The organism is Parafrigoribacterium mesophilum, assembly GCF_039652555.1.
Lineage (GTDB): Bacteria > Actinomycetota > Actinomycetes > Actinomycetales > Microbacteriaceae > Parafrigoribacterium > Parafrigoribacterium mesophilum.
Window position 1 is genome coordinate 1,574,612 of the sequence record NZ_JBDJAF010000001.1, and the last position, 57,486, is coordinate 1,632,097.

Below are 57,486 nucleotides of genomic sequence, written 5' to 3' on the forward strand. Positions count from 1 at the left end.
AGAGCGTCGGGCAAGGAGCATCGATTTTCTCGCGAGTTATGGCGATCTCGGATGGCCACGCTTTTCGGCCGTCCGAGATCGTGATTGTTTGAGCTCGAAAATCGATGCTTCTTGCCCGGCGCGGCTAGATCAGGGGGCGTAATCGGGTGCCGGCGGCAAGTCGAAGAACTCCTCCAGGGTGGTGACGCCGGTGCGATGCATCTCGGTCGCGAGCTCCACGCCGACGTAGCGGAAGTGCCACGGCTCGAAAATGTACCCGGTGACCGCCTGCTTGCCCTGGGGGTAGCGCAAAATGAACCCGAAACGGTACGCGTTGGCCGCCAGCCACCGCCCCTGTGGCGTGGCCCCGAAGCACTCCTGGACGGCGCACACGTTGGGCACGGTGGCAATGTCGAGCGCATACCCGGTCTGATGCTCGCTGTAGCCGGGTCTGGCGCTCTGCGCATCCGCGGCGGCCGTACCGTACTGCGCCACTTGTCGGTTATGCACCGCCACCTGGGTGGCGTAGGACCGATAGGAGTTCTGCACTTGCATTTCACCGGCGCCTTCCGCCGCGCCGGCCTGGAACATCCGCTCGAGTGCCGCGGCGGCTTCCGGTCGCATCAACGGCGCGTACACGTGCCTCACCGCGGCCGGCACCAAGCTCGGCTGGTAGTCGGCCGGCTGCAACGGCCGCAGTTTGTTCACCACGACCCAGATGCTCGCCGGGTCGTCGATGGAGAACCGGCTCAGGTCGAATGCGGGACTCGGGGTGGCAGTGGGGATGGGGCGAGCACTGGATGCGGGCGTGCTGCTAGCCGGCTCCGGCTGCGGCTCCCGCACTGTCGCGCACGAGACGAGTGTCAGCGCTACGGCTGCGGCCAGCAGCGGCCAGGGGATCCGACGCCGTCGCTGAATGAGCACAGGTTCGAGCGTAGACCGGCGCAGGTCAGCGGTAGCCGCCCTTTTCCAGCCCCGCCTCGATTTCAAAGCGGTTCTTCAGCGGGTTACGCCCGGCGAGGAAGTACAGCACCGGAAACAGCAACCCATACCGTTTCCACTGGGTGACGTGTACGGCTTCGTGCTCCATCACATCGTCGGTGACGTTGTGCGCTGTGAGGTAGCACGCGCCGACGCACGCGCCGCCGCGCCCGAACGCCCACTTCGGCATGCCGCGAAAGACAATCAGGCCGTTCTGGCGCTCGATGTGCCCGGTGCTGCAGACAAATCCCCAGACGAAGCCGACGGCCGTGGCGTACCGGTATCCGGTCCTGCTGATCGGCGAGTCGAGGAAGAAGCGGGAGAGGGTACGCATAGCTCCATCCTGCCGGAGTCGGCCGTCACTTCGGCACAGTTCGGCTCAGGCAGCCGGCGCCACCGCACTGAGCTCAAACTCGACCGGCAATGCGGCCAGGCGCTTACGGATCACGGCGATCGCCTCCAGGCTCTCGTCGACCAGCAGGAAACGTCGTCCCAGGGCGGCGGCAACCGCCCCGGTGGTGCCGCTGCCGGCGAAGAAGTCCAGTACCCAGTCACCCTCGCGGCTGGAGGCCTGCACGATGCGGCGAAGGACGCCCTCCGGCTTCTGAGTCGGGTAGCCGGTCTTCTCCTTGCCCGTCGGTGAGACGATCGTGTGCCACCAGACATCGGTCGGCAACTTGCCGCGAGCCGCCTTCTCGGGGGTGACCAGTCCCGGCGCCATGTAGGGTTCCCGATCGACCGCTTCGGAGTCGAAATAGAACCGATTCGGGTTCTTCACGTATACCAGGATCGTGTCGTGCTTCGCGGGCCACCGGCTCTTGGACTTCGCCCCGTAGTCGTACGACCAGATGATTTCGTTGAGAAAGCATTCCCGGCCGAACAAGGCATCCAACAGCACCTTCGCGTAGTGGGCTTCGCGGAAGTCGAGGTGCAGATAAAGGGTGCCGTCGTCGGCGAGCAGCCGCCACGCCTGGGCCAGTCGGGGCTCCAAGAAGCCCCAGTAGTCCTCGAACTGGTCGTCGTACTGCATCAGCTCTCCGCGGATGCGCTCGTACCGTTGCCCCTTGAAACCGACCACGGAACCGGATGCCGACCGTACGGCGGTGCTGGAGCGTCGCGCCTGGCTGCGCCCGGTGTTGAACGGCGGATCCAGGTAGATCAGCGTGAACGCCCCGTCGGGCAGGCCCGCAACCGCCTCGAGGTTGTCGCCGGCGATGACCCGGTTCGGGCCGGTCGGCGACCACTCGATTGGCATGCGCTCATTCTCCCATTGCCCCGGTGCCTATCAGACGAGACAGGCGCAAAACCCACACCCCTCGTAGCCTGGCGTCATGGCTACCGAACTGATCGAGCAAACCGAGAAGAACCAGTACGTCTTTCTGCAGGATGGTGAGGAGGTGGGGGTCACCGGCTATCGGCGCCGGGGCGACGCCGTCTACCTCACCCACACCGAGGTGGACCCGGACCGTCGTGGGCAGGGTATCGCTGACGCTATGGTGGGCGCGGTGTTCGACGACATCCGGAGCAAGGGCGGTCTGAGCGTCGTTGCCGCATGCCCCTTCGTGACCGAGTGGCTGGAGCGCAATCCGGATGAACGGGATTTGGAGCGGAAGGCTTAGCGCGGGTCCGTGCGGTCCTCCCGCCGCGGCGGGCGTGCCTCGGGGGCGAGGGTGATCACAACCTGTCCGCGGTAGATGCCCTTGTCGCCGTCTCCGGCCAGGGGTGCTGGAGCCGGGAGCAGTGTCTGGCGGTCGAGTTCAATGGCCGCCTCGTGGCGCCTGGGCGCGAAGACCTCGTCACCGATGGCCAGGATGCCACTGCCGCGGCCGGAACTCCTGTTTTTGTTGGACAGGTCGATCAACCGCAATCGCTGCCCGAGATAACCGAGCGCAACGACAACGACGACGATCGCGCCGAAAATCCACCAAGTCATCCGTACAGCTTAGGCAATTTGTGCACTAGTGGAGGCCACTGTGCGGTTCAGGGAACCCGGTGCAGCCATTCGGCGGTGCTGAACTTCTCCGCGACCAGCTGCTGCGCCCGTTCCAGTTCGGCGGGGGTGATCTCGCTGTCGTGCAGCCCGTACAGACCGCGGAAGGTGTCTTCCATCCGTGCGATGATCTCCGCCCGCGGCAGGCCGGTTTGGCTGCGCAACGGATCAACCCGTTTCACCGCGCTCTTGGTGCCCTTGTCGCTCATCTTCTCGCGGCCGATGCGCAAGACCTGCACCATCTTCTCGGCATCCATGTCGTAACTCATCGTGACGTGGTGCAACACCGCGCCGGCGCCCAGCCGTTTCTGCGCCGCTCCGCCGATCTTGCCCTTGGCAGAGGTGATGTCGTTCAGCGGTTGGTAGAACGCGTCGATACCGAGCGACTTCAACGTGGTGATCACCCACTCGTCCAGGAATGCGTAAGAGTCGGCGAACGACATCCCGTGCACCAAATCGGTGGGCGCGTAAATCGAATAGGTGATGACGGAGCCGGCTTCCATGAACATGGCGCCGCCACCGCTGATCCGGCGGACAACCTGAAAGCCGTACTTGTGGGCGTTGTCCATGTCGACTTCGTTCTTCACCGACTGGAAGCTGCCGATCACGACTCCCGGCTCGTTCCATTCCCAGATGCGCAGGGTCGGCCGGCGGCGGCCGGCGCCGACTTCCTCGGACAGCACCTGATCCAGAGCCATTTGTACCACTGGTGGATACGGCGTGCCGTGGATGAGTTGCCACTGGTAGTCGGTCCAACTCGTCGCCCGGGACAGGGCGCGGCGGATCGCGACGGCGACTCCCTCCGGGGAAAAGCCCAGCAGCAGCGCACCGGCCGGCAATGCAGCGTTCACGGCGGCGGCAATCTGGGTGGACTCGCTCTCTTCCGGCAGGCCGTTCACCGCCCGGTTGATCGATTCCAGGGCACTGTCAGGCTCCAGGAAGAAGTCCCCGGCCAACTGAAAGTTCGCAATCACGCCGTCAGCGACATCGAGGTCGACGACCACGAGTTTGCCGCCGGGAACCTTGTACTCGCCGTGCATTGCGTGCCTTCCTGTCAGCTTTCGAGCCCAGCTTATTGCTCGGGGACGTAGCGTCCGTTGCCCTGGGTGCGCATCCTGGCCCTCAGCCGGCGTGCCGCGTCGTCGAGATCGGCAGGTTCGGCGGCGCGGTCGATTCCGCCGGGGTGGAACTCACGCGGTGACCAGGACGGCCAGACATGGATGTGCAGATGCGGGACCATGTAGCCCTCGATCATGAGGCCAACCCGGTCGGAGTTCCACTCTTCGCGTTGGGCCAGGCCGATTTTGTGGGCGATCGACATGAGGTGCGACATGAGTTCTTCGCTGACGTCGATCCAGCGGTCAACCTCCTGGCGTGGCACCACCAAGGTGTGCCCCGGTTGACGTGGCTCGATCGTGAGGAATGCGACCGCGAGAGGGTCTTTCCATACGAACCGTCCCGGCAGTTCACCGTCGATGATCTGGCTGAAAACCGAGCTCATGCTGACGTGGGGCCGAGCCGGGAGGCCAACCAGCCGATCGTGTCGGCGATCACCTCATCGCGATTGGTCTCGTTGAAGATCTCGTGCCGGGCATCCGGGTAGACGATCAGTACGACGTCACTCATCCCACCGCGGCGCCGATAGCTCTCGGCCAACAACTCGGCACTGCGCGGGCCGCCCACCGTGTCATCGGCACCGACCTGGATCAGCATCGGAAGCTGGGGCGGAAGTCCCCGGGCCGGCCGGCCGAGCAGGCGCAGGCTGTCGGCGAGGCCGAAGGTTTTCAGGCCGTTGGCGGTGAACACGAGCGGGTCCACGAGCGCGGCCTGCGCGATGGCCGGATCACGGCTGAGCCATTCGTAGCCGGTGGCGCCCAGGTGCCGGTGTCTCGCGTTCAGGTTGCCGCCGTTCATCCGTCGAAGCGTGCGGTAGGCCGTGCCGGTGAGGATGACGGCGTCATAGTCACCTGGCGCCAGATTGAGCATCATTTGGGCGAGGAACGAGCCCCAGCTGTGCCCGAGCAGAACGAGTGGGATTCCCGGGTTCTCACGCCGGATGATGGCGGTGAGTTCGCGCGCATCCTGCACCACGGCCCGCATCCCGCCTGGGCCGAGCTTGCCGAGGCGGTCAGCCTCACCCCACTGCCCGAGACCGGTCTTCCCGTGCCCGCGGTGGTCGTCGGCGTACACCGTGTAGCCAGCCGTCACGAGACGTTCGATGAGTGGCTGATGCCGTGCCGCGTACTCGCCGAGCCCGTGTACCAGTTGGATGACGCCGCGCGGACTGGCCGCCTTCCAGGAGTAGTAGTGCACGGTGACGCCCTGCGCATCGACGAACGTATCGTCGTGCCGCACGGGGGTGAACTCGACCACTGACTCTCCTTGCCGCAGCATTGCTCGCAGCAGTAGTTTATGCGGGATGCGGCCAGCGGCTGGAGCCTCCGGTTGCGAAGGAGCGGACATGCTGCTGCCTCTGACACAGCGAGAACAAGAGGCACTGATGTTGACCCGCGACAGTGATCCCGATAATCTTCCTGTTGAAACGATTCACAGTCCGTCCCTTAGTCGTGGATGAGGTGCGATGTCTTCCGAGTCTCCCTGGCGGGCAGAATGGATCTGGTGCGGGGAGAAACTGCCTCACGCCAGAGCTTCACGATTCGGAGGACTGCCTCCCGCAGACGACTACGACAGGAAGGTACTCTTCCGTCGGCGGTTCAGCCTCACCGAGATCCCTGCCGCGGCACCCGTTTGGCTCACGTCCAACTCGCGCCACATTCTCTTCGTCAACGGCCATCAGGTACTCCGCGGACCGATTCGTTCGTCCGCGAGGCGCCTCTACTACGATCACACGGACGTCCGCCGTTACCTCAACGAGGGCGAGAACACCTTCGCGGTCCTCGTGCGGTACTACGGCTTTGCGACGAGTTGGTGGGAGCCGACACCGATGACCGGCGCCGCAGGCGCTGGCGGTCTCCTGCTCCAAGCTTCGCTTGGCGAAGGCACTATCGTCACGGACGCCACGTGGCGCACGCGCGATAGTTCAGTGTGGCAACGGCGACGTCCGCACAACGAACTGTCGCCACAGATCCCAGAGATTTTCGACGCCCGGCACTCCGACGCCGAGTGGACCAGCGCGGACTTTGACGACTCGTCCTGGGAGTCAGCGAGCCTGCTGACGACGCACCAGTTGGGCCGCGTCTCATCCAGTAAGCCACCCTCCGAACCGTTCGGAAAATTGCTGGCGAATCCGCTCACGCCACCGGTCCCCTCCATTCGCAGGCCGCGCTCTGCCTGGCGCATCCCATCGGCCACCAGGTCGGACGACGCGATCGGGACATTGCGTGCAACGCTGTCGTCGGTTCCGATCGAACAGGGACCCGCGACGTCCCGGCAACCAGCACTGCCATCAAACGTCACGCGTGACGAGACGCTCGTGATCGATTTCGGCGCGATCGTGTCCGGCACCCTCTCATTCACCGTCGCGGCACACGAGAACGATCGTGTCGGTGTAACGCTCGTCGAAACACTGGCATCATATGCTCTCGACTCGGCGAACTACCTCGAGTACACCGCCCGGGGAACGCACGACGTCTACGAAAGTCTCGAATCCATGGGCGGCCGGTACGCCCTGGTGGCCGCGCTCGATGGCGAGCCCACGGTCACAGACTTGAGCGTGATCGAGCGCACAAGGCCAAGGCCGCCAGGATCCGGCTTCGACTCCGACGACGTCGGGCTGAACCGGCTTTACTCTGTGGCCGTCCGAACCGTCGATCTCTGCTCCCGGGATGCGTATATGGATTGCCCAACGCGCGAGCAGCGAGCCTGGGTCGGGGATTCGGTGATCCACCAGTCCGTCGACCTGACCTGTAACCCGGACTGGTCGTTGGCGATCCACAACGTGCAACTTCTCGCGGCGCCGCGAAGCGATGGACTGCTTCCGATGGCTGCCGCAGCTGACTTCGCCAGTCGCGATCTGGTGACAATCCCCGACGCGACGCTGCATTGGACTCGATCAGTGCACAATATCTATCGGTACACCGGTGATCGCGCGCTCGTCTCCCGGCTTCTCCCGGTCTTCGAATCAGCGCTGCGATGGTTCGAGCCATTTCAGGGCGACGACGGGCTACTGCACGACATCACCGGTTGGGTGCTCATCGACTGGGCGCCCACCGAGGTCGACGGCGCGGTCGCGTCGCTCAACGGGCTGTGGGGAAGAGCCCTGCTCGACTTCGCAGAAATCGCCGATTGGCTCGGTGACAGCGGACGATCGGCCTGGGCCCGTGCCGCACACCAGCGGCTCAGGTACGGCTTCGAGCGGTTCTGGGACCCGCAACGGGAAATCTATGTCGATTCACTGCTGGAGGACAAGCGAAGTCGACGACTCTCCGAACACGCCAACTCGGCAGCTGTGACCGGTGGACTCGTGCCCGAGTCCCGGTGGCCGCGCATCGCGGAAATACTGCTCGATCGTGAGCGCGTTGTCGATGCCGCATCGAGAATGCCGGCCGCCGAGCCTTCGACCTTCTTCCGGAGGGTGCTGGCGCTTCGTCAGCAGCCGAACTGGGACATCGAGCGGGAACTGGTGGCCGCCCAGCCGTTCTTTCGCTACATCGTGCATGACGCGATCGCGGCGATGGGCCGAGCGGATGCGCTGGCGGGGCTCCTGCACGATTGGGACGCGATGCTCGAATCCGGACCGAGCGCGCTGCGCGAAGTCTGGCGCGGCCAGTCCTACGCCCACGGCTGGTCCGCAACTCCGGCACGGGATCTCATCCGGTATGTCGCAGGGATCACGCCTGGCTCGCCCGGTTACGAGAATGTGCGGGTCGCGCCCATGCTCGGAGCGCTTCACCGCCTCGATGCGGCTGCCCCGTCGCCACATGGGCCCATCCGGGTGGCCGTCGCGGATGGGTCGCTGTCCGTCACCTCACCGAAACCGGTGACCCTTGTCCGACCGGACGGAGCGGTGGAGGAGCTTCCGGCCGGAACCTCCGTGGTTGCGTGGCCCCATCCGTAGTTCGACGTTGGAGGCGGCGAGGCTCCCGCTAGGCGACCGTTGAACCGCGCACGACAAGCTCGGGCTGAAGAACGAGGTGCTCGTGCTGGAAGCCCGGACCGTCTGCGGCTTCGCGCATGAGGAGGTCAACACCGACGTAGCCCATGTGCGTACTCGGCTGGCGGATCGATGACAACGGCACTACGGCGGCGCTCGCGAAATCGATGTCGTCGTAGCCGATGAGAGCGATATCCTCTGGCACTCGGATGTTGCCGTGCATGACAAGACCCTGAAGCACGCCGATCGCCAGAAGGTCGTTTGCGGCGAACACTGCGTCCGGACGATCGGTTAGCTCTCTCGAGCCGATCGCTGTTCCGACCACGCGACCCTGGACCACCGACATCGACTGGACGAAAACGTACTCCAGCGTTGCGTCCGGCTGACCGGCCACGGCCTTGCGGGCACCAGCAAGACGGTCGGCGACCTGACGGATGGAGCCGGGACCGCCGACGAACGCCAGTCGGCGGCGACCGGTGTTCAGCAAATGCTGTGCCGCGAGGAAGCCTCCTGCGACATCGTCGACCGAAACCGAGGAAAGGTCCTTGCGATCGGTCGCGCGGTCCACGAGCACCACTGGAGTGCCATAATTCCTGATCCTGTCGAGGAAAGTCAGGTCGTCACCGACCGGTGTGACGAGGAGTCCGTGCACCCGTTGCTCCTCGAACAGTTCGAGGTAGCTCAGCTCTCTGTGAGAGTTCGTATCGCTGTTGCCCAGAAGCAACGTCATCCCGGCAGCGGCGGCACGGTCTTCGGCGCCGCGGGCGACATCAGTGAAAAAGGGGTTTCCGATATCGAGCACGAGCATGCCGATGCTGCGGCTCTTCCCCGCCCTCAACTGTCGGGCGGCCTCGTTACGGATGAAGCCCAGACGGGAGATCGCCGCTTGGACCTGTGCGACGGTAGCCGGCGAGACGATCTCAGGGCGATTGAGAACGTTCGAAACCGTGCCGACCGAAACGGATGCCGCGGCAGCCACCTCACGGATGCTCACCGCCATGCCGATTCCTTCACGGTTCCGTGGACTCCATCACTGAAAGCTTTCAACCAAGAATAGAACGTTTGTGCCAGAGCGCTAACCGCGCTCGCCGTCGCGGCTTCACGCGCCTTGAGCCACACCGAAGACGAGTTCGGCGAAACGCAGCCCGATGTGGCGCTGCGCCTCCGGGTCCGGATGCAGCCCGTCCCGCATGGGCATCGACAGGAACTCCCGGCGACCGTAGAGTTCACGACCGTCCAGGTAGTGGAGGTTCGGATCGTCCACGGACCGCGAAGCGACGATTTGTTCAAGAAGGTCGCGGGTGAGCGAGAGACTCAGTCGGCCGCGCACGATGTCCTCAGGCAGCCCCGAAGTCGTCGCATGCCGGGCGCCCGGCTCACCAACGACAGTTGTCGGCCCCGGGCGGTCTTCGACGATCGGACACAGGACGGACGAGATCACCCAGATCGGCGTCTCGGGGTGCCGCTCCCGGACGGTGTCGAGAAACGAGTTCACCGCCGGAACAAACGTGCGCGCGCGGAAGCCGTCGTGATTGACGATGTTGATCCCTATCTTGAGAGAGATCACGTCGACGCCATGGTCCCGGATTGCCGTTGCGACAAACGGGTCGAGCATCGCGTTCCCGCTGAAGCCTAAATTTGTGAGGTTCACACCGGCGGCGACCGCGGCGACCGCCGGCCAGGTTCCGGTGGGGCGCTGGGCATTCATCCCGTGGCTGATCGAGCTGCCATAGTGCAGCCAGGTGCGGCGGGTGTCCTGGAACGCCGCAAGAGGAGCGTCGGCACGCAGAGACTGAACTACGACCTCGACGTCATGGGGCAGCCAGATTTCGAGGAACTTGTCGCGGTCGGTGAGCCCGCTGAAGAGGACAGTCACGGGGGCTGCTGAGGCAACCGTTGACGTGTTGGTCACGATGTCGGCAGTGCGCAAGCCGCCAGTGCGAACAAGGAACTCGGAGTGGAGCGTGCCGTCGACCACAAGGTCGAATTGGCCGTAGGAGCGCACGGGCTCGTCCGGGAACAACGTCAATGCGGTCGTCGAGACGACGAGTTCGATTTGAGTCGCACGAGACCACAGGGCGAGCCGGACTCCGGAGGGCTGAGCCTCAACAACCCGGAAGAACTCCGTATGAATGCGCCGGAGTGCGTGCTTCGGAAGCCGATGAAACACCAGCCCGCGAGGCGTCTGTTCCGCATGATCGGCCCCGAGAACCGTGACGTATCCGTCTCCCACCCCGATTACCGGCCACAGTTTGCTGACGGTGCTAGGGATCCCGTCCGAATCACGCATTGACGGCGTCCTCCGCGTTGCGCAACAAGTTCTCGCTCAGGAGGCGACGGGCTTGCCTGCGCTTGCGCTGCTCGTCGGGATCCGAGACAGGAGCGGCAAGCAGGAGCTTCTTCGTGTAATTGTGCGTCGGGGCGTTGATGATCTCGGCGGTATCGCCTTGCTCGACGATCACCCCCTGGTACATCACCGCCACTCGATGGCAGACCGCGCGTACTACCGATAGGTCATGAGTGATCACGAGCAACGCGACACCGGTGCGTTCTTGAATCTCTACAAGCAGGTCGAGCACACGCGCCTGGGTCGAGAGGTCCAGCGCGCTCACCGGCTCATCGCACACGATGAGGCGCGGCTCGAGCGCGAGGGCGCGCGCGATGGCGATGCGCTGGCGTTGCCCGCCGGAGAACTCGCTGGGGAACCGCTGCGACGCGTCGGAGGGCAACCCGACCCGATCGAGGAGTTCGCGGATGCGGATCCGTGCCTCGCTGCGGCCAATTCCTGCGGCTCGAAGCGGCTCGGAGAGGATGTCGGAGACGAGAAGCGCTGGGTTGAGTGAGGAATAGGGATCCTGGAACACCACCTGGATTTCCTTGGCCAGACCGCGTCGCTGCTTTCGGGAAACGCGCGTGATGTTGCGGCCGTCGTACACAATCCGGCCGGAGGCGACGGGCACGAGGCCGAGAATGCTGCGTCCGAGCGTCGTCTTACCCGACCCCGACTCGCCGACGAGGCCCAGCGTCTCCCCGGCACGGATCTGTAATGAGATGCCGTGCAGTACGCGATTGGCAGGACGGCGCCATCCGCGTGCTCGGTACTCCACCTCAAGGTCGTGGACACTCAGCAGTACGTCGTGTTCGCGGCTCATCTCGTTTCCTCCGCCCGGGTCGCCAGAGGCGCACGAATCGGAGCATGATCCAGCACCGAGGACAGCAGCAACTGAGTGTAGGGATGTTTCGGCGCGCCCATGAGGGCCCGAGTCTCGCCGGTCTCCACAATCTCTCCGTCCCTCATCACCGCAACCCGGTCGCAGATATCGGCAACGACTCCGAAATTGTGCGTCACGAGCACCATAGCCATCGACCGCTCCTGCTGAAGGTCGCGCAGCAGATCGAGGACCTCAGCCTGCACGGTGACGTCGAGCGCGGTTGTCGGTTCATCGGCAATGAGCAACTCCGGATCACACGACACCGCGATCGCGATGAGCACTCGCTGCGCCATGCCGCCCGACAGCTGGTGCGGGTAGAAGTTGTACACGCGCTCCGGTTGGTTGATGTTCACGCGCGCGAGCAGGGCGAGCCCACGCTGACGGGTCTCAGCCTTGGTGAGCCCGAGTTTCTTGCGCATGGCGAAGCCGAATTGCTGGCCAACGGTGAAGGCCGGATCGAGGTTTGACATCGGCTCCTGCGGAACGTACGCGATCGTCGTGCCGCGCAGGGTGTTCAACTGCGCCTGGGAGAGCCCGAGCACCGGGCGCCCGCCAACGGTGATCCGGCCGGAGGAAACGATGGCCTCGTCGGGGAGGAGCCCGAGTATGGCGAACGCGGTCTGTGACTTGCCAGAACCGCTCTCGCCGACGAGTCCGACTACCTCGCCTCGGTCGACCTGCAGCCCGACGTTGTTGACGACCGTCCGCACCTCGCTCGAGGACAACGGGTATCCGATCGAGAGGTTCTCGACGGTGAGGAAGGCGCGGGAGTTTCCCGGCAGGGCGGACCGCGCCGGGTCTTCCCCACGGGAACTGACCCGGCGCGCACGATGGCTGCGCGGGTTTCCCAGCGTGTCGCGCACGGCATTGCTGAGCAGAACGAAGGCGAGCACCGTGAGCACGATGGCCAGGGCGGGCCACAGGATCGCCAGCGGAGAAATGTACAGCGCGTTGAACGAATCCTGAAGCATCCCTCCCCAGGTGGGGCTCTCGGGACTGCCGAGTCCGATGAACTCCAGACTGGCCTGGATCACCAGCGCGAATCCGGCAACGTAGGCCATCTCGATGATGATGGGTGCACGCACGACAACGAGCACGTGCTTGCCGATGATGCGGGAATCGGAGAGCCCCGATACTTTCGCCGCGTCGACGTAAAGCTCGTTCTTGACGGAGATGACGACGTTACGGACCAGCCGGAAGTACACCGGCGTGAACAGGAACCCCACGACGATCATGCTCAGGACCGTCGAGGGGCCGGCGACCACGTAGAAGGCAATCAGGACGATAATGCCGGGGACCGACTGGAGCAGGTTGGAGAGCCAGGCGCCGACGGCATCGATCACTCGACCGTAGTACCCGGCTATCAGCCCTGTGCTCACGCCCAGCGCCGTGGCCACCGCCACGGCGATTGCCGCACCACCGATCGTGTTCGCGGTGGAGAACATGAGCCGGCTCAGGATATCCCGGCCGGCGCGGTCCCCGCCGAGGATGAAGTCGGACTGGAAGGGAGTGATGTTGACAAATTCGAGCACCGTGTAGTTCGGATCAAACGGGGCCAGTGTCGCCCCGAAGAATGCGAAGAACAGCGCGGTGAGAAGGATCAGTGTGGCAATGATAACCGTCGGCATCACGACGAGGCGTCGCATCGTTCCGACGCGGGCGAAGGTCCTGACGTCAACCGTCGGCGGGAGGCCCAGTTCGGCGCTCATCGGCTATTCGCTTTCGGGTTGGCCCACATGATGGTGAGGTCCACGACAATGTTGACTACGACCACCGCCACAACGGTGAAGAGCACGGTGCCCATGATCACCGGGATATCCGACTTGAGCGCAGCATCGATGATGAGGGTCCCCAGCCCAGGCAGCGCAAACACGCGCTCGATCACCACCGCGCCGCCGAGCAGGCCGATGAACTGCAGCGCAAGGATTGTGAGGCCGGGGGCGCTCGCGTTCTTCAGCGCGTGGCGCAGGTAGATCGCCGAGGTCGGAATACCACGGCTGCGCAGCGTGCGGATGTAGTCCTCGCGCATCACGTCGCGCACCGCGCCCCGCACCTGCTGGGACGCGGAGGCGATGGTGCCGACCGCCAGCGCCGTGACGGGAAGGATGAGCGACGTTATCCATTTCTCCAGCGACCTGCCCGGTGGGACATAGCCTGTTGCCGGAAGTAAATGGAGGTTGAGCGAGAAGATCACGATCAGAACAATCGCAATGAGGAAATGTGGTGTCGCGAACCCGAAAACCCCAAAGATCCGAAGCGAGGAGTCGATCCAGCCTCCTTTGTAGGCGCTGAGCAGACCGATCACGACGGCAAAAATCAGGGTGAGGAGGAGTGTGAAGCACACCAGCGTCAGGGTGACCGGAATTCGCAGCGTCAGCGTCTCGAATACCGACCTGCTGTCGCTGAACGAGTGTCCCAAATCGCCACGCAGCATGTTGCCGAACCAGCCGAAGAACTGAACCGGAAGCGACTCGTGGAGCCCCAGCTGTTCTGCGCGGTTGTAGACCTCCTCCTGGGTCGCGTTCGGCCCCAGGATGAGCCGGGCCACTCGATCGCCGTCGCCGTAGACGAGCGTGAAGGTCACGGCGGCGACTACGGCGATGAGCACGATGCCTGCCGCTATCCGTCGGGCGAGGAATACGAGCATTGAGATTTCCTAGAGCTTTTGACGAGCGGTGTGCCACCTGACAATTTCAGGCGGCACACCGCGCCGCGCTGAATGCGGTTCCCCGCATCCGAGCGTTTACTTGGCCGGCTTGATGTCCCAGATGAGCGGTTCGATCTGCCCGGGGCTGAGCTTCGCGGTGATCGCGTCGCTGGTGGCGAACAGGGTGGACGGTGTCGCCCACGGGGCGTACCAGGCGTTGTCCATCAGGTAGGTGCCGATGCCCTTGAACGCCGTCTCCTGCTCGGCGCCCTCGGTCATGCTCGCCGTGGTGATGAGCTTGTCGAGTTCTGGGGCCTGGTTCTTGAAGACGTTCCACAAGGCGGTCGGAGTCACCATGCCCTTGACATCACGCCAGTCGTCGAAGCTTGGGAGCGAAACGAAGGCGATGCCAAACTTCTTGGCGAAGATCTCCTTGAAGTAATCGCCGAGCTGGTAGGGCACCACAGTCAACCGGATGCCGATCTTGCCGAGTTGTTGCTTGATGATCGGCATGACCGCGTCGTGGTTTCCGATGATGGCGGGGATCGACATGTCGAATCCGTCCGCGTAACCGGCCGCCGCCATGAGCTTCTTGGCGCCGTCGACGTCGTACGGGTACTTGGCCTTCACACCGGGGACGTACGCCGCGCTGCTTTCGCGGAAGGCCTGGTTGTTGACCACGCCATACCCCTGATACAGGTTCTTGACGATCGCTTCTCTGTCGAAGACCATGTTGATCGCCTGGCGCACGCGCACGTCGGCGAGGGCTGGAACAACCGCTCCTTGACGATCCAGGAGGTGCAGGCCGGCCCAGTTGGCGATGCCTTTGTTGAGCGTGAATCCGCCGGCCTCGATGTCAGCGGCGTTCGCCGCCGGAACCGATGCACCGTCGACCTCGCCTGCCTTCAGTGCGTTCATCCGCGCCGCGACATCCGCCATTGGGCGCAACACGAGTTTGTCGAAGGGGTATGCCTTGGCGTCCCAGTAGTCCTTGTTGCGAACGTAGGTGTAAACGGAGCCGGGGGTGGTGTTCTTCTCGTCGAGCACGTACGGGCCGGAGCCGATGGGCACGACTGACTTGTCCTTGTTGGCGTTCTGGATGCCGGAAGGGGCGAAAACGGCACCGGAGGTGGCAGCCAGGGCCGGCAGCAGACTGGGATCGGGACGTTTGAAGGTGATCACGACCGTCGTCGGATCCTTGGCCGTGGCGTCGGCCATTGCGCTTGCGGCTTGGGTGGCTTCGCCGCCGCCGCCGTCTCGGAACGCGAGAAGGTTCGCCACGACTGCGGCCGCATCCAGCGTGGTGCCGTCGGTGAACTTGACGTCATCGCGGAGCTTCAGTGTGAGCGTTGTGTGGTCGTCGTTGTATGCCCAGTCTGTTGCGAGGTTCGGCAGTATCTCCAGGTCGGGGGTGATTTTCACGAGAGTGTCATACAGCGGCATCCAGTATGCGGCGGACTGATGCACCTGCGTTCCGATGTCGGGACGCACAAAGCCCCACAGGCTGTCCGACGACACCGCGAGTGTGAGCGTCTTTTCGGCAGCGGGCGCAGGTTCGCTTGGCGCACCACAGCCGGCAAGGGCAGTGGACGTGATCGCGACGACTGCGAGCGCCGTCACAATTCTGGTGCGGTGTTTCATACTTGCCTCTTTCTCTCTACGGCGTTGTACAGGGATATCAGAATATGAATCGTTTCAATCTGCTGGTCGACTTAGGATACACGGTTGCCATCCGCTTGTCGAGAGTGCCGCCGCTCAAGCCCGGCCCTACTGTGGCGAATCGATCGCTCGAGGCGACGAATCCCCGTTGGTCAGACCAACAACGACCATCGTGAATACCTCGAGCGGAATCTCAATCCTTGCGACACCACCCTCCATGCCCCAGTCACACGCGTGACCAGACCCGACCTGGTGCACTCCCGAAACTTCGAGCCCCTCAGGAATTCGCAGGTGGACCGTGACAGACACGACTGACTCTGGCGGCTCCTCGACGAGACGAAGGGCGTTCACGACGATGCGGCTTCGCTCCGGCTGCCCGAAGCCGGTGAGCCAGACATCCGGGTGGGCGCGGGCGGTCAACCGGGGCACGAGGCCCAATTCGGTCAGAAGCAGGCTTCGGAATGACGCCTCGTGCTCCCCACTGCCTTCTGCCTCAAGAACCGCGCTTGAGTACACCGCACGGCCCGCGCCAAAGTCGTTGACAACGATCGATGGGTTCTCGGTGTCCTCCCACGGTGGTGAGGAATGGATGCTGGCGAAGTCGTGAGCCCCCAGTGAGCCGTCCGCTGGGTAGCCGTACGGAAGCGTGAGTCTGGCGACAACGCGCGCGCCCGCTGCGGCGGTGATGCGCGGCAGATTCAGCACAGTTCCGGATCCGGCCGCTGACACGCGACGTTGTCCGATTGGTAGGCAGGCCTCCGGCTGCGCCGCGGCGCGAAGCTCGGGAGTCTCCGGGCGCACGTAGGCAACCAGACCCGGCTCGGTGCCTACGAGGCGGCATCCGAAGACGTCGCCGAGGGCGAAATCGGGCGGCACCGTCCCATCGTTGTACAGGAGCGATGTGCGACCGCTGGCGTAGAGTCGCCCGCCGGCACCGACGTAGCTGCGCAGCGCCGTGACGTCCTCCCGGGACAGCCGACGCGCATCGGGAACCACCACGACGGGGAAGCTTCCCAGGCGGTCGTTGTCGAGGCGGGTGGCCACCGAGAACGGGATGTGACCACGACGGAGTGCGCGCACGGCCCCCATCACCGCGTCCTGGTGGCGGGAGGTGCCGGCGCCGTGGGATGCGCCGATCGGGCTTCCACTATCCGTCTCGTCGATCCGAGAGTCGTCGGAGTAATACACCGCGACGTCGGTGATCGGGGTCCCGCCTAGTTCCGAGTCGAAGGCACTCGTTGCTGCGAAGATTCTCCGGATCCGCTCATAGACGGTTTCGTTGAGTCGGCCGGATGGTTCCACGGCGTCGATGAACAAGAAGGCGGTATCCGCCGCGACCGCGGCGAGCGCCTGGATCAGCATCTCGTGCTCGCTCTTGGTGGTTGAGTGATTAAACAGGTTTCTTGTCCGTGTTGTCATGAATTCCGGGAGCACGCCCGGACGCAGGGCGCGCATCAGTGCAAGCACGAAGACCTGTTCGTCGAAACCACCGTAGAGATCTCCCGCGACGAAGTCGTCGAGACGCGCGTCCTCGCTGCGTTGCCCCCGGAACCAATCCCGTAATCCGGGCGCCAAGTTGTGGGTGACCGCTATCCCGGGTCGCGCCGCGCGTGCCGTCGTCAGAAGTTCTTCGGTGAACCCCGCTATCCAGCGCTGGCGCGCAGATTGGAACCTCGCCCAGTCAGCACTGCCCCAGTCGACACTTCGGGGGATCTGGGAACCGCACTCCGCCCGGTACCGGTCTGAGCACGCGTCGCACACACAGATCGCGGTCCAGAATGCCATGTCGATCCACAGCGTTTCGAAGTCATACCGATCGAGCAGGGCGGTGATCTGTCGTTTCTCGTATTCGACGTATTCGCGCCGGTTCGGACATAAGGTGCCATACCTCGGGCCTAGTAGTGCCCAGTCGTATCCGAGCTCACGAGTTGCCGGCACAACCCGCCAGTGTGGGTGGTTCTCGGCCGCCCAATTGTCGAAGATGACACTGTGGTACGCGGCAACGCCGATCCCGGCGCTCTCGAGTGCTGCCTTCGTCTCCCCCACCAGGTCGCGATTGCGCGCGGCCCGGTGTATGCCGCCGACCGGCGAGGGCCAGTAGCTCAGCCCCAGGTGAGACTTGCAATACAGGAGAGCACCGCCCGCACCACAGCGCTGGTAAAGCCGCGCGAGCTCGGCCGGGTCGTAGCGGGCGAGAAACCCTTCATCCCAGTCCGGAATGTGCATGTCCAGCAGCAGTCGCCGCCGCGATGCCAGGTACCGATTCATGTCCCGGCACTCAGACCGAGTTCTTCATTCCCCGGGCCGAAGTGTTTGAGGATGACGAGGTCATCGGTTGTGCTGCGGTTGGAAATGGACACCCCCGCCCGTGCAGCACTGTCACAGACGAAGAATTCATCTTGGCTGAGTTGGCCGTACCGGATGAGTGTGGCGGCAGCAATATCGTGGCTCCCCATAGTTCCGTGACCCTGCACGACGATCGTCCCGTAGGCCGCCCGGTCCGTTATCGTCACGGTGTGGCCGGGCCTCACGGTCAGCTCTTTCGCGCTGAAACGTGAGGACCGGTAAACGATCCACTTTTCGGCGTAATGGGCATGGCCGTCGGATGTGGACTGGGCGGTAGCGTACGGCGCCATGAAGCGATTGCCGACGAAATTCGGGTCGATGTTCTTCTCCCAGTCCAGAAGTTCGATGATGAAGTCGAAGTCGCCGTGCCGATCTGTTGGGACGTCCTTCCACAACAACTCCTCCGGAACCTCCCGATTGTTGCTCCAGGACTCGCACATGCAGAACACGTCGCACGCCACCTGCGGTTCATACGTGCACGCGCTCGCCGGGGCGTGAAGCACACCGCCCGGGATATCCCACCCGGTTCCGAGCTGGGTGCGATACCCCCTGGCCAGATCGGTAATGCGATTGTCGCCGCCGTCGCCGAATCGCATCAAGCGTTCCTTGACCTGCTCCCGCGTGACTTCCGGCTGGAGACCAAGGAAGGAGATCGGCTGATCGCCGAGATGGTTGTTCATCTGAGGTGAGTAGTAATACGCCTCTGGCTTGCCGGGCTTGTCCACGAGTGCGGCGTGGTGATCGCGGTGATGGACGTGGAACGGGAGGGCCTGCTGGTTGTCGAAGAACTTCGAGTACATCGGCCACGCGCGGTGCTCGGCCCACATCGCGTCCCCGATGAGTTCGCCCCTGTGATGGTCGACGAAGTCGTCGAACGGGATGAGGACTCCTTCTGGGTCAACGGCCAGGCTCAATCCTTCGTGGGGTCCGGTCAGCGGACCGTTGTCGGCGCGGACGGCCGATGCCAGCCAGCGCTCGTCGATGCCGCCGCGTGTCTGTTCGAAGGGAAAGTAATCGTCCGGGTGCAGCCGGATCCGGCGACCTGGTGTGCAGAAGGCCCTGGGCACCCAGGCGGGAGCCAGGCGGATAATTCCACCGCCGGCATCCAGCGCTCGATCCATCGCTGATGCTGCGGATGTGACGTTGTCGTATGGCTGACCGATCATTGCCTTCCCTTTCCGGTAAGGCATTGTTTCCGGCTGAATTATGCGAGAGCGACATTGCCAAGCACTCGTGCGCTCAAGGTTTGGAGGTTCCTGTGAGCCAGTTGGTCAGCGACGCTATCATCGGCGATCATGACGCGTCAACAACCGCATCACGTTCCCGCCCATGATCGCGTCGATGTCCGCGTCAGAGAATCCGCCGTGCTCAAGAGCGTCGACGAGCCGCGAGATGTGCTGTGGACCCTCATAGCCTTTGGTGAGCCCTGGGACGCCGTTCATGTCGGTGCCGATGGCCACGTGTGCGACGCCGACGAGGCTAGCAATGTGTCTGGCGTGGGAAGCGAAGTGGTCGAAGGTTTCCATGCCGTGCCCCTGACCGCGATATGGCCAGAGTCCGACTACCCCGCCGGTTGCCGCGATAGCGACCATCGCCCGGTCTGACAGGTAGCGGGGGAAATCATCAAGCGCTCGTGCCCCCGTGTGGGAACTGATTACCGGGCGACTTGAGCGTTCGCACATGCCCAGCACGGTTTCCTCATCTGCGTGGCTGACATCGATAAGCATGTCCTTCGCGTTGAGGTTGTCCACGAGTTCGCCGCCGAGTTCGGTGAGGCCGCGTTTCCTGCCAGCAGCCACCTCGGTGCCGGACGTTGCGCCAGTGAAGCCCATGCAGATCGTGCCGAACGGGTTGTCGGAGAAGTGCATGACGCCCACGACGCGAACCCCTAGATCGTGGAGCACGTTCAACCGTCGAAGATCGCCGGCAAGGGTATCCGCGCCTTCCAGCCCGAGGACCACCGCGGTGCGGCGGTGTTCCATGGCGAGCATGATTTCGGCGGAAGTCGCAACGAGTGCGCATCCGCCGGCCTTCGCCTCGCGACGGATCATCGCGAACTGGTCCAACACCGCCCTCCATGCGGATGCTGGCCACCGGAACTGGGTGACGAGCTTGTCCCCCACCGCTGACACGACAATTCCGTCGACCTCAGTCGTGCGCAGCGTGCCGAAGCCGGTGTCGCGCGGCTGCCCCGGACGAAGTAGGCGGTTCAACGCGGCGACCGGCCGCGGCAACAGCTGGGTACCGTGAGCGTGCGAGTCGAAGACGATGCGCCGGTGTGGAAGGCCGCGCTCAGCGCTCACGATGGTTCCCCTATAGCGTCCATGCCCTTGCTCATGGGCCTTACCCTAGCGATATCTCGAGCCTGGACCTTGCAACTTTCAAGGGCTTATGAAACGATTCAAACAGCCTTGGGGCTGACGCCGTCGAGACGAAGCGATAACCCTCGCCTTCGCTGACGAACGCACGTCCCTCCTCGAGAAAGAAGCTCGGCCCGTGAACATCTCATCCAGCATCCTCGCTCTGCTCGGGCAGCAGGAGATCGAGCTGCCCTCGTGGGCGTTCGGAAACTCGGGCACGCGCTTCAAGGTGTTCGCCCAGGCCGGTGTCCCGCGCAATCCTCGGGAAAAAATCGCCGACGCCGCAAAAGTGAACGAACTGACCGGACTGGCGCCGAGCGTGGCCCTGCACATCCCCTGGGACAAGGTCGACGACTACACCGCACTGCGGGGCTACGCCGAGGGCCTCGGGGTGAAACTGGGCACCATCAACTCCAATACCTTCCAGGACGACGATTACAAGCTGGGCAGCGTCACCCACCCCGATCCGCGCATCCGGCAGAAGGCGATCGACCACCACTTCGAATGCATTGATGTGATGAATCAGACCGGCTCGCGCGACCTGAAAATCTGGCTCGCCGATGGCACCAACTACCCCGGTCAGGACGACATCCGGGCCCGCCAGGATCGCCTCGCGGATTCCCTCGCGAGGATCTATGAGCGCATCGGTGAGAATCAGCGCCTGGTGCTCGAGTACAAATTCTTCGAGCCGGCTTTCTACCACACCGACGTGCCCGACTGGGGCACCGCATACACGCAGGTGGCGGCCCTCGGCGAGCGCGCGATGGTCTGCCTGGATACCGGCCACCACGCCCCGGGCACCAACATCGAGTTCATCGTCGCCCAGCTGCTGCGGCTCGGCAAGCTCGGCTCGTTTGACTTCAATTCCCGGTTTTACGCCGACGACGACCTTATCGTGGGAGCGGCGGACCCGTTCCAGCTGTTCCGCATCCTCTATGAAGTGATCCGCGGTGGCGCCTACGGTAGCGACAGTGACGTGGCTTTCATGCTCGACCAGTGCCACAATATCGAGGCGAAGATCCCGGGACAGATCCGGTCGGTGCTCAACGTGCAGGAAATGACAGCGCGCGCCCTGCTTGTCGACCACGACGCCCTCTCGGCGGCACAACTCACCGGCGACGTACTCGCCGCCAACGGCGTGCTGATGGATGCGTTCTACACCGACGTACGGGAAAGTCTCGCCGACTGGCGGGAAAGCCGCGGGCTGCCGCGCGACCCGATGACCGCATACGCGGCATCCGGATACCAGCAGTGCATCGCCGACGAACGCGTCGGCGGCGAGCAGGCGGGGTGGGGCGCGTGACTGACAAGCTGACCAATCCGACGGTCTCCGAACTGATCACCCGGTCGAACCGGCTGGGCGCGGACCGCCGGAACACGAACTACGCCGGCGGGAACACGTCGGCCAAGGGCACCGACGTCGATCCGGCCACCGGGGAGACGGTCGAGCTGATGTGGGTCAAGGGCTCCGGCGGGGACCTGGGCACGCTGACCGAATCCGGGTTGGCGGTGCTCCGGCTGGACCGCCTGCGCGGCCTGGCGAAGGTCTACCCCGGCGTGGAGCGCGAGGACGAGATGGTCGCCGCGTTCGACTACGTGTTGCACGGCAAGGGTGGAGCGGCGCCGTCAATCGACACGGCGATGCACGCTCTCGTGGATGCCGCTCACGTGGATCACCTGCACCCCGACTCCGGGATCGCGTTCGCCACCGCAGCTGACGGCGAGGCGCTGACGGCGGCGGCGTTCGGCGACAAGGTGCTGTGGGTGCCGTGGCGCCGGCCCGGCTGGCAGCTCGGGGCGGACATCGCCGCGATCAAGGCGTCGCATCCGGAGGCGATCGGGTGCAACCTCGGCGGACACGGAATCACCGCCTGGGGGGATACGAGCGAGGCGGCGGAAGCGAACTCGTTGTGGATCATCGACACGGCGGCGACCTATATAGAGGAGCACGGCCGTCCCGCTCCGTTCGGGCAGGTTCTTGAGGGCTACCAGGCGCTGCCGGAGGCGGAGCGGCTGGCCAAGGCGGCTGCGTTGGCACCTGTCTTGCGGGGACTCGTGTCCACCGACAGGGTGCAGGTGGGGCACTTCACCGATTCGGAGGTGGTGCTGGACTTCCTGACTCACGCCGAGCATCCACGCCTGGCGGCTCTGGGCACCAGCTGCCCGGACCACTTCCTGCGCACCAAGGTGAAGCCTCTCGTGCTGGACCTGGCAGCCGAGGCGAGCGTCGAGGACTCGATCGCCCGCCTGACCGAGCTGCACGAGCAGTACCGGGCGGACTACCGCGCGTATTACGAACGCAACGCGCACGACCCTTCGACACGCTCAGGGAGCGTCCCCGCCATGCGCGGTGCGGATCCGGCGATCGTGCTCATCCCCGGTGTCGGCATGTTCAGCTACGGAGCCGACAAGCAGACCGCTCGGGTTGCCGGGGAGTTCTACGTGAACGCGATCAACGTGATGCGCGGGGCCGAGGCGATCTCCACCTACCGGCCGATCGATGAGGCGGAGAAGTTCCGCATCGAGTACTGGGCGCTCGAGGAGGCGAAGCTGGCCAGGCGGCCGAAGCCGAAACCGTTGGCCACCCGCATCGCGTTGGTCACCGGGGCGGCCTCCGGGATCGGCAAGGCGATCGCCCACCGGCTGGCCGCAGAGGGCGCCTGTGTGGTGATCGCCGACCTCGACCTGGTCACGGCGCAGGCCGCCGCCGCCGAAATCGGCGGCACGGATGTCGCGATCGGCCTGAAGGCGGATATCACCAGCGAGACCGAGGTCGCCGCCGCGGTGAACGCGGCAGTGTTGGCCTTCGGCGGGCTGGACCTGGTCGTCAACAACGCCGGCCTGTCGCTGTCCAAGTCACTGCTGGAGACCACCGTGGCGGACTGGGACCTGCAGCACAACGTGATGGCGAAGGGATCGTTCCTGGTGTCCCGAGCCGCCGCGAAGGTGCTCATCGATCAGAAGCTCGGCGGCGACATCATCTACATCTCCTCGAAGAACTCGGTGTTCGCCGGCCCGAACAACATCGCCTACTCGGCCACCAAGGCCGATCAGGCCCACCAGGTGCGGCTGCTGGCGGCGGAACTGGGCGAGCACGGGATCAAGGTGAACGGCATCAACCCGGACGGAGTGGTGCGCGGTTCCAGGATCTTCGCCGGCGGGTGGGGCGCGAAACGCGCCGCCGTGTACGGGGTGCCCGAGGAGAAACTCGGCGAGTACTACGCGCAGCGCACCATCCTGAAGCGCGAAGTGCTGCCGGAGAACGTCGCGAACGCGGTCTACGTGCTGTGCACCAGCGACCTCGACCACACCACCGGGCTGCACATCCCGGTCGACGCCGGCGTCGCCGCCGCCTTCCTGCGATGACCGCGCCCGACCCCGAGCGATACCGTTCCGGACGAGACATGCAGCCGCGGACGCATCGCTCGACCGGAAAGGTATCGGTGACCGCCGAGTGCAGCTGGGACGCCCGGTGGTGACCGGCGCGGTCGCGGCGATCGATCTCGGCGCGACCAGCGGACGGGTCATGCTCGGGTGGGTCGGGCCGAATGAGTTGAGTGTGCTCCAGGTCGCCCGGTTTCCGAACACACCGGTGCGCACCTTCGACGGACTGCACTGGGACATCCAGGCGCTGTACGACCATGTGATCGACGGTCTTGCCCTGGCGCTCCGAGAAGCACCAGAACTTGCCAGCATCGGAATCGACTCATGGGGATGCGACTACGGCCTGTTGCGTGACGGCCGACTGCTAGCGCAGCCGTTCCACTACCGGGATGACCACAGGCCTGAAGCGATAGATCAGGTTCATTCGCGCGTTAGTGCCACAGAGCTGTATTCGGCAAACGGCATCCAGCACCTGCCGTTCAACACGGTCTTTCAACTCATCGCGGACCAGTCCTCGGGCGCACTCGAAGCGGCCGACGAATTTCTGATGATCCCAGACCTCATCGCCTGGTGGCTGACCGGTCGGCAGGCGGCAGAGAGGACGAATGCCTCAACCACAGGGTTGCTCGGCGTGCACTCGCGGCAATGGGATGACGCGCTCATCGAACGGCTGGGGTTACCGCGAGCGATCTTTCCCGAACTCATTGACGCGGGTACCGAGATCGGCCACGTGCTGCGGTCAGTTGCTCAGGAGATCGGGGCAAGCTCGCACCTGAGCGTGACCGCGGTCGGATCGCACGACACCGCCTCAGCGGTCGTCGCGGTCCCTGCCATCGGCGACGACTTCGCATACATCTCCAGCGGCACCTGGTCCCTGGTCGGAGTCGAATTGGACCAGCCGCAGGTGAGCGAGGCGGGACAGCGAGCCGGATTCACCAACGAGGGCGGCGTCGACGGCCGCGTGCGGTACCTTCACAACGTCATGGGTCTATGGCTGCTCAATGAGAGCGTACGCACCTGGGAGGCCGGCGGAGAGCACGTCGATCTCCCCGCACTCCTCCGTGAGGCATCGGTGCTTTCCGGCGTCGTCTTCGATCCGGATGATCCGCGCTTCCTGCCACCAGGTGACATTCCGGCGCGCATAGTCGAATTCTGCCTGGAACAAGGGCTTCCCGTCCCGAGTTCGCGGGCGGCGCTGGTCCGCAGCATCCTGGACAGCCTCGCTCACGCTTACGCCCGCACACTGCGGGATGCCGTAAACCTTACCGGGAAGACAGTTTCGGTGGTGCACATGGTCGGCGGCGGCTCGCAGAACGAACTGCTGTGCCAGCTCACCGCCGACCGCACTGGGCTGCCCGTCCTCGCCGGCCCCGCCGAGGCCACCTCGATCGGCAACATCCTGATCCAGGCGCGAGCGCAGGGACTGGCCACGGGAAGCCTTGAGTCCCTGCGTGCGCTCGTGGCCGCGACCTTCCCGCCACGTGAGTACCGCCCGACACACGAATGACCTCTGCAAATGTTCTCATTGCGGCTGAGTGTGCCCGTTGCGCGGGGCACACCTAGCCGGAACGGGAACTGTTACGGAAGCGGAAGGCGCCTGGTGTAGGTTTTTCGGCATCACCGCGACCGAGGAGGGGACATGTCGACGGACCTGAACGGCTTCCTCGATGGTGTCGACTACCCGATGTTCGTCGTCACCGCGACGCACGACGGGGAACACGCCGGATGCCTGGTCGGGTTTGCAACCCAGGTCAGTATTCACCCGGCACGACTTCTGGTGGGACTTTCGGTCGCCAATCACACCTATCGCGTCGCTCGCGAGGCGACCACTCTCGGCGTGCACCTCCTGAGCCGCAACCAGACGGAACTCGCCGCCCTGTTCGGCGGCGAGACGGGAGATGAAATCGATAAGTTCACCCGCTGTCACTGGGCAGAAGGGCCCCACGGTGTTCGAGTACTCGGCGGCGTCACCGGCTGGATGGTGGGTTCGGTTCTCGAGCAGGTTCCGTTGGGCGATCATGTCGGATTCCTGCTCGATCCACTCGAGTGCCAGCGCGAGAACACAGGCGACGTGTTGATGTTCAGGCAAGTCATGGGCCTGTCGCCCGGGCATCCGGCGTGACCCAGACGGGTGATCGCCCCGTTACGACCGGATTCAGAACGCAGTGATCTGCAACAGAATCGAGTGTTCCGGTGCGAGGATCGGCATCGGCAGCCCCACTTCCGACAGGTAGCGACCGCTCGCCTCCGCCCCGCCAGCCAGCCAGGCCGGGGCCGCCCGTTGCAGATATGCGCCGTTCCCCGAGGGAAACACCACCTCGACCCGATAGCGGCGCGCGGCATCCAGACCCGGAATACCGATTCGGCCGGGAGTTTCGGCAAACGATGTCCCCACGCACACGAACCCGAACAGCGCCTCCGACGCATCCTGGGCGACCACGCCGTGCAGCGCGTATGCCGGGTCGGGCAGGTCGGCGTTAACGGTGATGCCGCCGTGCAGCAGGGGACGCGTGGCCTTGTACAGCGCGATGGCCTGCGTCAGTTCGGCACGCGCCGCTCCGGTGACGTGCCGGATGTCCCACTCCAGCCCGAGATGGCCGAAGATGGCCGTGGCGGCTCGGAAGGACAGGTCGTGCGTGCGGCGGGTGGTGTGCGCGGTTGGCGGGCCGATGTGTGAACCGACGAGTTCCGGTGGCAGCACCGCCTGGGTCCAGCGCTGGATGGTCTGCCTCTCGAGCGCGTCGTTGCAGTCGGAGGCCCACACCCGCTCGGTGCGTTCCAGAATGCCGAGGTCCACGCGCCCGCCGCCGGAGGAGCAGCTCTCGATCTCGACTCCGGGATGCGCGGCCCGCAACGCGTCGAGCAGCCGGTACACCGCCAGGGTCTGCTCGTGCACCGACGGGCGGCCGTCGTGCCCCAGCTCGGCGAGGTCCCGATTCTGGTCCCACTTCAGGTAGGCGATGTCGTTCTCGCCCAGCAGCGCATCCAGCCGCTCGAACAGGTAGTTCCAGGCATCCGGATTCGCCAGATCGAGCACCTGCTGATGGCGCCAGGGTCGAGGAATCCGCCCGAACCCCGGGCCGGCGACCCAGTCGGGATGCGCGCGGATCACGTCCGAATCGGGGTTCACCATTTCCGGTTCCACCCACAGCCCGAACTGCATGCCCCGCGACACCACGGCGTCGATCAGCGGCGTCAGCCCGTGCGGCCACAGCCCCTCGTCCACGTACCAGTCGCCGAGGCCGGCGGAGTCGTTTCGGCGGTTCCGGAACCAGCCATCGTCGAGCACGAACCGCTCAACGCCGACCTCGCGAGCGCTCTCGGCCAGTTCGGTGAGCGTGTTCACGTCGTGGTTGAAGTACACCGCCTCCCAGGTGTTGAGCATCACCGGGCGCGGCGAGGTGGGATGCCCCGGGCGGGCGCGCATCCAACGGTGGAAGCTCTCGGTGATGCCGTCAAGTCCGTGATCGCTGTAGGCGGCGTAAGTCCACGGCGTGGTGTAGCTCTCCGCCGGCGCCAGGGTGATCTCGCCCGGTCCGAGCAGCTCCGCCATGCCGAGCATCGCTGGGCCGTACGGGGTGTTTTCGAGGTACGCCTCGTGGTCGCCGCTGAACCCGAGGTGCGCCGCCCACACTCTCCCGTGGCGGTCGCCGAATCCGGCGGAGCCAACCGCGAGCAGTAAGGAGGAGTCGTGGCCGGTTCGGCCGTGACGGCCGCTGCGCGACCAGGTTCCTTGCGCCAGCGTGTGCCGTTGCGGATGTTGTTCGCGGCACCACCGGCCGGTCAGGTCGAGGATTTCGGCGGCGGCCGGCCCGATCGGCAGCACGGTGGCCAGCGACTGCAGCTGGTAGTCGGTGGGGCCGTCGTTGGTCAGCCGGGACCGGATGCGCAGCAGGCCTTCCTCGCTGAGGTGGAGTTCCACCAGGAGGGTGATTTCCACCTCGACGTCGGCCAGCGTGATCTCGTGTCCGTCGGCGCCGAGCGCGCGGTGCCCGACGGTCACCAGCCGCGGGGAGAAGCCGCGGCCCGCGCGGTGTCCGGCCAAAGCGGGGCGGCCACGCCACCCGGAGGAGGCCTGCGGCACGAGTTCGAGGCTTTGCGGCTCATCGTAGGAGGAGTGCGGCACTGGTCCGATCAACAGCGACGGGTCCAGTGCCCCGTCATCGAGGCGGCCGCCCCAGTGCGCGACGACGGGCGCCGGACCGGACAAGTCCAGGATCAGCGAGGTGCCGGCGCCCCGCAGATGCACAACCTCGGTCATTGCAGGCTCACCGTCAACTTGGTTGCTTGACCAACGGCGAAGTCGCGGCTATTGCAGCTATGCGTAACAGCGGAACCTTGTCTCCGAGTATTTTCTGAGCCTCACCCGATAACCCGTCATCGGTTACCAGAACATCCGCTTCGCCGAGCCCAGCGATGGTACTCATTCCCACGACTCCCCACTTGGTATGGTCGGCCACCACTATGACCTTGCGAGCCGTAGCCGCGAACGCCCGATCGGTCTCAGCCTCCAACAGATTCGGGGTGGTGAATCCAGCGCGTTCGTCCATCCCGTGCACTCCCAGGAAGAGCACGTCGAGGTGAAGTTGGTGCAACGCGCTAATGGCGATCGGGCCGACGAGCGCATCCGATGGCGTACGCTGCCCGCCGGTCAGAATCACGCTGTTATGTGCGCCCGCGCTCTGTGCTGATGCTCTGTAAAACACGTCCGCCACCTGAATCGAGTTCGTCACGATGGTCAGACCCCGCATTTGCGCCAGCGACTTGGCCAGAGTCCAAGTCGTAGTGCCAGCGCCGAGTCCGATCGCGGATCCCGCAGTCACAAAAGAGACTGCCTCGCTCGCTATGGCACTTTTTTCTGCTTCCTCACGCACCGACTTCTTCTCGAAGCCGGGTTCGTCGCTACTCAGCGTGCCAGGAATGGCGGCGCCACCATGCACCTTCTGCAGAAGACCAGCCCCGACGAGAACCTGAATATCGCGGCGAATAGTCATTTCAGACACATCAAAGGCCTGAGCGAGGTCGACGACCCGTGCGGCGCCACTGATGCGAACGGTGGCCATCACCTCGGATTGTCTCGTAGCGGCTAGCATTTCTAGTTTTTCTGGCCTATTGATGAGGAGTAGATCAGATTCGTGGCGTGTGGTGTCACCCGTGTCTCCGCTCGCACTATAAGGCCAGGTCCACTATTCCACTCAGCTGCTGTCCCGTGTGAGCATTCTTACCCTTTACTCGCCCCGAGAGTGAGCCCAGCCACGAATTGGCGCTGCAAGAGCAGGTAAATGATCAACGTCGGGATGACTGTGATGATCGCGCCGGCCGAGAGGAGGTTGTAGTTCGCGACGAACTGCCCCTGCAGATTCTTGATCGCCGTGGTGACCGGGAGCATGTCGCCGCTCTGGAGAAACAGCAGCGGCCAGAAGAAGTCGTTGTAGATCCAGATGACCTCGAGCGTGCCCAGCGCGGCCAGCGCCGGCTTGCACAGCGGCATGATGATGGCGGAGAACCTACGCCACATGCCCGCGCCGTCGACCAGGGCGGCTTCTGCGAGGTCGACCGGCAACGCCTTCATGTAGTTGGACAGCACAAACGTGCAGAAGCCAATTTGGAACGCCGTGTCAACCGCGATTACCCCGGTGTAGGTGTTCAACAGCGACCCCGAGCCGCTGATCGAGTACGGCAGCTCGAAATGCTTGAACATCTCGAACAACGGAGCGGCCAAAACCTGCGGGGGCAGCAGGTTTCCCGCCGTGAACATGATCAGCAGTGTGATGTTGAATCGCCAGGTGAACCTGCTGACCGCGAACGCCATCATCGCGGCGAAGAAGAGCGTCAGGATCACCGCGGGCACGGTGATGATCACCGAGTTCCAGAAGTAGGTGGAGAAGCCGCCCTGCGTCCACGCCGCAACGAAGTTGTCGAAGTTGAAGACGCCGCCGAGGCTGAAGTATCCGTATCTATCGGTCGCCTCCTTTGGACGCAGCGCAGTGAACAGCGCCCACCCCAGCGGAATCAGCCACATCACCGCCATCACGATCAAAAAGAGATGTGTCCCGTAGTGACGCTTGCCGGTGGACCTCACCCGTGAGGCCAACGGATCGTGAACGGTCTCCGGAGACGCGAGGGAGGTGCTCATCGGTCCTCCTTCTTAAAGGTGCGCGCCAGGTAGATGACGATCGGCCCCAGCGAAATGACCAAGAGGATGGCGGCCAGGGCGGATCCGACCCCGATGATCTGGCCCTCGCCGATCAGATTCTGGATGACGAGGGCACTGAGCAGTTCCAACCCGTTCCGGCCGCCGTTGATGATGTACACGATGTCGAATGCCCGCAACGACTCGATGATCGTCACCACCACGATGACGATGTTGATCGGCTTCATCACCGGGAAGATCACCTTGACGAACGACTGGAGCGCGCTGGCGCCATCGATGGATGCCGCCTCCCGCAGTGACGGGTCGACGCCCTTCAGACCCGCCAGGTAGAGAATCATCACGTAGCCGGCGTGGCGCCAGGTCGCCGCAACTAGCGCCGCCCAGATGTTGACGTTCGGATCGCCGAACCAGTCGACCGCGGCCGGGGTGCCCGAGGTGCCGAGAAGGAAGTTGAGCAGGCCGTTGTCCCGGGAGTAGAACAGCTGCCACACCACCCCGACCAACACCAGCGACAGCATCACGGGGGTGAAGAAGACGCTCTGGTAGATCTTGCTGCCGCGGATGTTCTGATCCAGCAGCACCGCCAGCAGCAGTCCGAGGGGTGTCGCGACCAGGCCCAGGAAGAGCAGCCACAGGATGTTGTGCTGCACCGCCGGCCAGAACGGCGGGTAGTCCTGGAAGATGTAGGCGTAGTTGCTGAGGCCGGCCGGCTTCATGTCCGAGAACTGCAGCCCGTTCCAGCGCACGAACGACAGCAGCACGGACAGCAGGGTAGGAATCCAGATCAGCACCAGCTGGATCAGGGTGGGCACGGCGATCATCACGCCGAGCACGACCTTGTCCCGCCGCGACAGCCTGAGCCTGGTGCGTCTCGGGCGCCCCGGCGGGGCAGAGGAGAAGAAGGTCCTCTGCGCCGCCCGGGCCGTTGCTACGCGCGTCATGGTCGTTGCACGCTACTGCGCCGCGTACAGCGCTTTCGCCTGGGCTTCCAGGTTCTTCGTGTCGACCGTGCCGTCCTTGAGGAAGGTCTGCAGCGCGGGGATCATCACGTTGTTCGCCATGGCGGGCAACGCGTCCCGGTCGAAGAACTGACTGATCATCTTCGCGCTCGCGATGGCATCCGAGCACTTCTTGTTCAGATCGCTGTAGGCGCTCAGGTCCGCGCCCTTGGCGGTCATCAGGTTCGACTTGTCGATGGAGAAGTAGGCCTCCTGCCCGGCCGGCGTGCCCATGAACTGGAGCATGTCGCGCGCGGCGCTGTTCTGGCCGCCCTTCTTGGACAACACCAGGCCGTCGATGGGCGCCTCGACCGCATCCCGGCCTTCCACCGCCATTTCCGGGAACGGAAAGAAGTCGATGTCGTCGAGCACCGTCTTGTCGGTGTACTGCTGGGTCACGAAGGAGCCGAACAAGTACATTCCGGACTTGCCCTGACCGAGCGTCTGCGCCGCCTCCTGCCAGGTCTTGCCCAGCGACGACGGGTCCTGGTAGGGCACGAGCGCCTTCCAGGCGTCGAACACATCCTGGACCTTCTTCTGGTCCCAACCTTCCTTGTGGGCGCAGAGGTCGATGTGGAATTGGTAGCCGTTCAGCCGCATGTTGATGTAGTCGAACGTGCCCATGGCGGGCCAGCCGTCCTTGTCGCCGAACGCGATCGGCATCAGCCCGTCCGCCTTCATCTTCTTGCATAGGGCGATCAGCTCATCGAAGGTCTGCGGAGCCTCGTAACCCTTGGCCTGCCAGACGCTCTTCCGGTAGAAGAAGCCCCACGGGTAGTTGTAGTTCGGCACGAAGTACTTCTTGCCGTCTTGACCGGTGGAGGCCTTCGCCAGTCCCTCGGAGAAGTTGCCGCCGATCTCATCCCAGACGTCATCGATCGGAGCGAGCAGTCCCTTCTGGGCCAGGTATTGCATCCGGTAGCCCGCGAACCAGGACACGACGTCGTCCGGGCTGGCCTGCAGGTAGGTATTGATCTGCGCGTGGAATTCGGCGTTCGGCACCACGTTGGTGTGCACCTTATTGCCGGATGCCTTCTCGAACGCGGAGGTGAACGCCGCGTATGCCTTCCGCGGCACGTCATCCGATTTGTCGGAGCCGAAGGAGACGGAGCCGGCCTTGGCCGCGCTGCCCTTCGGTGAGGGGCTTGCGCAGCTGGCGAGCACCAGGGCAGACGCGAGGCCGAATGCCCCGAAGCCGATGCCCTTGATTACGTTACGTCGGGTCAGGTCGGACGCGCCGGCCACATTGCCGATGGGTTGCATGGTCACTCCTTTGTCATCTGTATACGTGTTTGTTGATTGCACGACTCGTCACCGGAGGGCGAGAATCGTTTGTGGTTCCAGCAGTGCGGGGGGAAGCATTGCCTGCCGGTCCGCGAACGGCAGGACTTCGTCGGGCAGCCGGATGCCCAGCTCTTCGATCATCGAGGTGCGGCGCTTTGTGATCCGTTCCCATGCGCTCGGGAACCGGTCAGCGAATTCGTCGCGGAGCTCGGAGTCGGCGAGGGCGAGGGCGTCTTCGGCATTGGAAATGAATCCCGGCGTTGGCCCGACCGGGATGATGTCCGCCTGCAGCGACATCCCGGAGTACAACCGCCGGGCCGATCCCGGGACGAACGGGCTGTCCAGCCATTCGTCGAGGTGCTGCAGGTGGCCGGGGTTGAGCATCGGCCGGATGCCGCCCGCCGCCAAGACCTCCCGCACCGATGCCACGATTTCGCCGGTCGGGGTGCCCAGGGTGAGCGATTCGTACCAGGTGGTGATGGCGCGCCAGTACGTCGACACGAACTCCAGCGTCTGCTCGAACTCGGCGTGGCCGGAGTCGATCACCCGGCCGGCACGGGCGGTCAAACCGCCCTGCAGGCTGACGGCTGTGGAGAGTCGGTCGCCCTCGCGGATGATCCGGTCGGTTGGGCTGCGCAGCCCGTTGGCCCGCTCCGCTCCCGTCGTCAGCATGATGTGCGCCGAGAGCGGGCTTCCCGTCAATCGCATCTCGGCCGAAAGGTCGAGTTCCGACACGCCCGGCCGCATCGCCTCGATGGCGCGCCAAACGTGTTGCGATGCGCGTGTCGACCGGTGTTCGTTCAGCGCGAGTTGCTCGACCTGGTTGACGGATCGCAGCCCGTCCAGCCCGGCCAGCAGACCGGTGGCGTCCACAACGCGTCCCTCAGAGAACGCGAGGATTTCGTTGAGGATGAACTGCGGGATGGCCACCGACAGCGCACCGGTCGGCGAGTCGGCATGGTCAATGGGACGCCAGCCGATGACGCCGATCGTAGAAGAGGCATCCACCCTCGCTTCTTGCAGGGCGCTCGCGACGCGGGGCTGCGTAGCACGGGGTTGGCCGGCTAGGCTCAGGGATTGCGCCAAGACGCCGCGCAGTTCCATCGGACTGTCCTCGACCATCGAGATCGACTCGTTGCCGGCAATCACAACCGGTAGCCCGAAAGGCTGGACGACGACCAGCGCCTCCTCGAACCGCGGATCGAATCCGGTGAGGTACGACGCGTTCGCAATGTGCTCGCGATCCGCATAGACGATCACCGCCCCGAGGCCCAGTTCACTCATCCGAGAACGCAGGATCTCAACCCGGTGCTCGTACACCGCCGGCTCGAGGACCGGTTCCGGCCCGAGCGCCGAGAACGCCGGGAGCGGGCTGGCCACCGCCTCGATGCCACGATTCATGGTTGTCGCTCCTTCGCCGATCAGACCGGTGGCTAGGCGGCGGCGGTCGTCTTCGGAACCAGGGCGACCGCTCGGATTGGCGAGCCGGAGCCGCCTCCGATCCGCAGAGGCAGCGCGAGGAAAAAGCTCACCACCGGGATGTTCTCCAGATTGGTGAGGTTTTCCATGATCAGGACACCGTTGGGCAGCAGGTCGTAGTGTGCGCGCAGTTCGTCGCCGGCGAGCTTTCCGGCGTCGACGCTGATGCAGTCGGTTCCCACCGCCTTCACGCCCTGCTCGCGGAGGTATGCCGCGGCCTCACCGGTGATTCCCGGCCATCCGCGCAGGTAGTCGAATCCCTCAGGAATCGGCTGCCAGTGGCTGGACCACTGCATGTCGAGAAGCACGATGTCGCCCTGCTCGATCGTGACGTTCGCCTCCTCCCACTCCCGGATGTCCTGCACATCAATCTGGTGGCTGTCCGCTTCAAAGGGGCCGAATGTCAGCTTCACGGCCCGGCCGGCCAGGCGATCCAGGGGAATTTGATCGGTGAAGATTCTCCGCACATCGTCCTGGTCCGGAACGAAGTGGGCGGGCGAATCCATGTGTGTTCCGGAGTGGTCGCTCATGATCAACTGATTGAACTCAGCAGGGTCGCCCATCGAAGGATACGAGGCGAGAATGAACTTGGGGTGCGCCGGAATCGTCGGTATTCCCGAGGTGAGCGTGTGGCTGAGGTCCACAAACTCGTAGTTTTCGAGGAGGTCGAGAAGCGGTCGAACCGAGGTGTCCGCTGGGGAAAATGTCTGTTGGGTGGTGTCCATGTGAGAATCACACCACGGCGCACAAAAGGGCGTCAAAGATCAGATCGCTCTCGTGCGATAGGAGTTTGCTATACAAGCGCGTCCGAACCCTATAGAAATAACCTATGGAGGCCATCACACTGCGCCAAATTGAATTCGCACTGGCTGTCGAGAAGGCTGGCGCAATTTGCGCCGCAGCGCAGGTCCTTCACGTCGCGCAGCCATCCGTTTCGCAACAGATCTTGGCGCTCGAACGCGAAGTCGGGGCACAGCTCTTCGAACGCACACCGAGCGGTAGTCCCCCGACCGCAGCAGGGCAGATCTTTCTGGACGAGGTGCGCGACACTCTGGGAACGATTCAGCGAGCGCGCTCAGCCTCACTCAATCCGCTTCAGGTCGGTGCCAAACGGCTCGTTGTAGCAGTTGAGCAAATTGGCATTATGGGCCGAGTTGCTGCGGCATTACAGCAAATAAGCAAAAGCTTTCCCCAGTTGTCGCTACAGGTCCGTGAAGTGAGTGGTGCTCGCGACTCGCTGAAAGCGGTATCGGCAGGTGCCGCGGATATCGCCGTCGGTGCCCCGCCGACGAATTGGCACGAAGCGGACGTCTATGTTGGGGTGGATGAATATGTTGTCATTTTTCCTTCCGGACACCGTTTAGCAGGGAAAAAGCTTGTCGAGGTCGCGGCGCTACACGGCGAGCATCTCATTGAAACACCGGCGACAGCTGCACTTCTGCAAAGGCTGAGCGCCCGCTCGCGAATCTCTCCGGCACTGTTGTCCCAAGCGACCAGCTTCGAAACCGCTCTGCGGCTGGCACGCAGCGGAGTCGGTATCGCGCTGATTCCCGAGAACGCGGTCGCCCCCGAACAAACGGAATTGATCAGCAGGACCTCGCCGCGAATCCTGCGCACTGTTCATGCGTTCCATCGAGGCCCTACCGATGACGTCAAAGAGCTATTCGTCAGCACACTTATGGCTGCCAACCGGTGTGAACCGGAACCCGCCGACTGGGTGTTCTGACACGTTCAACGAACTGTGACTTCCGATGGAACGACTTCTAAGTTCTGAGAAATCAGCTAGCAACCGCTACAGGTTGACTGCCTTCAGGTCGGCGGCCGCACGCTCTGGCGAGACGTCGTTGGCGAAGACGCCCATTCCGGACTCCGAGCCGGCGAGGTATTTGAGCTTGTGCGGCCCGCGGGCGATGGAGAAAAGTTGAAGGTGGAGCCACCAGCTGCCGTCCCGGCCGTGCACCGGCGCCTGGTTCCAGGCTGAGATGTAGGGAATCGGGCGCTCGAACAGCTTGGCAAACCGGGCGGTCACATCCAGGTAGACGCCGACGAACGCGTCGCGCTCTGCCGAACTCAGCTCCGGGATGTCGGGTACCTGCCGGTGTGGGAAGAACTGCACTTCGTATGGCCACCTGGCTGCCGCCGGTACGAACGCCGTCCACAGGTCGTTGGCGGCGATGATCCGTTCCGGAGCTTGACGCGCCTCATCCAACAGCGCTCCGAACAGGTTGTCGCCGGTGCGCTCCTTGAATCGGGCCGTCGTCTCCACCATCTTCGCGGTGCGAGGCGTGACAAACGGATAGGCGTAAATCTGCCCGTGCGGGTGCGCGAGGGTGACGCCGATCTCTTCCCCGTGATTCTCGAACGGGAACACCTGTTCGACCCCGTCCATAGCGCTGAGTTCCCTCGTGCGGTCGGCCCAGGCGTCGACCACGAGACGGGCCTGTGCGGGCGCCAATCGCCAAAACGCGCCGTCGTGGTCGCTCGTGAAGCAGACGACCTCGCAGCGGCCCACTCCCGGGCGGAGCGTGGTGAGCGGGGAGCCGACGACGTGATCCGGCAGCGCCGGCGTGCCGTTCGCCAAGGAGGGGAAACGATTTTCAAACACGACCACCTGGTAGTCGCGATCCGGGATTTCGGTGTGGTTCGCCTCCGTGGTCGGGCATAGCGGGCACTGGTCGGCGGGCGGATGGTAGGTGCGTGATTGACGGTGTGACGCCACAATCACCCACTCGTCGAGCAAGCGGTCCAGTCTCAGTTCGGAGTGCACGGTCGTGGTGGGCAGCGGCCGGGTGTCTTCGGCCGTCCGTTCCGGCGGGAGCACACCTGAGACCTCGGCCGAGTCGAAGTAGATGATCTGGCGGCCGTCGGCGAGGAGCTTGGAAGTCTTCCTCAGCGCTCCGAGGGTCGCGGGACGGCCTGGTGCACTCATCTGAAGTCCCTCTCGCTCCCGTCCGCTACTCAATTCGGCTAACACTATCGCTCATAGTCTCACAGTCTGAAACAGGGAACGAGTAGCGTGCGGGAGCGAGGTCATAGGCTGAAGGCGTCGAGAGGATCTGTGATGACCACGTCTCACCTCACTGTCAGCGTCCCGAATGAGTCAATGCGGCGACGATTGGCTCCGGTGGACGGGGCAGGGTTCGCGGTATGGGACATGGTCGGCACTCCTCCGGCTGGAATCACCATGGCCGTGGTTCCGTATATGTCCCCGGTTTCTACCCTGCGGGCGATAGCCGGAACCGGGATATCGATCGTGCAGAGCCAGTCCATCGGATACGACGGGGTTGCCGACGTCTTGCCGGCCGGAACCACGTTCTGCAACGCGGCCGGAGTGCACGAGGCCTCAACGGCGGAGCTCGCCGTGGCGCTCACGCTCGCCAGCCTGCGCGGGATTCCTGAGTTCGCCCTGGCGCAGGCCGAGCGCCGCTGGGCGCACGACCGGTTTGAGGCGCTCGCGGACAAGCGGGTGCTCGTGATCGGCCAGGGCGGCGTCGGCCGTGCCGCGGCGATGCGGTTCCGACCGTTCGAGGTCGAGCTGGTGCGGGTGGCATCCACGGCGCGCACCGACGAACACGGTGCGGTTCACGCCGTCTCGGAACTCGCCGCTCTGCTGCCCGAGGTCGATGTCGTACTGCTCGCGGTGCCGCTGACCCCCGCGACGACCCGGCTGGTGGACGACGACTTCCTGGGCGCGATGAAACGCGGCTCGCTACTGGTGAACGTGTCGCGTGGAGCCGTGGTCGACACCCATGCCCTCGTTGCGCACGCCCGCGACGGTCGGGTGAGGGCGGCGCTGGATGTGACGGACCCCGAGCCGTTGCCAGCCGACCACCCGCTATGGACCACCCCCGGCATCCTGATCACCCCGCACGTCGGCGGCGACAGCACCGCCATGGCACCGCGGGTCGACCGGCTCATCCGGGAACAGGCGGCCCGCTTGGTACGCGGCGACGAGCCGCTCAACGTGGTGCTGCGCGCCTAGCCGGGCGATAGTTTTCCGGACGAAGAGACTGTCCGCGGCGGCATCCGTCGTCCGAAATGCCATCGCTGGACGGGATCAGCCGAGGCCGCGCGGCACGATGCTGATCAGCGACGCGTGCCGCTGTATCCGCACCCGTAGCGAGAGCCGGCCCGCTCGCGCGAGCAACACCGCGACCACCACGGCGGCGACCAAAGGGACTGCTCCGGAGACGACCATCGCGGTGCGGGCACCGGCGACTTCGGCGATCCAGCCCATCACTGGACTGCCGACCGCCTGGCCGCCGACGGCGATCATCGTGTAGAGCGCCATCACCCGGCCCCGGATGATGCGGTTTGACGACATTTGCACGACGGCTTCCGCCGTGGTGGCGAACAGCATCCGCATGAAGCCGATGCTGGCGAGCACGACAAGGAACACACTGAGCATCGGGGCCAGCCCGGTAAGGATGAGCGCGACGCCGAACAGTCCGGCGGAGAAGGTGATGTACCGCAGCCGGTAACTGATCCGGCGCGCGGATGCGATCGCGCCGACGAGCGCACCGACCGCGGCCGCCGAACTATAGAGCCCGTAGCCGGCGGCGCCGGATCCGAACACACTGTCGGCGAAGGCCACCAGCAGCACCGGCAGGTTCATCCCGAAGGTGTAGACGAAGGCGAGCAACACCATCGGCCAAAAGATGGCCGGTTTGGAGTGCACGTAGCGCAGGGCCTCGCGGATCTGGCCCTTGGCGTGTTGCACCACCAGCGAGGTGAGCAGGTCGGCCTTGCGCATCCGAAGCAGGGTGACGATCACGACGCAGCCCGCGAACGCGTTGACGCTGATCGCCCATCCCGCCCCCACCACGACAATGAGGACTCCGCTGATCGCGGGGCCGACCAGGCCGCCGAGGTGCCAGATGGAGGCGTTCACGCTGATCGCGTTGGCCAGCCGCTCCTGACCGACCATCTCGTTGACGAACACCTTCTTCGCCGGCTGGTCGACGATATCCACAAAACCGAGCAGACAGGCGACGAGGTAGACGTGCCAGACGTGCACGACGCCCGTGATGGCCAGGGCGGCGAGCGTGCCGCAGAGCACGGCCGCCACCGACTGCGTGACGATCAAGAGTGGGCGCTTCTGGTGGCGGTCGGTAACCAGGCCGCCGAGCGGACCGAACAGCAGCATCGGTCCGAACTGCAAGGCGGCGGTGACGCCCACCGCTGTGACGCTACCGGTGAGCTCGAACACGAGCCAGTCGATCGCGATGCGCTGCATCCAGGACGATGTGTTGGAGATCGATTGGGCGATGACGTACAACCGGTAATTGTGAATCCGCAGCGAACTGAAGGTGTCACGCCAGCGGGGCCGTTTCAAAAGGACCGGGATGGGCGCGGTCGCGGCGTCGGCGTCCATCGGATCGAAACTCATGCAATTAACGGTAAAGGCGGCCCCGCCATTCGAAGTTATTATCAACCCTATAAGTCCGATTACTTTTTTCAATGAAGGATGTGGATGTTCGACCCGCTGCCGCTTAGGACGTTCGTCTCGGTCGCCGAAACTTTGAATTTCACCCGCTCGGCGGAACTGCTGGGGCTCAGCCAGCCGACTGTAAGCCAGCACATCCGCAAGCTCGAAAAGGCCGCGGGGCGGCACCTCGTTACGCGCGACACCCGCGCCGTGCAGCTCACCGACAACGGCGACGCCCTGCTCGGGTTCGCCCGGGTCATCCTCGCGGCGCAGAATCAGGCCGAGAGCTACTTCACCGGATCTGCCATGCGGGGGCGGCTGCGTTTCGGCACGGCGGATGATCTCGCATTGACCCAGCTGCCGCAAATCCTCCGTGACTTTCGACAGTTATATCCCGAGATCAATCTCGAGCTCACCGTGAGCCAGAGCGGGGCGCTCGTACGCCGGCTCAACGCAGGACAACTGGACCTGGTCTTCATCAAGCAGGAACCGGGAGCTGAGCGCGGCCAACTGGTACGGCGAGACCGCATGGTCTGGCTGGGGCACAAGCAGCTGAGCCTGGAGGCCGGACAGCCGGTGCCGCTGATCGTCTACCAGGCACCGAGCCTGAGCCGCACCGTGGCGATCAACGCGCTCGAGTCGACGGAGCGGACCTGGCGCATCACCTGCAACGTGAAGGAGGTCAACGGGGTGCTCGCCGCGGTGCGCGCCGGGATCGGAGTGGCCGTCTTCCCGCAGTCCCTGATCCCGCCGGACCTCGCCCAGATCGCGGCGTTGCACGGCCTGCCGCCGCTTGGCGATGTGGACTTCGTGCTGCTGGACAACCCCGGGGCGGCACACGAGCCGGCGCGCGCCCTGGTCTCCGCCATCCTGAGACGGCCGGGCAACGTGGCCGCCGTTCAGTCCGGCCGATAGCCACACTGCCACATCCCGTTTCACGGAGATTTTGCGTAACCGGCCCTCGGATCCCCGCAGGTAGGTCGGCCGGATACAAAACCTCCGTGAAACGGGACCAGGACGGGGCGGTATCCGAGGCGGGGCGGATCGGGGCGGGGCGGGATCAGGAGCGAGGCGGATCAGGACGAGGGCGGATCGGGGCGAGGCGGGATGCCGGTCTCGGCCTCGTGGAAGTAGCCTTCGATGTGCCGGCGGAGCAGGGCGGCAGCACCGGCGCCGTCGCCGGTTCGGATCGCGGCGAGAATGGCCCGATGTTCGCGGCGGAGCCTCGCCGAGGTCGCGGCCCAATCCGGAAGTTTCGCGGTGAGCGAGCGAGTGTAGCCCTCGATCGACTCCCGCAGCGCAGCCATCATCGCGCTGATCAGCGGATTGCCAGCGGCGCGGGTGAGCGCGACGTGGAAGGCGGAATCCAGGACCAGGAAATGGTCCACCGCGGCGCCGGATGCCTCCATCCGCTCGATCAGCCCCTCCGCCTGGTCCAGTTCCGGCGAGTTCGGCACCGCATGGCCGGCCGCCCAGGTCTCCAGCAGCACCCGGGTTTCAACGACATCCGACGCGGTGAGGTGGTCGGTCGCCAGGTGCAGCCGTAACGCCGCGCTGAGCGCTGCTCCCGGTTCGGCAACCACGACGGTACCGGCGGCAGGTCCTGATCCGACACCGGAACGGACCACGCCCATCGCTTCGAGCACCTTGAGCGCCTCACGCACCGCGGTCCGCGACACCGCCAGATCGGCCGCAAGCGCCCGCTCCGGCGGGAGCCGGTCGCCCAGCACCAGACGGTGGGCCGCCAGCTCGGCCTCAACCCAGCCGAGGACCAACTCGTGGGTTCTCACCCCCGAAGCGTAACGCAGGCGGCGATACCCTAGAATCGGTACGCGAGCTGTGGTCAGACCACATGGAGCCGTAACAATCTAAGAATCAGAACATACCGAGAAGCCGTCGAGACCCAAGGACCGTCATGAACCGTCGATTCCCCAACCCGCGCGATCTTGCCCCGTTGATGAAGTTCAAGAAGCCGGAATTCAACGGGAAGAAGCGGCGCCTCGCATCCGCACTCACCATCGCGGATCTGCGCACTATCGCCAAGCGCCGTACCCCACAGGCGCCTTTCGATTACACCGACGGTGCCGCCGAGGGTGAGATCTCGCTGGCGCGGGCGCGACAGGCTTTCCAGGACGTGCAATTCCATCCGTCGATCCTGCGCGACGTTTCGGCGGTCGACACCACGGTGCAGATCCTGGGCGGCACCTCGGCGCTGCCGTTCGGCATCGCCCCGACGGGCTTCACCAGGATGATGCAGACCGAGGGCGAGATCGCCGGCGCCTCCGCGGCCGGCGCGGCGGGCATCCCGTTCTCGCTGTCCACCATGGGCACCTCGTCCATCGAGGAGGTGAAGGCGGCGAACCCCCACGGACGCAACTGGTTCCAGCTGTACATGTGGAAGGACCGGGAGCGCTCGATGGCTCTGGTCAACCGGGCGGCGGCCTCCGGTTTCGACACACTGCTGGTGACGGTCGACGTGCCCGTAGCCGGCGCGCGACTGCGCGACGTGCGCAACGGCATGACCATCCCGCCCACGCTGACCCCGAAGACCATCCTCAACGCGATCCCGCGCCCGGCGTGGTGGTTCAACTTCCTCACCACCGAGCCACTCGCGTTCGCGTCTCTGGATCGCTGGCCCGGCACGGTAGCGGCGATGATCGACTCCATGTTCGACCCCACCGTCACCTTCGAGGACCTCGCCTGGATCAAGGAGCAGTGGCCAGGCAAGCTCGTGGTCAAGGGCGTGCAGAACCTGAACGACGCCAAGAAGCTGACCGCCATGGGTATCGACGGAATCGTGCTCTCCAACCACGGCGGCCGCCAGCTGGACAGAGCGCCCATCCCGTTCCACCTGCTGCCGGATGTGGTGCGTGAAGTGGGCAAGGACACCGAGATCATCCTCGACACCGGCATCATGTCCGGAGCAGACATCGTCGCCGCGATCGCGCTCGGCGCGAAGTTCACGCTCGTCGGCCGCGCCTACCTGTACGGGCTCATGGCCGGCGGACGCGAGGGCGTCGACCGCACCATCGAAATCCTGTCGTCGCAGTTAATCCGCACGATGCGGCTGCTCGGGGTGAACTCGCTCGCCGAGCTCACGCCGGCCCACGTCACTCAGCTGCAGCGAGTGGTGCCGATCACCCGTCCGGCGATGGATGCCGCCGAGGCGGTCGCCGCCCGTCCGGCGCCGCGAGCGGCGGCCAGCATCGTGGCCGCCGGCCGGGCCGCAACCAGCACAACCACGGCGGCAAGCGTGAAGAAGGCCGCCGCCACGAAGGCGGCGAGCACCGCGAAGGACAAGACCAAAGCTGCAGCGGCGATAACCAAAAAGGTGCCGACTGCCCGGAAGACGACGACGGCGCCAACCGCGTAATCCGCTTCTCGGCGCGCGGATGCGCGTCGTGCGCCTCAGGTGCGGTGCGCACTCGCAGGTCGTCGCTCAGCTCGCGATGGACTCGGCTGGTCTGATGGCGTCGCCGTCAGGGCACCGGAAGGTTGGCGAAGCTGCGAACAGATGTCGTACGGCGCAGGCTTGGCGGGCAGCGTTGGCCGACCGGCCAGGTGGTTGGCCAACTGTTCGGCGATGTCGAGACTGTCCTGTCCGGCGCCGCTGATGTAGGTGGACCGCCGACGGCGCAGCACGCTGGTGCCGAGCACGTACAGGCCGGGGGCATCGGTGACCACTCCACCGTCGTGGCGGAGGTGACCCTTGCGGTCGACGACCGGCACATCGAGCCAGGAGTAGTCGGGCCGATACCCCGTGGCCCACACGATCGTCTCGAAACCCTGCCGTCTCAGATCGAGCTGCAGCCGTGGTGCCGCGTCGAGTCGCGTCGGCTCGGGTCGAGACGTCGCTTCGAGATCGGCGAGCCCGGCATCCTGTGCCCAGGCATCGAAGCGGTCGAGCAGCCGGCCGAGCTTGAGGTCGGCGAGTCGGAAGATATTCGCAAGACCGCCAGAAAACAAGGCGACACCGTCGCGAATCATGCCGAGCCGGCCGACGACTTCGACACCGTTCTCGCGCAGGGAGTTGAGATCAAGCGTTCGGTGCTCCGGCGTACCGACGAGCTGCGGCGAAGGCAGGTGCCGAGCACGGCTGAGATCGTCCAACTCGTCGAACCGCTCGTCGAGCACTCCGGCCACGTCCATCCACCAGAAGATGTCCTTGCCGCGGTAGCTGCGGGGCATCCGCACACACTCGCCGGTCGCGATGGTCACTTGACGGCCCGCGCGAGCGAGTTCGTCGGCGATCTGGGCACCGCTCGCTGACGCGCCGACGACGAGCACCCGGCCGTCGCCGACCTGGTCCGGTGAGCGATAGGTCAACGGCGTGATCGAAGCGATCGAGTCCGGGGCGCCGGCGGCAACAGCGGGAAGGTTCGCGAGGTTGCAGCCGCCGCTGGCGATCACCACGCTCGCGCACTTCCACGTGCCCTGATCCGTCTGCACGGCGTAACCGGTGTCGGTGGCCCGCACGCTCGTCACGGCGGTGCCGGTATGCACCGGGGCGGATATCCCGTCGGCATAACCTGCGATGAAGCTGACGACTTCTGGCATCGTCATGAAACTGTCGGGATCGCCGGCGGCGGGCTCAGATCCCGGAAGTCGGGACTGCCATCGCGGGGTGAGCAGTCGCAACGAATCCCACCGCTGCGTGCCCCAGGAATTCGCCACCCCGCCGCGTTCCAGCACGACGTGGTCGATCGAACGCTCGGTCAGGCGGCGGCTCATGGCGAGGCCGCTCTGACCGGCGCCGATCACGACAACCGAGGTGTTCATCTGCGCGGTGGAACCTCGTTCAGTTGACGGCGACGTTGATGTTCGTCGGGTTGCTGAGCGCGTCGAACACCGCCGAGCGTTTCTGCGACTGCGCGACCAGGGCGGCGATATCCTCCTCGGATGCGTCGGCATCGATGTCGAAGTGCACCGAAATGTCGTTGAATCCGTTGCGCACCTCGGGGTCGCCGCCCAGGATCCCGAGGATGTTCTCCTTGCCCTCGACCACGGCGGTGACCGAGTGGAGCTGGATCTGCCGGTTCTGCGCCACCGCGGCGATCCCGGCCGTGAGACAGCCGGCGAGCGCGGCGAGAACCGTCTCCACGGGGGTGGGCGCATTGTCCTCGGAGGCGAACACCTCCGGGTGGTCGCCCTCCAAAACGAACGCCCGCTTGTGCTTTTGTTCCTGGCCGAGCCCGACGAAGCTCTCGATGGTCTGCGTCGAGCGCGTGCCGCCGTCCCACACCGAGGTGGCGCGCCACACGAATTCTGCGGCTTCGGGCGCCTCACGCAAGGCGTCGCGGGCGGCCAACAGCGCGTCGGTCTTGACGCCGTTATCAACCGAGTTGGTGATGGTCATTGCGATTCCCTTCTACGTATCGCAACAGAAAAACGGATGAGAAGGACTCACTGCTTCCGTGCGGATGCGTCGAAGACTATGCCCGCGCGCCGGGAAAACGTCGTTTGTTACGGGAGATTGCGACCGTGCTCGTGACAGGGAGGACTGCGGTGGTGATCGCCCGATGCCTCTGGCTTAGGCGCGCAGTTGCTGCAGCACCGCATCCAGTTGCAGGACGGCGAAGTCGAGCTCTTCGGCGGTAATCACCAGCGGTGGCGCCAGGCGGATGGTGGACCCGTGCGTGTCCTTGGCCAGCACACCCCGTTCCATCAGTAGTTCGCACACCCGTCGGCCGGTGCCCAGGCTCGGGTCGATGTCGATGCCGGCCCACAGACCGGCGCCGCGCACCGCGAGCACCCCGTGCCCGATCAGCGCCGTCAACCCGGCGTGCAATCGGACACCCAACTCCCCGGCCCGCTTCTGGAATTCGCCGGTCTGCAGCAGTCCGACAACAGCCAGCCCGACGGCCGCGCCCAACGGGTTGCCGCCGAAGGTGGAACCGTGCTCGCCTGGGTTCAATACGCCGAGGACATCGCTATTGCCGACCACCGCGGACACCGGGACGATGCCGCCACCGAGCGCCTTGCCCAGCAGGTACAGATCCGGAACAACACCGACCAGGTCGCACGCGAACGTCGACCCGGTGCGCCCGAGGCCGGACTGGATCTCATCGGCGATGAACAGCACATTCTGCTTCGTGCAAATGTCGCGCACCGCGGGGAGATACTCCGCCGGCGGCACAATGACGCCGGCCTCGCCCTGGATCGGCTCGAGCAGCACCGCCACCGTGTTCTCGTCGATTGCCGCGGCGATCGCATCCACGTCGCCGTACGGCACCGACCGGAAACCGGGGGTGAACGGCCCGAAGTCATCGTGGGCGACCGGATCGCTGGAGAAGCTGACGATCGAAATCGTGCGGCCATGGAAGTTCCCGTCGGCCACGATGATGTTCGCCCGGCCGCGGGGCACACCCTTGACCCGATATCCCCAGGCTCGAGCCACCTTCAGGCCGGACTCGACCGCCTCCGCGCCGGTGTTCATCGGCAACACCATGTCCTTGCCCGACAGCGCAGCCAGCGCGGCCACGAACGGACCCAGTTGGTCGTTGTGGAATGCGCGGCTGGTCAGCGTGACCCGGTCCAGTTGGGCGTGGGCTGCGGCCAGGAGTGCCGGATGCCCGTGCCCGAAGTTGATCGCCGAATACGCGGCCAGGCAGTCCAGGTACCGGCGACCCTCGATGTCGGTCACCCAGGCACCCTCCCCGTGTGAGACCACGACCGGCAACGGGTGGTAGTTATGTGCGGCATGCTCGTGCTCGATGGCGATGGCGGCGAGGGTCTCGACAGGCTCGACCACCGGAGGCTCGACCACCGAGGGCTCGACCACGGAAACGTTCACGACCTCAACTCCAAGGTGCAGCACTTCACGCCGCCGCCGGCGAGCAGAAGCTCCGACAGGTCCACGCCGATCGGGTTGTAACCCCGCTCGCGCAGCTGCGCTTCGAAACCCTTCGCCCGCGACGCGATGACGACGTTGTGGCCGTCGGAGTACGAGTTGAGCCCGAGGATTGCGGCGTCCTCTTCGCTCACGATGATCGCTTCGGGGTACCGCTCTCGCAAGACGGCAAGACCGTGCTCGTTGAAGGCCGACGGCAGGTACGCAATGTTCGACTGTCCGTTCACGGCCACCGGGTCGAGCACGGCAATGGCGGTGTCGAGGTGGTAGAAGTTCGGGTTCACGAGCTCCAGCGTGATCACCTCGCGGCCGAAGACGCGCGCGATCTCCTTGTGGCTCTCTGGCGTGGTGCGGAAACCGGTGCCGGCCAGGATGACGTCGCCGACCAGCAGGATGTCACCTTCGCCCTCGTTGACGTTCTCCGGCTCGTGTACCTCGTAGCCGTTGTCACGGAACCAATTCATGTAGGCCGGGCCTTCCGGCTGCCGCTGCGGGTAGGTGAAGCTCGCGCCGTAGGCGATGTTGTCGAGCACGAAGCCGCCGTTGGCCGCGTACACCATGTCGGGCAGGCCCTCGATCGGATCGATCAGCCGCACGTCGAAGCCCAAGTCGACGTACGTCTGGTACAGCACCTTCCACTGGTCGACGGCTCGCGCAGTGCTGGTGGGGTCCTCCGGATGCATCCACGGGTTGATCCGGTAGCTGACCGTGTAGTAGTCCGGGCGGCACATCAGCACGGTGCGCTTGGTGGCCTTGCGGGCGTTGTTCGTCGTTTCGGTGTCAACCAGTGCGTTGGTCATTCAATCCCCTTTTGGGTCATCGGCCGCCGGTATGCAACGCTCGCGGCGGTTACCTGAAGGCGGACCAGGTCACTCGCATCGAGCCCCACAGGGGACGCCTGCTTCCAGTTTCACACACGCAACCGGATGTTTTCCGCTGGCTTCTGCAGGAATCCAGCGACTCACGCCGGCGTCAAGCAGGAATCCGCCGCCACGCGGATTGGCTGCGCTCTTCAGCGCCGGAGTTCCTGGGTGCAAGATTTGATTCCGCCGCCGCCCTTGAGCAACTCGGAAAGGTCAACCGGCACGGGTGTGTAACCGGCCGCGAGAAGTTGCCGGATGTATCGCGGTGCGCTGTCCGAAACGATGACATGACGGCCATCGGACACGGAGTTCAACGCGAGCAGCGCAGCCTCGTCCTCGTCGACGAGGATCGCATCCGGGAATCGTTTGGCGAGGACGGCCTGGCTGGCCGCGTCGAAGGCGGGCGGGAAATATGCGATTCGGCAGGTGCCGGAAACCGACTCGGAGTCGAGTACGGTCAGTGCGACGTCGAGGTGGTAGAAGCGGGGATCGACGAGCGCCAGGCTGACCACCTCGCGTTCGAAGATCGCCGCGAGTTCGCTGTGGCTTTCCGGCCGGCTGCGGAACCCGGTCCCGGCCAGGATGATGTCACCGATGACGGCGAAGTCACCCTCGCCCTCGTTGACGTAGCCGGGCACGTAGGTGTCGAAGCCGTGGCTTTCGAACCAGGATTGGAACGCCGGGGCCTCTGCCCGGCGCTGCGGATAGGCACAGCGAGCAACATAGGCCTTGCCGTCGAGGGTGAAGCCACCGTTTGCCGCGAACACCATGTCGACAAGGCCGGGAATCGGCGCGAGCAAGGTGACCGAGTGGCCGAGCAGCCGATAGGTGTCGCGCAGGTTCTCCCACTGTCGCAGGGCGAGCGCCGTGTTGATCGGCGTGGTCGGGTCCATGAACGGATTGCCCGAATAGGTGACCGCGAAGTGCTCGGGCGCACACATCAGGAAGTTGCGCACGGATGCCGTGCGCAGTCGAGGCGAGGCCCCCGGCGACGCCGTCGCTGAATTGGGCACGGGATCCCCCAGACAAGTGAACGCTGGAACCGCCGACCGGCGCACGAGTAGCGTTGTGACTTAGTCTCACACGCACGCATCCGAAATATCGCGGCGTGACGCGCACCATTTCTCCGTCATGGACCCCCACGGCACAAGATAACCCCATACAGTTAGTCACATGGACAGCCTTGACTACGGGATCATCGATCTGCTCCGGCAAAACGCGCGCGCCGGCTACGGCGACATCGGCGAGGTCATTGGACTTTCGGCGTCCGCGGTGAAGCGGCGGGTCGACCGGCTGGTGGCCGACAAGGTGATCCGCGGGTTCACCGTGCAGGTCGACCCCACCGTTGACGGGCTCGCCACCGAGGCCTACCTCGAATTGTTCTGCCGGGGCACTGTCTCGCCCGGGGAGCTGCGACGGATCCTTTCCGAGGTTCCCGAAGTGGTCGACGCCGGAACGGTCACCGGCAGCGCCGACGCGATCGTGCACATGCGCTCACGGGACATCGCAAGCCTGGAAAGCGCGATCGAGCGAGTGCGGCTGGCGCCGAATGTGGACCACACGCGTAGCGCGATCGTGCTGTCGAAACTCATCCACCGCTCGCACGAGGCCTGAAGACCCGGCAGTCCCCCGAGTAGATTTGTGGGATGGACTGGTCCTCGTTTTTGGCCGCCGGGCAGGGTCGCCCCGTTCGTGAGCTACTGCCGGCCGCCCTCGCCTATCGTGGTGAGCGGACACCCGGTGTCGCAGTGGACCTCGGCTGTGGCGACGGCACCGAGTCGAGGTTCCTTATTGCGAACGGATGGCGCGTGCACGCCTTCGACGGTGCCGCGGGCGTCGAAGGCCGGGCCGCGGCGGGGTTGTCGCCTCGTGCCGCCGAGCGGCTGAGTGCCCGGTGCGTGCCCTTCGAGGAACTCGAGGAACTCCCAGAGAACGACTTCGTATACGCGGGGCGATCGCTGCCGTTCTGCGCCGAAGCGTCGTTTCCGGCCCTGTGGGCAGCGATCACAGCATCGCTGAAACCTGGAGGATGGTTCGCGGGTGATTTCTTCGGCCCGCACGACTCGTGGGTCGGCCGTGAGGACATGAACTTCCGCGACGCCGATCAGATCCGCGGGCTGCTGGAGGGCTTCGAGGTCGCAGGCCTGCAGGAATCCGAGGGGCCGGCAGGCACGCCTTTCGGGCCCAAGTATCTCCATCTGGTCACGGTCGTCGCCCAGCGGCGCTGAATGCTGGAGCTGAATCCTGCGGCAGCGCTCGCTCAGAGGGGTAGCGCTGACATCGCGGCATCCGGGTAACCGAACCGGTGAGCGGTGATGGTGACGCTCTGCTCGCGCAGGAAGGTCAGCAGTTCGATCCTGCCGGCCGCGGTGACCGGCTCGGCATAAATCGCGGCTGAGAACCCGGAGCCGAGCAGCGCGGCGAGCGCGGACTGGTCCTCGCCGAGCAGCCGAATACGTTGCGCACCTGTCTCGCCCGACAGCAATCGAGCACGCCAGCGGCTGTCCGTCTCGATGACAACCTCGCTGACCGTGATCGCGGTGGTCTCATCATTGAGGAACCGCACCAGAGCCGCGGTGATCGGCGTGGCCGAACTGATCGCCACCGGGGACCCAGCCCGCATCGCTGCCGCCAGAACCCGCGCCAGCTCCCACGTCGGCGCGTTCTCGGACACTCGAATGGCCACCGGCACCGGACGGAACCGCACCACCAGACGCTCGAAGGGTGATCGGCCGAGCTCGTGAGCGCGGCTGAACCTGTCATCCCAGGCCATCTGATCGCTCCGGGCAGCCGCACGCACCCTGTCAAAACCGAGATAGTCCATGCCGGGCCCCGCCGCCGCAATCAGTTCGGCAATACCCTCGCTCACACCTTTCACGATCACGGACCCCCTCGGCTCGGGGAACTGCGGCTCCCACCTCCCGCGCACGGCCAATGCGTCGGTGTGGGAGGTGAGTGAGCGGGTGACTGAGGATGCCGACCGGTTGACCGCCAGTTCGGCCGATGAACTCGTCCGTAGCCACAGGTCCACCTCGTCCGTGTTCAACGAGTGCAAGCCGGCCGTGCGCGCGAACGGCATGGCCCGCTGGAGTTCGATCGCCTCCTCGAGGTCCGCGGCCACCATGATCCCGAGCACCGGCGCGCGATGCTGCGCCAGGTGGAAGTGCGAATCGGGTGCCACCTGGTCACGCACACCAGGCGACCACAACCGGCCGGAATCGTCCAGGCGATGCGGCTCGACCAGCCACTCCTCGCCCTCGCCCAGGGTGGTGAGCACCCGCGCCACCTCCCCGACCGCCGGCTGGAAGAGTGGCCCCAGGTCGACCGAGGGATCCTGCGGGTACCCGACCGCGAGACTCGACACGGCGTCGATCAAATGCCGCCGGAAGCTCTGCGACTGCGCGAGGGAACCGACGAGGATGACGACACTGGCGCTTGATCGGCCCTGCCCGGCCGACGTGAACGCGCTGGCGACGACATCCGCCACAGCCTGGTCCTGGTCCGCGCTCGGAGTGACCACGATCGAGTTCGTACCGGCGGTGTCCGCCGCCAGGTGACCACTCCCGCGCCAAGATCGGAACATCCGCGCGCTCTGCTGGCGGCCGGTGACCACCACGTGGTCCACCCGCGGATGGGAAACCAGGAGCCGCGCCAATTCGCTGTCGCCGAACTCGCCGCGGTCGAGATCGACAGGAGTGACCAAACCACCGGGCAGGCCGGCGCTGACCAGCGCATCGACGAACACCGCGGCGCTACGCCGGGCATGCCGGGCCGGCATGAGGATCACGGGGCTTCCCGCGGCGAGCGCGGCGAACACCGACTCGGCCGGAGCTGCGAGCGGCGACCGCTCGAGGCTGGCCACCAGGCTGAGCCGGGACGGCACGAACCGAGCGTTGTCCACGGTGTCGAGCTCGGGGGCCAGGGCGGCTGACCACCGCGCGCTGTCGATCGCCTGGCTCACTTCGGTGTCCGCGTCGGCGAACGTGAGTCCGACCTCGCCCACCATGGTCTCGATCAGTTCGGCGCGGCGCAGCTCCAACTCCTCGCCGATGCTGGACAAAACCTGTGCGCGCGTCGTCGATCGTCGCCTGGCCCAGTCCTCTCCGAAGCTGACTGCCGCGGCGACGCGGCGGTGCAGTTCCTCGGCGTCGGCGACCTGAGCGTCGGTGATCGCTGATTGTCCGAGGCGCGAGGCGCGAGTGCGGTCCAGAATGCCCCGGGCCCAGCGCCGGTTGGCGGCGACCGCCGGATTCGTGGGAGGCGTCCGCCGGGCCAGCGCGCTGCCGAAGGCGAACGCATCCGGCTGGGTCTCGGCATCGTTACCCAGTTCTGCATCGTTGGCGAGCTCAGTTTCGTTGGTCAGCTCTGCATCGTTGGTCGCCTCTGCATTTTTGGTCGGCTCCGCAGCATCCGCTTCGGCGACTGCGGCGAGGAACCGCCGCGCCTCGGCTGCGAACGCGGACCGGTCGGCAAGCCCGCCGGCGTTGGCGAGAAAATGGCCGGCTCCCACGCTGTCATCGAGTCGGCGCACCAGATAGTCCACCGCACAGTCCAGACGGCCGGTGCTCACCACCGGCACGGTCACCACGACCACGCCGAGCTCGGCGGACACCGCGTCGCGTGCGATCCCCATTCCGAGCATCATTTCGACCTCGATCCGACGCTGAACCGCCCGGTGCTCCGCCAGCAACCAGGCGTAGGCAATGTCGAATAGGTTGTGCCCTGCCACCGAGATGCGCACCGCGTCGGTGCGCTCCGGTGTCAGCGCAAAGTTCAGCATCCTGATGAAATTCGCGTCGGTCTGCGCCTTGCTGACATACGCCGGCACCGGCCAGCCGTGCACCGCAGCGTCGACCCGCTCCATGGGCAAGTAGGCACCCTTGACCAGGCGCACCCGGATGCCGGCACCGCCCTCGGCGCGCCGCGCGGCAGCCCATTGGGTGAGCTCGTTCAGCGTCGCGAGCGAGCCTGGCAGGTACGCCTGCAGCGCGATGCCCGCCTCCAGACCCCGGAGGGTCGGGCGCTCGAGAAGCCTCTCGAAGACCGCGACGGTGAGGTCGAACTCCCGGAACATCCCCATGTCGAGTGTGATGAACTTTCGCCCCGGCGAGGCCGCCGCGGCCTCGTACAGCGGCGCGAGCCGCGCGACGACGCGATCCACGCTCTCGTGGAAGGCCCATGGCCAGAGCTGGCCGGCGACGTCGGACAGGCTGATCGACACCGATTCCACGTCGTCCCTGGCCAGCAGCTCCCGGATGTCCTGAAGCCTGGCGTCCGCCGCGCCGTCGCCGTGCACACGCTCGCCCAGCATGGCGAGGCTGAAGCGGGAACCGGAGGCGCGCAAGGCGGCCAGTCGGGTGGTGAGGTGCGGGTCATCCGGGCCGGTGATCTCGACCAGAAGGTGTCCGACCATCCGGCGCATGACCAGCCGGGCGATCGGCACGATCGGCCACGGGATGACGGCGGAGAACCCGCCGCCGACGGCGAGCGCCCACCGCATGTACCAGGGCAGCATGGCGGGGATGTGCTGGGCGACCACCTCGAGTCCCTTGCCAGCAACGTGCAGATCGTCGGGGCGGATCACCCGGTCGATGAAGTCGAGGGCGAACTGTGGGCCGTCCGGGTCGTCGATCAGCTGCGCCAGCCGCAACGAAGTGGTGCTTCGTTGTGCGGAGTCGGCCCGTGGGCGTGCCGGCCGATCTCTGCGACCGCGCCGCTCGCGGTGCCGCACGGCGACGTTGGAGGAGGCGTCCTCCTGCGGCGCCGCACCGCGCGCCAGCCACCGCTCCACTAGGGCCACCGCATCCGCTGCCACGGGCCGTGGGGCCGCGTCCCGGTCGGGCATGTGCATGAGAAAAGCCTACTTGCGGGCCGGTGTGTGCGTGCTGAGGGCATCCGGTCGCTATTGCGTAAAGGTTCCCAGTGAATACAATTGGCGAGTGCCCAACGAGTCAGTGCTGACCGGTGCCGAGTGGGATGCGTGGCGATCCTTTTCCTCGATGCGCCGCAGATTGGACCGCGCTCTCGAGTTCGAATTGCAGCACGGCTGCGACGTGTCCCTTTCCGAGTTCGAGATCCTTCTGGCACTGAGCCGGGCGCCCGACCAGCAGCTCCGAATCAAGGACATCGCGCAGCGCATCGACTGGGAGAAGAGCCGCGTGTCCCACCAGGTGACCAGACTGGAGCGGCGCCGGTTGCTCGTGCGCAGCATCTGCGAAACGGATGCGCGGGGCTGGTGGGTGACGCTGACTCCCGCCGGTGTTCAGGCTGTGTCTCGTGCGGTGGGCGCGCACCAGAATGCCGTGCGCCGCTACTTCTTCGACGTTCTGCAGGAGGGCGAGGAGCTACGCATCAACGAACTTTCCACCCGGGTGGTGGACGCTATCGACGCGCTGCGGCCCAGCGCGTGAGCGACAATATCGTCGTCGTCGGGGGCGGGCACAACGGCCTGGTAGCGGCGGCCTACCTCGCCCAGGCCGGCAAGAACGTGACCGTACTCGAGCGTCTGGACCACCTGGGTGGTGCGGCCGTGTCGTCGTACACCTTCGAGGGTGTGGATGCCCGGCTGTCGCGCTATTCATACCTCGTGAGCCTGCTTCCGGAACGCATCATCCGCGAACTGGGGCTTCGCCTCCGATTGAAGCGTCGACGCTATTCGTCGTACACGCCCGAACCGGGCACCGACCGTGGCCTTCTCGTGGACAACCAGGATGCGCGATCTACCGCGGCCTCGTTCGCCTCGATCGGTGCCGCCGGCGACGCCGCCGCGTGGCACTCCTTCTACGCCGCCACGGCCAGGATGGCCAGGGCGTTGTTCCCCACGGTGTGCGACCCGCTGCTCACCCGCTCCGAGGCGCGAGGCGCGTTGGGCGACGACAAGCTCTGGTCGGCGATCGTGGAACAGCCGATCGGCGAAGCGATCGAGAGCGCGTTCACAAGCGACGTGGTGCGCGGGGTGGCGATGACGGACGGGCTGATCGGCACCTTCGCCCGCGCCCGCGACGCGTCGCTCGCCGCGAACCGCTGCTTCCTTTACCACGTGATCGGCGGCGAAACCGGGGACTGGGATCTCCCAGTCGGCGGTATGGGCGCCGTCACCGACGAGCTCGCGAAGGCCGCGAAGAACGCCGGTGCCACCATCCTCACCGGCGCGGAGGTGACCTCGATCACCCCGGACGGCGAGGTTCGGTACCGCCGCCGCAACTCGGAGCGCGAGCTGCGCGGCGAGACCGTGCTGGCGAATGTGGCGCCGTACGTGCTCGAGCAGCTTGTGCAGGCGGGGCTGCGCCGCGGCGGCCCGGCCGGCCCACCGCATCCGGAGCCGCCGCGCCCCGAGGGTGCCCAGGTGAAGGTGAACCTCATGCTGTCCCGGCTGCCACGGCTGCGGGACCGTTCGGTGGACCCCGCCGCGGCCTTCGGCGGCACCTTCCACATCAACGAGTGCTACAGCCAACTCGACGCCGCCTACGACGCGGCCAGCTCGGGGAGCATCCCGGAGCCGCTGCCGTGCGAAATCTACTGCCACACCTTGGCCGACCCGAGCATCCTTTCCGACGAACTGGCGGCGAGCGGGGCGCACACGCTCACGGTGTTCGCGTTGCACACGCCGGACCGGCTGCTCGCCGGTGAGGGCCAGAAACCGGACCAGGACCGAACCGAAGACCACGACGCGATGCGGCAGCGGCTGCAGGCCGCGGTGCTCGACTCGCTCGACAGCGTGCTGGCCGAGCCGATCGCCGACGTGCTGCTGCCGGATGCGCAGGGTCGGCCGTGCATCGAGACGAAGACCACCCTCGACATCGAGGAGGCCCTGCGCATGCCCGGCGGCAACATCTTCCACGGACCGCTGTCCTGGCCGTTCGTGGAGGACGACGCTGATCTGTCCACCCCGGCGCAGCGCTGGGGAGTGGACAGCGGCTACGACCGCATCCTGCTCTGCGGCTCCGGCGCCCGCCGCGGCGGCGCAGTCAGCGGCATCGGCGGGCACAACGCCGCCATGGCGGTGCTGGAGCGCTAGCCGCGTCCCCCATCCCCGCTCGCGTCACCCCCGCCGTCACCCGACTCCGCCACCTGACTCTGCCACCCTTCTGCGCCACCCGCGTCCGCCACCCGCGTCCGCCACCCGAGCGATAGTCTTCCGGACCAGAAGTCCCGCCGCGGCGCCATCACTCGTCCGGTTTCCTATCGCTCGACGGTGGCTGGGTCAGGACCAATCGCTGGGGGCAACGGCTCGGCTCGGCGGCAGTGCCACATCCGCGGCCCAGCGCGCCAGCCACCCGGGCGCCTCGAGTTCTGTGACGTCGACGCCGATCGCCTCCGCAACCTCGGCAATGCTGAGCGTGCCACCGCTGCGTCTGAGGAACCGTCCGCGCACGAACCCGACCGCGTAGATTTCCCGGCCGACGACAAAACGCTGCTCAACGTACACGGCCTTGGCGTCGTAGCCGATGATCCTGGTCTGCAGTGTGTAGCGCTGCCACGGCTGCAAGGAGCGGCGGAAGGTGATGGTTTCGCTGCCGACCACCGGGTAATAGCCGAGCCGGTCGAACGTGGCCCAGACGCCGGAGCGTTGCAGCAGGTCGAGTCGGCCGAGATCCATGATGCACGCGGAACCGGGCCCGAGCCACGTCATGAACACCCAGTCGTCGGCCGCGGTGACGACGCAGCCGCATGAGGATGGTTCGGAAGATCATATTCACGTGGCTGATGCTACGTCAGGGGCGACCTACCTGCGCGGCGGCGCCCGTAGATGACCGCCGCATCAGTGCCTGCGGTGGTCCTGGATCGTGATCCGCGGCCCGAACCTGGGCGCTCGGAAACCGCTCACGCCGATGAGGCGCATCACTCGTTGCCGGTGGCCACGCCAGGGTTCGAGCAACTCCAGCATCCCGTCGTCGTCGACGGGCTTGCCGATCAACGCCCAGCCCACGATGGCGGGCAGGTGGTAATCGCCGACGCTGACCGAATCGGGGTCGCCGTGCGCGCGCTGGCTGGCCTCGGCGGCGGTCCACGGCCCGATTCCCGGCACACTCTGCAGGCGCGCCAGCACCTCCGGACCGCCGCGCCCCAGGCGCAGGGTACGCTCCAGTCCGGATGCGACGCGCGCGGCGGCGATCACCGCGGTCGCGCGTCGCGGGTCGACTCCGGCGCGGTGCCAGACCCAGGTCGGAATGGCGCACCAGGATGCCGGTGAGGGCGTCACGCGCATCCGCGCCGGTGCCGGTCCCGGTGCGGCCTCGCCGTACCGGGTGACCAGCTGGCGCCAGGCACGCCAGGCTTCCACGCTGGTGACCTTCTGTTCGATGATCGCAGCGATCACGGCGTCGAGCACGTGTCCGGTGCGCAGCAGCCGCAAGCCGACGGCGCGCCGGCGTGCGGTGCGGAGGAACTCGTTCGCCGAGACGTCCAGTCCGGTCCAGTCGTCGCCGTCGCCGAGCAGTTCGGGAACGGCGGCGACCGCCGACTCGGCGCCATCCCCCCACCCGGTCGCGATGACCTCACCGCGGACGCTGTTCAACAGCACAGTGGCGGTGCCCACCACCGTGCGGGAGGTGAGCCATACCCCGCGGGCGTCCCAGAGCATGGTGGGGCTCTGGCCGCCCCGGCTGAGCGGGCCCAGTGTCATCCGCAGGTCCACGGGATGGCGCGGCCGGTACACGCTCTCCACGCGTACCCCTGCCGTGCCGGTCACGGTGGTGCCGGCGCCAATTGTCCCCATTGCGGTCAATTGTGCCCCGCGCAACTGACACAGTCAGCCGCTACGGGAACTTTCACGACGAGAAGTCCGAGATCAGGAAGTCGGAGGTCAATACGTGGTGGTGCAGAACGTGGCGCCGCTCGAGCAGGCGGCGGCGATGATCGCAACGAACACGATCGCGACGATGATGCCGAGGACGATGAGCCCGGCGCTGACGATGATGCCGGCCAACGCGATGCCGTTCTTGTATCCGGCTCGCCGGGACTGGTTCAGCGCGATGATGCTGCAGATGAGTCCGGCGAGTTGGAAGACAAAGGCGAGGATCAGGCCGACGATGCCGAGCGTCTTGCCCGGGTAGTCGGTACCGGGCGGCGCGGCGACGGGACCAGCTCCGGTGCGCTGCGGCGAGTAGGCGGGAGGGACGGGCGGCGCGGCATACGGGTCGGGGCGCGGGGTGCCATTCGAGTCGGTCATGGCTGCTCCTTCGAAAGAATTCTGCGCGCCCAGCATAGGGGATGATGGTGGCATGGCGATTGGAATCCTCACTAGTGGCGGAGACTGCCCCGGTCTCAACGCGGTCATCCGCTCAGCCGTCTTCAAGGGCACGATGATCCACAAGCAGAAGTTTGTGGGCTTCAAGAACGGCTGGCGGGGACTGCTCGAGGAGGACATCGTCCCCCTGCAGCGCCGGGACGTGCAGGGAATTTCGAAGCAGGGCGGCACCATCCTCGGCACCTCGCGCACCAACCCGTTCGACGGCGGCGGCGGGGTGGAGCGGGTGCAGGAGAACATGGAACGTCACGGCGTGGACTCGATCATCGCCATTGGCGGGGAGGGAACGCTCGCCGCCGCCAAGCGGCTCGCCGACGGCGGGGTGAAGATCATCGGCGTGCCGAAGACCATCGACAATGACCTTTCAGCCACCGACTACACCTTCGGGTTCGACACGGCCGTGCAGATCGCCACGGACGCGATGGACCGGCTGCGCACCACCGGCGAGTCCCACGGGCGCTGCATGATCGCGGAGGTGATGGGCCGGTACGTCGGCTGGATCGCGCTGCATTCCGGCATGGCGGCGGGCGCGCACGTGATCCTGATTCCCGAGCAGAAGACCAGCGTCGC

General features: G+C 65.5%; 49 protein-coding genes and 1 pseudogene (1 of these 50 running past the window's edge). 15 read left to right on the forward strand and 35 right to left on the reverse strand.

The window, feature by feature from the left end; genetic code table 11:
* Positions 1–129: 129 nt before the first annotated feature.
* Genes ABFX56_RS07565 through ABFX56_RS07575 form a run of 3 tightly spaced genes read right to left on the reverse strand, consistent with a single transcriptional unit; the run spans position 130 to position 2,215 of the window.
* Entirely contained in the window at positions 130–903 is a 774-nt protein-coding gene (locus tag ABFX56_RS07565) for a M15 family metallopeptidase (RefSeq protein ID WP_346232640.1), read from the reverse strand.
* Between the two features lie 25 nt (positions 904–928).
* Positions 929–1,294, reverse strand: a complete 366-nt coding sequence (locus tag ABFX56_RS07570) for a Fe-S oxidoreductase (RefSeq protein ID WP_346232641.1) — start codon at positions 1,292–1,294, stop codon at positions 929–931.
* A gap of 45 nt (positions 1,295–1,339) precedes the next feature.
* A complete protein-coding gene (locus ABFX56_RS07575) occupies positions 1,340–2,215 on the reverse strand; it encodes a DNA-methyltransferase (RefSeq protein ID WP_346232642.1) in 876 nt (291 codons plus the stop codon).
* A gap of 76 nt (positions 2,216–2,291) precedes the next feature.
* Between ABFX56_RS07575 and ABFX56_RS07580 the strand changes: the two genes are divergently transcribed.
* Complete coding sequence (locus ABFX56_RS07580) at positions 2,292–2,579, forward strand: GNAT family N-acetyltransferase (protein ID WP_346232643.1); 288 nt, start codon at positions 2,292–2,294, stop codon at positions 2,577–2,579.
* Here ABFX56_RS07580 and ABFX56_RS07585 read toward each other — a convergent pair.
* The 4 genes from ABFX56_RS07585 to ABFX56_RS07600 are packed head-to-tail and all read right to left on the reverse strand — an operon-like array spanning position 2,576 to position 5,323.
* Entirely contained in the window at positions 2,576–2,893 is a 318-nt protein-coding gene (locus tag ABFX56_RS07585) for a hypothetical protein (protein WP_346232644.1), read from the reverse strand. The genes ABFX56_RS07580 and ABFX56_RS07585 overlap by 4 nt on opposite strands.
* A gap of 47 nt (positions 2,894–2,940) precedes the next feature.
* Complete coding sequence (lplAB, locus tag ABFX56_RS07590; protein WP_346232645.1) at positions 2,941–3,990, reverse strand: lipoate-protein ligase LplAB; 1,050 nt, start codon at positions 3,988–3,990, stop codon at positions 2,941–2,943.
* Positions 3,991–4,022: 32 nt separating this feature from the next.
* A complete protein-coding gene (locus ABFX56_RS07595; RefSeq protein ID WP_346232646.1) occupies positions 4,023–4,451 on the reverse strand; it encodes an HIT family protein in 429 nt (142 codons plus the stop codon).
* Positions 4,448–5,323 (reverse strand): alpha/beta hydrolase, encoded by an 876-nt coding sequence (locus ABFX56_RS07600; protein ID WP_346232647.1) that lies wholly within the window; start codon positions 5,321–5,323, stop codon positions 4,448–4,450. The genes ABFX56_RS07595 and ABFX56_RS07600 overlap by 4 nt, the downstream gene beginning before the upstream one ends.
* Positions 5,324–5,531: 208 nt before the next feature.
* Here ABFX56_RS07600 and ABFX56_RS07605 point away from each other — a divergent pair, with 208 nt between their 5' ends.
* Positions 5,532–7,967: a family 78 glycoside hydrolase catalytic domain gene (locus ABFX56_RS07605; RefSeq protein WP_346232648.1), complete on the forward strand. Its 2,436-nt coding sequence runs from the start codon at positions 5,532–5,534 to the stop codon at positions 7,965–7,967.
* Between the two features lie 28 nt (positions 7,968–7,995).
* On the opposite strand, the gene ABFX56_RS07610 is transcribed toward ABFX56_RS07605, so the two are convergent.
* The 9 genes from ABFX56_RS07610 to ABFX56_RS07650 form a co-directional block, all read right to left on the reverse strand.
* Positions 7,996–9,003, reverse strand: coding sequence for a LacI family DNA-binding transcriptional regulator (locus ABFX56_RS07610; RefSeq protein ID WP_346232649.1), 1,008 nt, complete (start codon positions 9,001–9,003; stop codon positions 7,996–7,998).
* A gap of 99 nt (positions 9,004–9,102) precedes the next feature.
* Complete coding sequence (locus ABFX56_RS07615; RefSeq protein ID WP_346232650.1) at positions 9,103–10,293, reverse strand: SGNH/GDSL hydrolase family protein; 1,191 nt, start codon at positions 10,291–10,293, stop codon at positions 9,103–9,105.
* Positions 10,286–11,155 carry an ATP-binding cassette domain-containing protein gene (locus ABFX56_RS07620; protein WP_346232651.1) on the reverse strand — a complete coding sequence of 290 codons (870 nt, stop codon included), beginning with the start codon at positions 11,153–11,155 and terminating at the stop codon, positions 10,286–10,288. The genes ABFX56_RS07615 and ABFX56_RS07620 overlap by 8 nt, the downstream gene beginning before the upstream one ends.
* Positions 11,152–12,924, reverse strand: a complete 1,773-nt coding sequence (locus tag ABFX56_RS07625) for a dipeptide/oligopeptide/nickel ABC transporter permease/ATP-binding protein (protein ID WP_346232652.1) — start codon at positions 12,922–12,924, stop codon at positions 11,152–11,154. The genes ABFX56_RS07620 and ABFX56_RS07625 overlap by 4 nt, the downstream gene beginning before the upstream one ends.
* Entirely contained in the window at positions 12,921–13,862 is a 942-nt protein-coding gene (locus ABFX56_RS07630; RefSeq protein WP_346232653.1) for an ABC transporter permease, read from the reverse strand. The genes ABFX56_RS07625 and ABFX56_RS07630 overlap by 4 nt, the downstream gene beginning before the upstream one ends.
* 96 nt (positions 13,863–13,958) lie before the next feature.
* A complete protein-coding gene (locus ABFX56_RS07635; RefSeq protein WP_346232654.1) occupies positions 13,959–15,503 on the reverse strand; it encodes an ABC transporter substrate-binding protein in 1,545 nt (514 codons plus the stop codon).
* A gap of 126 nt (positions 15,504–15,629) precedes the next feature.
* Positions 15,630–17,789, reverse strand: a complete 2,160-nt coding sequence (locus ABFX56_RS07640) for an alpha-L-fucosidase (protein WP_346232655.1) — start codon at positions 17,787–17,789, stop codon at positions 15,630–15,632.
* Complete coding sequence (locus ABFX56_RS07645) at positions 17,786–19,033, reverse strand: hypothetical protein (protein WP_346232656.1); 1,248 nt, start codon at positions 19,031–19,033, stop codon at positions 17,786–17,788. The genes ABFX56_RS07640 and ABFX56_RS07645 overlap by 4 nt, the downstream gene beginning before the upstream one ends.
* Positions 19,034–19,150: 117 nt before the next feature.
* Complete coding sequence (locus ABFX56_RS07650; protein WP_346232657.1) at positions 19,151–20,170, reverse strand: dipeptidase; 1,020 nt, start codon at positions 20,168–20,170, stop codon at positions 19,151–19,153.
* 193 nt (positions 20,171–20,363) lie between these two features.
* Here ABFX56_RS07650 and rhaI point away from each other — a divergent pair, with 193 nt between their 5' ends.
* The 4 genes from rhaI to ABFX56_RS07670 all read left to right on the forward strand — a co-directional run bounded on the left by rhaI (position 20,364) and on the right by ABFX56_RS07670 (position 25,733).
* Positions 20,364–21,530 carry an L-rhamnose isomerase gene (gene rhaI / locus ABFX56_RS07655; RefSeq protein ID WP_346232658.1) on the forward strand — a complete coding sequence of 389 codons (1,167 nt, stop codon included), beginning with the start codon at positions 20,364–20,366 and terminating at the stop codon, positions 21,528–21,530.
* Positions 21,531–21,538: 8 nt separating this feature from the next.
* Positions 21,539–23,593: a bifunctional aldolase/short-chain dehydrogenase gene (locus tag ABFX56_RS07660; protein WP_346233171.1), complete on the forward strand. Its 2,055-nt coding sequence runs from the start codon at positions 21,539–21,541 to the stop codon at positions 23,591–23,593.
* 88 nt (positions 23,594–23,681) lie between these two features.
* Positions 23,682–25,118 (forward strand): rhamnulokinase, encoded by a 1,437-nt coding sequence (locus tag ABFX56_RS07665; RefSeq protein WP_346232659.1) that lies wholly within the window; start codon positions 23,682–23,684, stop codon positions 25,116–25,118.
* A gap of 132 nt (positions 25,119–25,250) precedes the next feature.
* Positions 25,251–25,733 carry a flavin reductase family protein gene (locus ABFX56_RS07670; protein WP_346232660.1) on the forward strand — a complete coding sequence of 161 codons (483 nt, stop codon included), beginning with the start codon at positions 25,251–25,253 and terminating at the stop codon, positions 25,731–25,733.
* Positions 25,734–25,766: 33 nt separating this feature from the next.
* Here ABFX56_RS07670 and ABFX56_RS07675 read toward each other — a convergent pair whose 3' ends face one another.
* The 7 genes from ABFX56_RS07675 to ABFX56_RS07705 form a co-directional block, all read right to left on the reverse strand.
* A complete protein-coding gene (locus tag ABFX56_RS07675) occupies positions 25,767–27,872 on the reverse strand; it encodes an alpha-galactosidase (protein ID WP_346232661.1) in 2,106 nt (701 codons plus the stop codon).
* 13 nt (positions 27,873–27,885) lie between these two features.
* A complete protein-coding gene (locus tag ABFX56_RS07680) occupies positions 27,886–28,704 on the reverse strand; it encodes a DeoR/GlpR family DNA-binding transcription regulator (protein WP_346232662.1) in 819 nt (272 codons plus the stop codon).
* Between the two features lie 128 nt (positions 28,705–28,832).
* On the reverse strand, positions 28,833–29,747 hold the full coding sequence (locus ABFX56_RS07685) for a carbohydrate ABC transporter permease (protein ID WP_346232663.1): 915 nt from the start codon (positions 29,745–29,747) through the stop codon (positions 28,833–28,835).
* A complete protein-coding gene (locus ABFX56_RS07690; protein ID WP_346232664.1) occupies positions 29,744–30,706 on the reverse strand; it encodes a carbohydrate ABC transporter permease in 963 nt (320 codons plus the stop codon). Before ABFX56_RS07690 ends, ABFX56_RS07685 begins: the two co-directional genes overlap by 4 nt.
* 12 nt (positions 30,707–30,718) lie before the next feature.
* Positions 30,719–32,026 (reverse strand): ABC transporter substrate-binding protein, encoded by a 1,308-nt coding sequence (locus tag ABFX56_RS07695; RefSeq protein ID WP_346232665.1) that lies wholly within the window; start codon positions 32,024–32,026, stop codon positions 30,719–30,721.
* Positions 32,027–32,074: 48 nt separating this feature from the next.
* Positions 32,075–33,448 carry a M24 family metallopeptidase gene (locus ABFX56_RS07700; RefSeq protein WP_346232666.1) on the reverse strand — a complete coding sequence of 458 codons (1,374 nt, stop codon included), beginning with the start codon at positions 33,446–33,448 and terminating at the stop codon, positions 32,075–32,077.
* A gap of 32 nt (positions 33,449–33,480) precedes the next feature.
* Positions 33,481–34,251, reverse strand: a complete 771-nt coding sequence (locus ABFX56_RS07705; RefSeq protein WP_346232667.1) for a cyclase family protein — start codon at positions 34,249–34,251, stop codon at positions 33,481–33,483.
* A gap of 104 nt (positions 34,252–34,355) precedes the next feature.
* Between ABFX56_RS07705 and ABFX56_RS07710 the strand changes: the two genes are divergently transcribed.
* On the forward strand, positions 34,356–35,252 hold the full coding sequence (locus ABFX56_RS07710) for a LysR family transcriptional regulator (protein WP_346232668.1): 897 nt from the start codon (positions 34,356–34,358) through the stop codon (positions 35,250–35,252).
* Between the two features lie 66 nt (positions 35,253–35,318).
* Here ABFX56_RS07710 and galT read toward each other — a convergent pair whose 3' ends face one another.
* Positions 35,319–36,455 (reverse strand): galactose-1-phosphate uridylyltransferase, encoded by a 1,137-nt coding sequence (gene galT / locus ABFX56_RS07715; protein WP_346232669.1) that lies wholly within the window; start codon positions 36,453–36,455, stop codon positions 35,319–35,321.
* A 132-nt stretch (positions 36,456–36,587) separates the two neighbouring features.
* On the opposite strand from galT, the gene ABFX56_RS07720 reads away from it, so the two are divergent.
* Positions 36,588–37,508 carry a 2-hydroxyacid dehydrogenase gene (locus tag ABFX56_RS07720; protein WP_346232670.1) on the forward strand — a complete coding sequence of 307 codons (921 nt, stop codon included), beginning with the start codon at positions 36,588–36,590 and terminating at the stop codon, positions 37,506–37,508.
* A gap of 75 nt (positions 37,509–37,583) precedes the next feature.
* Here the strand turns inward: ABFX56_RS07720 and ABFX56_RS07725 are convergent, their stop codons facing one another.
* Complete coding sequence (locus ABFX56_RS07725) at positions 37,584–38,915, reverse strand: MFS transporter (protein WP_346232671.1); 1,332 nt, start codon at positions 38,913–38,915, stop codon at positions 37,584–37,586.
* Positions 38,916–38,999: 84 nt separating this feature from the next.
* Here ABFX56_RS07725 and ABFX56_RS07730 point away from each other — a divergent pair, with 84 nt between their 5' ends.
* The gene (locus tag ABFX56_RS07730) at positions 39,000–39,869 is read left to right on the forward strand and encodes a LysR substrate-binding domain-containing protein (RefSeq protein ID WP_346232672.1); all 870 of its coding nucleotides are present in this window, start codon (positions 39,000–39,002) and stop codon (positions 39,867–39,869) included.
* 161 nt (positions 39,870–40,030) lie between these two features.
* On the opposite strand, the gene ABFX56_RS07735 is transcribed toward ABFX56_RS07730, so the two are convergent.
* Positions 40,031–40,744 carry a FadR/GntR family transcriptional regulator gene (locus ABFX56_RS07735; protein ID WP_346232673.1) on the reverse strand — a complete coding sequence of 238 codons (714 nt, stop codon included), beginning with the start codon at positions 40,742–40,744 and terminating at the stop codon, positions 40,031–40,033.
* A 125-nt stretch (positions 40,745–40,869) separates the two neighbouring features.
* Here ABFX56_RS07735 and ABFX56_RS07740 point away from each other — a divergent pair.
* A pseudogene (locus ABFX56_RS07740) lies at positions 40,870–42,099 on the forward strand (alpha-hydroxy acid oxidase); the annotation flags it as partial.
* A 263-nt stretch (positions 42,100–42,362) separates the two neighbouring features.
* Here ABFX56_RS07740 and ABFX56_RS07745 read toward each other — a convergent pair.
* The 5 genes from ABFX56_RS07745 to ddaH (ABFX56_RS07765) form a co-directional block, all read right to left on the reverse strand.
* The gene (locus ABFX56_RS07745) at positions 42,363–43,733 is read right to left on the reverse strand and encodes a flavin-containing monooxygenase (RefSeq protein WP_346232674.1); all 1,371 of its coding nucleotides are present in this window, start codon (positions 43,731–43,733) and stop codon (positions 42,363–42,365) included.
* Between the two features lie 19 nt (positions 43,734–43,752).
* Positions 43,753–44,310 carry an OsmC family protein gene (locus ABFX56_RS07750; protein WP_346232675.1) on the reverse strand — a complete coding sequence of 186 codons (558 nt, stop codon included), beginning with the start codon at positions 44,308–44,310 and terminating at the stop codon, positions 43,753–43,755.
* Between the two features lie 174 nt (positions 44,311–44,484).
* Positions 44,485–45,705, reverse strand: coding sequence for an ornithine--oxo-acid transaminase (rocD, locus tag ABFX56_RS07755; protein ID WP_346233172.1), 1,221 nt, complete (start codon positions 45,703–45,705; stop codon positions 44,485–44,487).
* A 38-nt stretch (positions 45,706–45,743) separates the two neighbouring features.
* Complete coding sequence (gene ddaH, locus ABFX56_RS07760) at positions 45,744–46,604, reverse strand: dimethylargininase (RefSeq protein ID WP_346232676.1); 861 nt, start codon at positions 46,602–46,604, stop codon at positions 45,744–45,746.
* 212 nt (positions 46,605–46,816) lie between these two features.
* Positions 46,817–47,680 (reverse strand): dimethylargininase, encoded by an 864-nt coding sequence (gene ddaH, locus ABFX56_RS07765; RefSeq protein WP_346232677.1) that lies wholly within the window; start codon positions 47,678–47,680, stop codon positions 46,817–46,819.
* A 160-nt stretch (positions 47,681–47,840) separates the two neighbouring features.
* Between ddaH (ABFX56_RS07765) and ABFX56_RS07770 the strand changes: the two genes are divergently transcribed.
* Positions 47,841–48,281, forward strand: a complete 441-nt coding sequence (locus tag ABFX56_RS07770) for an Lrp/AsnC family transcriptional regulator (RefSeq protein ID WP_346232678.1) — start codon at positions 47,841–47,843, stop codon at positions 48,279–48,281.
* A gap of 32 nt (positions 48,282–48,313) precedes the next feature.
* Complete coding sequence (locus tag ABFX56_RS07775; RefSeq protein WP_346232679.1) at positions 48,314–48,895, forward strand: class I SAM-dependent methyltransferase; 582 nt, start codon at positions 48,314–48,316, stop codon at positions 48,893–48,895.
* Positions 48,896–48,927: 32 nt separating this feature from the next.
* Here the strand turns inward: ABFX56_RS07775 and ABFX56_RS07780 are convergent, their stop codons facing one another.
* Positions 48,928–52,518, reverse strand: a complete 3,591-nt coding sequence (locus ABFX56_RS07780) for a proline dehydrogenase family protein (protein ID WP_346232680.1) — start codon at positions 52,516–52,518, stop codon at positions 48,928–48,930.
* Positions 52,519–52,606: 88 nt separating this feature from the next.
* Here ABFX56_RS07780 and ABFX56_RS07785 point away from each other — a divergent pair, with 88 nt between their 5' ends.
* Entirely contained in the window at positions 52,607–53,077 is a 471-nt protein-coding gene (locus ABFX56_RS07785; protein ID WP_346232681.1) for a MarR family winged helix-turn-helix transcriptional regulator, read from the forward strand.
* Positions 53,074–54,684, forward strand: coding sequence for a phytoene desaturase family protein (locus ABFX56_RS07790; protein ID WP_346232682.1), 1,611 nt, complete (start codon positions 53,074–53,076; stop codon positions 54,682–54,684). Before ABFX56_RS07785 ends, ABFX56_RS07790 begins: the two co-directional genes overlap by 4 nt.
* A gap of 186 nt (positions 54,685–54,870) precedes the next feature.
* Here ABFX56_RS07790 and ABFX56_RS07795 read toward each other — a convergent pair whose 3' ends face one another.
* From ABFX56_RS07795 to ABFX56_RS07805, 3 genes are all read right to left on the reverse strand, one after another.
* A complete protein-coding gene (locus ABFX56_RS07795; protein WP_346232683.1) occupies positions 54,871–55,299 on the reverse strand; it encodes a thioesterase family protein in 429 nt (142 codons plus the stop codon).
* 129 nt (positions 55,300–55,428) lie between these two features.
* The gene (locus tag ABFX56_RS07800; RefSeq protein WP_346232684.1) at positions 55,429–56,385 is read right to left on the reverse strand and encodes a DNA-3-methyladenine glycosylase family protein; all 957 of its coding nucleotides are present in this window, start codon (positions 56,383–56,385) and stop codon (positions 55,429–55,431) included.
* A gap of 87 nt (positions 56,386–56,472) precedes the next feature.
* Entirely contained in the window at positions 56,473–56,838 is a 366-nt protein-coding gene (locus tag ABFX56_RS07805; RefSeq protein WP_346232685.1) for a DUF4190 domain-containing protein, read from the reverse strand.
* Positions 56,839–56,890: 52 nt separating this feature from the next.
* Here ABFX56_RS07805 and ABFX56_RS07810 point away from each other — a divergent pair, with 52 nt between their 5' ends.
* A protein-coding gene (locus ABFX56_RS07810; RefSeq protein ID WP_346232686.1) for a 6-phosphofructokinase crosses the window boundary here: on the forward strand, positions 56,891–57,486 show its 5' portion. 430 nt of this gene lie beyond the right edge of the window; 596 of the gene's 1,026 nt are visible here — the first part of the coding sequence; the start codon lies at positions 56,891–56,893; its stop codon lies beyond the right edge, outside the window.

What these genes read in the sequence shown, in the direction of transcription:
- ABFX56_RS07570 (WP_346232641.1), bottom strand. Translation starts at nt 1,294, where the DNA reads ATGCGTACCCTCTCCCGCTTCTTCCTCGACTCGCCGATCAGCAGGACC.
- ABFX56_RS07575 (WP_346232642.1), bottom strand. Translation starts at nt 2,215, where the DNA reads ATGCCAATCGAGTGGTCGCCGACCGGCCCGAACCGGGTCATCGCCGGC.
- ABFX56_RS07580 (WP_346232643.1), top strand. Translation starts at nt 2,292, where the DNA reads ATGGCTACCGAACTGATCGAGCAAACCGAGAAGAACCAGTACGTCTTT.
- ABFX56_RS07585 (WP_346232644.1), bottom strand. Translation starts at nt 2,893, where the DNA reads ATGACTTGGTGGATTTTCGGCGCGATCGTCGTCGTTGTCGTTGCGCTC.
- lplAB (WP_346232645.1), bottom strand. Translation starts at nt 3,990, where the DNA reads ATGCACGGCGAGTACAAGGTTCCCGGCGGCAAACTCGTGGTCGTCGAC.
- ABFX56_RS07595 (WP_346232646.1), bottom strand. Translation starts at nt 4,451, where the DNA reads ATGAGCTCGGTTTTCAGCCAGATCATCGACGGTGAACTGCCGGGACGG.
- ABFX56_RS07605 (WP_346232648.1), top strand. Translation starts at nt 5,532, where the DNA reads ATGTCTTCCGAGTCTCCCTGGCGGGCAGAATGGATCTGGTGCGGGGAG.
- ABFX56_RS07610 (WP_346232649.1), bottom strand. Translation starts at nt 9,003, where the DNA reads ATGGCGGTGAGCATCCGTGAGGTGGCTGCCGCGGCATCCGTTTCGGTC.
- ABFX56_RS07615 (WP_346232650.1), bottom strand. Translation starts at nt 10,293, where the DNA reads ATGCGTGATTCGGACGGGATCCCTAGCACCGTCAGCAAACTGTGGCCG.
- ABFX56_RS07620 (WP_346232651.1), bottom strand. Translation starts at nt 11,155, where the DNA reads ATGAGCCGCGAACACGACGTACTGCTGAGTGTCCACGACCTTGAGGTG.
- ABFX56_RS07625 (WP_346232652.1), bottom strand. Translation starts at nt 12,924, where the DNA reads ATGAGCGCCGAACTGGGCCTCCCGCCGACGGTTGACGTCAGGACCTTC.
- ABFX56_RS07630 (WP_346232653.1), bottom strand. Translation starts at nt 13,862, where the DNA reads ATGCTCGTATTCCTCGCCCGACGGATAGCGGCAGGCATCGTGCTCATC.
- ABFX56_RS07635 (WP_346232654.1), bottom strand. Translation starts at nt 15,503, where the DNA reads ATGAAACACCGCACCAGAATTGTGACGGCGCTCGCAGTCGTCGCGATC.
- ABFX56_RS07640 (WP_346232655.1), bottom strand. Translation starts at nt 17,789, where the DNA reads ATGAATCGGTACCTGGCATCGCGGCGGCGACTGCTGCTGGACATGCAC.
- ABFX56_RS07645 (WP_346232656.1), bottom strand. Translation starts at nt 19,033, where the DNA reads ATGATCGGTCAGCCATACGACAACGTCACATCCGCAGCATCAGCGATG.
- ABFX56_RS07670 (WP_346232660.1), top strand. Translation starts at nt 25,251, where the DNA reads ATGTCGACGGACCTGAACGGCTTCCTCGATGGTGTCGACTACCCGATG.
- ABFX56_RS07675 (WP_346232661.1), bottom strand. Translation starts at nt 27,872, where the DNA reads ATGACCGAGGTTGTGCATCTGCGGGGCGCCGGCACCTCGCTGATCCTG.
- ABFX56_RS07680 (WP_346232662.1), bottom strand. Translation starts at nt 28,704, where the DNA reads ATGCTAGCCGCTACGAGACAATCCGAGGTGATGGCCACCGTTCGCATC.
- ABFX56_RS07685 (WP_346232663.1), bottom strand. Translation starts at nt 29,747, where the DNA reads ATGAGCACCTCCCTCGCGTCTCCGGAGACCGTTCACGATCCGTTGGCC.
- ABFX56_RS07690 (WP_346232664.1), bottom strand. Translation starts at nt 30,706, where the DNA reads ATGACGCGCGTAGCAACGGCCCGGGCGGCGCAGAGGACCTTCTTCTCC.
- ABFX56_RS07695 (WP_346232665.1), bottom strand. Translation starts at nt 32,026, where the DNA reads ATGCAACCCATCGGCAATGTGGCCGGCGCGTCCGACCTGACCCGACGT.
- ABFX56_RS07700 (WP_346232666.1), bottom strand. Translation starts at nt 33,448, where the DNA reads ATGAATCGTGGCATCGAGGCGGTGGCCAGCCCGCTCCCGGCGTTCTCG.
- ABFX56_RS07705 (WP_346232667.1), bottom strand. Translation starts at nt 34,251, where the DNA reads ATGGACACCACCCAACAGACATTTTCCCCAGCGGACACCTCGGTTCGA.
- ABFX56_RS07710 (WP_346232668.1), top strand. Translation starts at nt 34,356, where the DNA reads ATGGAGGCCATCACACTGCGCCAAATTGAATTCGCACTGGCTGTCGAG.
- galT (WP_346232669.1), bottom strand. Translation starts at nt 36,455, where the DNA reads ATGAGTGCACCAGGCCGTCCCGCGACCCTCGGAGCGCTGAGGAAGACT.
- ABFX56_RS07720 (WP_346232670.1), top strand. Translation starts at nt 36,588, where the DNA reads ATGACCACGTCTCACCTCACTGTCAGCGTCCCGAATGAGTCAATGCGG.
- ABFX56_RS07725 (WP_346232671.1), bottom strand. Translation starts at nt 38,915, where the DNA reads ATGAGTTTCGATCCGATGGACGCCGACGCCGCGACCGCGCCCATCCCG.
- ABFX56_RS07730 (WP_346232672.1), top strand. Translation starts at nt 39,000, where the DNA reads ATGTTCGACCCGCTGCCGCTTAGGACGTTCGTCTCGGTCGCCGAAACT.
- ABFX56_RS07745 (WP_346232674.1), bottom strand. Translation starts at nt 43,733, where the DNA reads ATGAACACCTCGGTTGTCGTGATCGGCGCCGGTCAGAGCGGCCTCGCC.
- ABFX56_RS07750 (WP_346232675.1), bottom strand. Translation starts at nt 44,310, where the DNA reads ATGACCATCACCAACTCGGTTGATAACGGCGTCAAGACCGACGCGCTG.
- ddaH (WP_346232676.1), bottom strand. Translation starts at nt 46,604, where the DNA reads ATGACCAACGCACTGGTTGACACCGAAACGACGAACAACGCCCGCAAG.
- ABFX56_RS07770 (WP_346232678.1), top strand. Translation starts at nt 47,841, where the DNA reads ATGGACAGCCTTGACTACGGGATCATCGATCTGCTCCGGCAAAACGCG.
- ABFX56_RS07775 (WP_346232679.1), top strand. Translation starts at nt 48,314, where the DNA reads ATGGACTGGTCCTCGTTTTTGGCCGCCGGGCAGGGTCGCCCCGTTCGT.
- ABFX56_RS07780 (WP_346232680.1), bottom strand. Translation starts at nt 52,518, where the DNA reads ATGCACATGCCCGACCGGGACGCGGCCCCACGGCCCGTGGCAGCGGAT.
- ABFX56_RS07795 (WP_346232683.1), bottom strand. Translation starts at nt 55,299, where the DNA reads ATGACGTGGCTCGGGCCCGGTTCCGCGTGCATCATGGATCTCGGCCGA.
- ABFX56_RS07800 (WP_346232684.1), bottom strand. Translation starts at nt 56,385, where the DNA reads ATGGGGACAATTGGCGCCGGCACCACCGTGACCGGCACGGCAGGGGTA.
- ABFX56_RS07805 (WP_346232685.1), bottom strand. Translation starts at nt 56,838, where the DNA reads ATGACCGACTCGAATGGCACCCCGCGCCCCGACCCGTATGCCGCGCCG.